Consider the following 43,820-nt stretch of genomic DNA (forward strand, 5'->3'; position numbering starts at 1 on the left):
TCGAACGTACCACGGCCGATGGCACGGCCCGTATGCCTCACGTGGGACGACCACCGATGGTCGGCGTCACCACGCGCTCACCGTCCCAACGAGGAGCATACACACCCGCAAATTACCGCCGGGGACTCGGCGTAGCCGAACCCCACGGTGGAATCCTCGCGCTTTAGCGCGGGGAGGATGTCAAGAGGAGCCGGACATCGACATCGACCTGACGGCGGATATGGAGTCGGTGACGATCCGGATCGCCGACGACGGTCCCGGGATCCCGGAGCAGGATCGACGCATCCTCACCGACGATCACGACATCGACGCGCTCTATCACGGTTCGGGGATCGGGCTGTGGTACGTCTACTGGGTCGTCAAGTTATCGGGCGGCCGGCTTGATTTCGAGGAGAACGAGCCTCGCGGGAGCATCGTCGTCATCGAACTCGATCGCGGTCGCTGAGACGTCTCGAAGCGAATCGCCTGGGGGCCGACCGGGATATCCGTCACCGACATGCTAATGAGCCGCGGTGGGAAATCGAACGATATGCGTGTTCGAGACTGGCAGGACATCCTTCGGGAGGTGACCGAGGAATCGACCGATCCGGACGGCTGGCGGGCCGTCGCCGGCAGCCGCCAGGAAGGGATCGGGGAGGACCTGTTCATCGGCCATCCGAGCGTCGGCGTGTACCAGCTCAAGACGTACGCGAAGAATCCCCGCGACCTTCGTGGCGTCGGAACTCGGGTCGCCAGACGCGTCGACGACGGACTTGAACCGCTTTTCCCCTCCGAAAACGATCCGGGTCGATTCGCGGTCCGATCGTCTCCGGAGGACGAAGATCATGCAAAGGACATGGCGACACGCCTCAAGGAAACGCTAAAGGTGCACGCGGAGGCGCCGACCGACCCCGAGCACCTCTTCGAGGACGTAATGGAAGCGGTCGATTCACCTGCGTTTGGCCCGATAGACTACGAGTTTGACGGCCGACCTGGCGAACTCGAGGATCTGACCGACGAGTTCGAGGAGGCCGAACGACTCCTCTCCTCGGAACTGGACGACCTCATCGAGGAGGACGAGGTCGGTCGCGGGTTCCAGTGAGACGGATCGTCGTCTCCCACGACCCGTTCGTTTCACGGCATCGAGTTCACTGACGGCACTACCGATCGAACGGACGGCCTCTTCTCACAGTCACGTTCTGGATCGATCGCGAGACTTCGAGGAGCTTTGAAGTCGGGTCTCGGCGGCACGTGCAGCAACGATCCCTGCCAACGGACCCGCGTACCCGCCGACGTTGCCGGAGGCGCTGCTGTGCTGGCGTCGTCTCCGACGAGTACCCTGTCCCCGCCCTGCAGGCCCCTCACGGCGCTTCGCTTTCGGCGTCCGTGTCGGGCCACAGAACCTCGAACGATTCGGGATCGGCGTCAGGATCGAGCGAGATCGCCTCCATCTCGACGACCCCTGCGACCGCACGCGATCCGTCAACGTCCGGGGCGACGAACCGTGGCGAAGCCTCGTCCCGATCGGCCAGTGGAACGCCGTCCCGTCCGAAGGCGAGCAGACCGTCGAGGGCCGATCGAATCTCGACCATGACGCTGTATCCGTCCGCACCGGTCACGGACACGTGCGTCGTCTCCGGCGGTGCGTCGACGCGTAACAAAAGTGATCGAACCGGGATGCCACGCCACGTCCCGGACGTCCGTTCGCCGGAGGCACACTCGATGGCGTCTGCTCGCTCGACGTGATCGAAGGCAGCAACGTCGCGTTCGGTCAGCGCCAGTCGTCCACTGCCCACCACGGTGACGATCGTCTCCGATCGCGACGTCCCACTTGCGTCCTGGTCCGTCGATTCGTCGGCGTCGATGGGTGTATGAGGTGTCATCGGTTCGTGTCCGGGTGTCGTCGGTTCGTGTTTGAACGTCGTCGTTCCGCGGTTTGTGTTCTTCGGTCACCAACCTTCGTTCGTGGTCGTCGGTCTTTCGGCCGCGGTCGTCGGTCTTTCGTCCACGATCGTCCGTTCGGATCGGGCTGATCGTCGACTCCGTGAGGGATCGGTCACGCGATCGTGACGCGATCCGTGTTCGCGGCTAGGTGGGTGATCCGTCCCGCTCGCGTGCATCCCACGCCGTGAACGTCCGCGCAAAGCGGGCGAGCGCGGCGAAGATGCCTTCGACGGAGTCCTCATCCGCGACGGATTCGTGGAAGGCATCCAACCACCCCAGCCGCGAGAGCATTTCGCGTTGTGCGTTCCGGACGGCGGCCAACGTCTCCTCGTCGCCGTCGTCCGTCAGTATCTCCCGTTCACGGTCGGACAGCGCCCGCATGAATTCGAAGATGGCCGCGAGGTGGTCCGGAATACCGTCTCCTCGGTCCGGTTGAAATCCGGCGCTCGTATACGCATGGGCCATCTCGGCGGCGGGATCGCCGAGGAGTTCGCCCGCCTCCCCAGCGTCGTGGTACGGCGAGTCGGATTCGAACGACTCGCTCGGCTCCACCTCGTGTGCAGAGGCGAACGGCGGGACGTAATGCGGTCCCGGAACCAGGAACAGGTTATCATAGCCCACTGCGAGCGCCTCGCCGTCGAGATCGCAGTCCGAAAGCGTGTCCGCTCCGGCGTCGCCCGGCAGTGCCGCGGCGATCTCCGCGACCGTTCCGTTCTCGATCGCGGTCGCGATCGTCTCGATGTCGCCGTCGAACGTTGCCGCGAGGAGCCCGTAGACGTTGCTACGCACTCGAGCGATCGAAACCGCGTTGACGTCGTCCAGTGGATCCTCGTTCGATGGCGTCTCGCCGTTTCCGTCCGGATCGTTTGACATCGGAGTCACCGCCGTTCGACCTCCACGAAGGCATCGTACTGTGCGTTGCTTCCGCCGACCAGATCCGAGAGGCCGGTATCGCCGAGATCCTTGTCGAGGGGCTGGATGTGGTTGATCGCGAACCCGGCGTCTCGACCCTTGGCAATCCCCGCCTCCTCGGTCATCGGTTCGTCGAACCGATAGGGCGCGTGACCGTCCTCCTCGACCGGACCGCGGGTGGTGTCGTCGATCGTCTCTGCCGTCGCTCCGTCACCCGTTCGGCCCCAGCCCCACATGGCACCGACCACACCCGGCCGGATCCCCCCCGTGACCATCGCGATGCCCTCGACCGTTCGGCGGCCGGCATCGATGGTGATCTCGTCGCCGTTCTCGATATCCCGGTCCTCGGCGTCTTGAGGGTTGATCCAAAGGGGGTTCTCCGGCCGCGTCTCGCGGAGCCACGGACTGTTTTGGGTCCGGTGCATCCCCTGCGTTCGCGGCTTCCAGTTGATCAGCCGCAGCGGACGTTCCCGGCCGTCTTCGCCGCCGACTGCGGCCTGAACCGTTCCGTCGTAGTGCTCGACGTCGTCGATCCGTGGCAGTGGATCGAACCGATCGCCCGTATAGGAGTGTTTCCCTCGGGGGACCACCTCGCTGTAGAAGTTGACCCGGGAGCCGAGTTTGTATCGCATGTGCTCGCCGTCGTAGGCGTTCGTGTCCTCGAGCCGGTCGGCGTAGTCGTATTCGTGACCGTATTCCTCGAAGGCCGCCTCGTAGTCGTCGCCGGGTTCCTCGAACCGTCCGCCACGGTTGAGTACCGTGACGACTTTGGCCCACTCGTCGTCGGTCACCGCTTGCTTCCAGCGATCGAGATCGAAGGCATCGCCGAGTCCTTTCTCGTGGCTCTCGCGGAAGATTTCGCGTTCCTCTTCGGTCGCGTCGGGAACCGGATCTCGATCGTAGGCGATGTTCGCGGCGAGTTTCACGTAGAAGTCCTCGGCCTGGTGAAGCGACCACCGGTCCCCGTCATCGTCCGGGATCGCATTCTCCCCGACTCCGGGGAGGTCGAGTTCCTTCCAGAGGTCGATGAGGACGTCCTCGAACGGTCGTGCGTCGGGAACGACGTTGACGGCGGGCTGGCTGATCTTCTCGTCTGCAAGCCGCTTGTTCGGATACGTCCCGAAGTTTTCCCACCGCCCGAGGTAGGTCGGCTCGGGCAGGATGTAGTCGGCGTACTTGCTCGTCTCCCCGATCACCGTATCGGACGCGACGACGAGAGGGATGGTGTCGGGATCGCCCAGTATCGCGGGGATCTCATCACCCCCGGCGACGGCCATCACGTGGTTGTTCGAGTACGGTCGGATGAACAGCGCGTTGACGCCGTATGGGTATTCGTCCGCGGCGCTGCCGTAGAGCTCCTGGGTGGCCTGTGGCGGGGCGACCGGGAACCAGGGCCGCTTTGCGGGGTATCCGTCGTCGCGGTCGAAAAGCGAGGTGTCCTCGTAGTTCACGCCCCCACGAAGGATGGGAATACCCCACGGGGAGTGTCCCTCGGGCACCTGGCCGAGTTGGTACTGACCGGACATCGTGTCGTACCCCGCATACGGCGTTATCTGTCCGCCCTTCCAGTCGTAGTTTCCGATGAGATGCTGTAGCGTTGCGATGGCACGCGTGTTGTAGAACCCGTTCGTGTGTTTCGCCGGGCCGCGATAGGACATGATCGACGCGCGCTTGCCATGGCTCGTGAACTCGTCTGCGATCTCCGCGATCCGGTCCGTGGACACGCCCGCCATCTCCGCGTATTCCTCGATATCGTGTTCGAACACCCGGTCACGGTACTGGCTCCAGACGCTCTCGACGCGCGCGCCGTCGATCGTCATCGAGACGTCGAGTACGCCCGCTTCGACCTCGCTGGCCGGGCGGGGTTCGCCGGTCTCCGCGTCGACGACGACGAAGTCGTCCGCCGCCTCGGCGTCGTCGGGAACGAGGTCGAGATCGGATGCACGTGCCTTCGATCCGGTCTCGTCGTCGACGAGCACGAGATGTGTCGCGTCACTCCAGGTGGGCTCGTCGTCGTCGCGTGCGGCCGCCTGTGAGGTGTTTCGGAGGTACTCCAGATCGTGTCGGTCGTGTTCGATGATCCAGCGTGCCATCCCGAACGCGAGCGCGCCGTCCGCGCCGGGCTCGACCGGAACCCACGTGTCGGCCTTCTCCGCGGTCTTCGATAGGCGAGGGTCGACGACGTCCATCTGCATTCCATCCTCGATGGCATTCGTCAGCTTCGGGGCAAGCCACGTCGGTCCTTTGTTGGCCACCATCGGATTCGTCCCCCACACGAGGAGGTACTCGCAGTTCTCGATGTCGGGATACTGCCGTTTCTTTTTGGCGTCGTAGGACCGAACGTTCCCGAGGACGGCGGAGAAGCCACACGTTCCGGCGTGGTGGATGCTGTTTACCGATCCGAGTCCCTGATGCCACAGCCGGGTCCGAATGAAGTTACGCCGAAATCCGCCCACGTCGACGATCTGGTTGGCCTTCGGGCCGAGATCGGGATGATCGGTGTCGATGAGTACGTCGCCCCACCGCTCATCGAACGCTGATTTCTCCAGATCGCCCGATTGGACGGATTCCCAGTCGCTCATCACGTCCTCTTTTGGGGCATGACCCCACAGCTCCTCGAGGCCCGGATGGCCGAGTTCGTCGTCGCCGGAGACGATCTCCGCTATCGCCTGCTCCCAGGAGATCGTCTTCCACTCGCCGGATCCGCGCGCGCCGACGCGTTTCATCGGCTTGCGGACCCGATAGCTGTCGAAGGCCGTCTGGATGCCGGCCTGTCCTTTCAGACAGATCCGACCGCCGGAAAGCGACCAGCGGTCGGTCCCGACGTCGCCGCTGCCGGCCACGTCACCCATCGCGACGTCCGACGGATCGCTTCCGTACGGGACCTGTGAGAACGGCTGGGTGTTGAGGAACGAGTAGGGATTGCCCGCAAGCTTGCGGACGAGCGAGGTGTACTCGCCGGTCCCGCTATCGTCGGCGAGTCGAACCTTGATCGGACAGAACGTGTTACACTGTCCGCAGGTCGTGTGAATGACGTCGCCTGCGCCGTACTCGCCGATGTCGTCACCGACGTAGTGTTCCTCGTCGGACCACAGATCTGCAGTATCGACGTTCACCGTCGCGGAACTTGCTGCGCCGATGAGGCCGACGCTGCCGACCGCTTTCACGAGGTCACGCCGCGTGAGCGACGCACCGTCCTCGTCACCGGTACCACCGTTCGAACCGTTTCCGTTAGTAGACATTAGTGATCACCTCGATCGAGTGGCGTCAGGGGTAGCAACTCCGCGCCGATCGTGTACAACAGCAGTCCGACCGCGATCATGCCGATGCTCGTCATCCACTCCACGACCGACGGGAAATACGATCCGTGCGGAAGCCCCTCCATCACGGGCTGGATCTGCGGCGGAATGACGATGTTGAACCGAACCGCGATGATCCCGATCACGACGCTGAGGCCGGTCACGGCCATCAACCACGGGGTACGTCGCCACTCGCGCTTCGAGAGCACGACGAGCGGGAACAGCCAGCCGAAGCCGACCATGAACCACCAGAACGACCACGACATCTCGCCGAACATGATGATGCTCCACGTCTCGAGTTCGTGGGGATGCATACTGCTGATGGCGACGAGCGCCTCGATGCTGGTCAACGCCACGTCGGTGACGATGAAGACGGCAAGAAGCACGGCGAGCCGATCGAGGAGATTTCGGTCGACCGGCTCGTCATCGAACAGTCGCGTTCGAAGGACGTACAGCAGCATCACGAGCGCCGTCCCCGAAAGGACCGCCGAGACGACGAAGATGATCGGGAACAGTCCGCTGTTCCAGTACGGGCGCGCCTTCGAGACCGCAAAGAGGACCCCAGTCCCGCCGTGGACCAGGAAGATGGCGAGCGGGATGCCGAGGATACCGGTACGTTTCAACCACGTTTGATCGACCGCCCGGGATGCCTCGGTCGTCGCTCGTCGTCCCAGCGTCAGAAGTCCGCTGAGACGAGCCCGGATCCCCGTTTCGGATTCGGCGACGCGAGCCAGATCGTATCGCATAGCGAAGTACAGCTCGGTCACGAGAACGCCGATGTAGGCGACGTAGGCGTGGACCTCCCAGGAGAGCGCGGACGTGACCTGTCGCCAGATGAACGGATGGTACATTCGGTCCATCCGACCGAGGTCGGTCCAGACGAAAAGCATCGCGACGACCATGCTGATGATGGCCGCAAACAGCGCATCGCGATCGATCCGGTGCATCCCCTCGACGCCGAAGACGTTCGCGAGCGTGCTGACGAGGAACGCACCGGCCGACAGGCCGACGAAGTAGATGTAGAACGCGACCCACGCGCCCCACGGGGTCGTGCTCGTGAGGTTGGTACTCCGCATTCCCTGGCTGATCCGCAGCCACATCGCCGCCGCGCCGCCAAGCAGCAGCAGCCCAAGGAACGCGTACCAGGCTACTCGCAGTCGGTTGTCGACGAACCCGGGATCGAACTCGACGCTGGAATTATTCGATGCCATTGGTCTATTTGAGGTAGTAGACGTTCGGGTCGGTTCCCTCGCTTTCCTTGAGCTGGAACGCCCGCGTCGAGGCCGCCATCTCAGCGACCTCACTTTCGGAGTCGTCGAGATCGCCCATGTTCCGGGCGTCGCCGATACAGGTTTCGACACACGCCGGCTCCTCGCCACGTTCGAGCCGGTGGGTACAGAAGCTACATTTGCGGACGTTCCCGATCGGCGATTTGCCCTCCTCGCGTTCGCCACGATCGACGCCGTATTCGGGGCTCGTTACTTCCCCTGCCTCGTCGACCTCGTCATCGTAATTCTCGCCGAAATCGAAGTATCGTGCGCCGTACGGACACGCGATCATGCAGTAGCGACAGCCGATACAGCGATCGTAATCGATGTTGACGACCCCGTTGTCCATCTTGTAGGTCGCCGAAACCGGACAGACCTGCACACAGGGTGGCTCCTCACATTGCATGCAGGGACGGGGGACGTTCGTCCGGGAGACGTTGGGGAACTCCCCGTGTTCCTCCTCCATCACGACGTTGTAGGACACGCCGGGGGGCGTTCGGTTTTCGGCCTTGCAGGCGACCGTACAGGAGTCACACCCGACGCATTTTTGCAGATCGATCACCATTCCCCAGCGTTCGTCCCCGTCGGTGTCGGCCGCCGTCGTGTCGGCCGGAGCCTCCTGTGCTTTGAGTTCACACGCAACGGACTCCATCGATCCGACCGAACAGCCGAGCGACTCGGCGGTTTCCGAATCGATCGTCTGATCCTCGCTTTCGATGGACGGATTGGGGGTCTGCCGATATGCCTCGCCGAACTCCGCCTCGGCGGCTTCGTCGTACTTGCTCCAGTACTCGTCGGCCGACAACTCGCCACGCGAAACGCGTTTGGCATCCTCCGCCATCGCGATCCCGAGTTCCGTGTCGTGGTCGGTCTTCGACAACTCCTCGCGCGGGTCGGTCGCCTCCTCATCGACCATCGCGTCGAGTTCGCGTTTGCCGACGTCCGGGATGCTCGGCTGACGGCCGTCATCGCCGGCGCTACTCATCGCCCTCACCTCTCAACCGCGTGAACGTCGACATCCGTTCGGTGAGTTGTGTCATCACATCTGTACAGACGGTCTGCGACCCCCTGAGTGTACTACCAATACTGTTCGCCCGTTGCTCGCCCGGCGAAACATGGTATAACACCACACCCAATACTGTTTGGTCCGGAGGGTACGTCCGCGGACTGAGGCGTAGAGACGCCGCGCTCCGCCGTCTGAGGACCCGGTCATATATACGACCACGCGAACACGTTCTTGACATGACCGCGCCTGCCGATCGCCGTCGCCGTTCTCTCGGGGGTGGCTCCCCGTGAACGCCGTCATCCTCGCATCGATCGTGCTCCGGATCGTCGGCATCGGGTACTCGCTCGTGTTGTTGCAGCGAAGCAACGACCGGCGGTTCGGATTCCTGACGGTGATGTTGCTCCTCATGGCGACTCGGCAGCTGTTGACCGCCCGAAGCGCGACGGCCCCGATCGAGGAGATCCCCGCCCTGCTCGTCAGCGTTCTCGCACTTTTGACCGTCTACTACCTGTCGAGTTACGTCACAGAGGAACAGAGGATCACGGATCGTCTCCGCGGATTTCGCAAGGCGATCGATCACGCGGGACACGCGATCTTTCTGACCGATACCGACGGGACGATCGAGTACGCGAATCCGGCCGTCGAAAGTGTCGTCGGGCACGACCCCGAGGACGTCATCGGTGAGAACCCGCGGCTGTGGAAGTCCGGCGAACACAATGCGGAGTTCTATGCGGAGATGTGGGACCAGATCTCCGCGGGGGACGTTTGGGAGGGGGAGATAATCAACCGCCGCAAGTCCGGCGATCTCTGTTGGGTCGACATGACGATCGCCCCGATCACCGACGAGGACGGCACCGTCGAACGCTACGTCGCAGTCGAGCGGGACGTGACGGAACGGAAGGAACGACGACTTCGAATCGAAACCCAAAACGAACGGCTCGAACGGCTGAACAACACGAACGAGGTTCTGCGTGACATCAATCGGGACCTCATTGCGGCCTCCTCGCGGACCGACATCGCGCAGTCGGTTTGTGACCGGTTCGCCCATTCAAAACTGTTCGACGTCGCGTGGATCGGAACGCCTCGCCTCGTCGACGAGCACGTTGCAGTGGGAACCTGTGCCGGGATCGAGAAACCGGAGATCGAGGAGCGTATGACGGCCTCCCGGAACTATCGATCGGTCGCCGACGACGTTCTCGAGTCGGGAGCGCCATCCTTCATCGACGAGAACGCCTCGCCGGTTTCGACTCCGTCCGATGCCGCAGGCGTGGTAGTTCCGCTGTCGTATCACGAGGCGAACTACGGGGTGTTGTTCGTCGAGGCGGCGACCGAGAACGCCTTCGAGGCCATCGATCGGGAACTGTTCGCCGAACTCGGACTCACCATCGCGGACGCGATCAACGCCGCCGAAAGCAGACGGACGCTCGCGTCCGATGCGGTGACCGAACTGGAGTTCCGGGTCGACGGCGCGAACGATCCCTTCGTCGCCCTCTCCGGGGCGCTCGGGTGTACCGTCGACCTCGAGCGGCTCGCCGATGGAGACGGGTCGGATTGTGACGCGTACGTTTCGGTTTCGGGCTGTGACTCCTCGCGCGTTCTGGAGTACGTCGAGGAGACGGACCACTTTCAGGTCGCACAGTTGCTTTGTTCCTACGATGACCGGTGTCTGTTTCGGCTCAACACGGACGACTCGTCGGTCGTCACGACGCTTGCGAGATACGGCGCGGCCGTGACGTCCCTTTCGGTCACCGACGGTTGCGGACGGCTCGTCGCGGATATTTCCCGCTCGAACGACGTCCGATCCGTCGTCGAGGCTGTCCAATCCGTCCATCCGGAACTCGATCTCGTCGCCCAGCGTGAACGCGAACGGGATGCCGACTTCGAGACCGCATTCCGGTCGTCGTTCGAGGAGTCACTGACCGACAGGCAACTGGAGGCGGCACGGACGGCCTACTTTGCCGGGTTCTTCGAATGGCCTCGCGAGACCAGCGGAGAGGGGGTCGCATCGATGATGGACATCAGTCAGTCGACCTTTACGCAGCATCTCCGATCGGCCGAACGCAAACTGTTCGAGGCGGTATTCGAAACGCGAACGAACGCCGTCGCTTCCCCCGCCAACGCGTAGCGAAGCCGGTCGGTTACATGGTCCGGCTACTCCATCGTCGGTTCCGTTTATCGAGTTCCGTGCGTCTCTCACGCGGGAGAACAGTACTGACGAACGGATCCTCACTGTCGGAACGGTACTGACGAATGGATTCTCACTGTCGCTGCGGGGGGACTACTGTGTATCGAGCGGTCTCGATCGAAACACGTCTTCGCAGATGAACGATCCTCGCCAGGTCCAGTCTTCTCACCTGATCGCCGTCGTGATCGGGAGAGACCGCCCTCGGCGAGGACGAAACCGCGGCGATCGGAAGCATCGACCCGGAGGACGAAATCGCGCACGGAGGAACCCGATCCAGGCCAACAGTTAATGCAGGTGTAGGCCGCTATATGATGTATGCGAATGGAAATCCGCTTGTGCAAGCAGTGTTATGAAGGGACCCACGACAACCCGGAGAAGACTGCCATCACGCGCGATATGGTGTCGTATGCGGAGACGATACGGGAATACAAAGACCTCATCGGCCTTGATCAACTCTACATCACTCGTGTTTCGGAGGGAGAACCGGGTGGTGGAGAATCCCTTCCCGCAGTCGCCGCCAGCATTGAGAACGACCGCATCGTCCTCACGGATACGCAATTGACGATGGAAGATGACGACGGAAATATGCTTGTCTATTCGGAACCCGAAGACATTCTGGAGATCCTCTCGCGAAATCTGGATCAGATAAACGAACGCACCCGTCAAGACGTCAGCGTGGAAGTAAGCGAGGAATCAGCGAGTATCCTCGGGATCTGAGCAGTAGCGTCTCGCGAGGTCCGATGTCGATACCACGGCAGTCCGGACAGCCCTCGGCGAACGGAGATCGCGCACTCCCGTTACTCGTCGTCTTCGTCGTCTTCCTCGTCCCTAATCTTTGTCTCATCAGGGTCGACGTCTCCGGTATGCACCTCGTTGGGGAACACTCCGTGATCGGAGACGGAATGGCCCTTGTATTCGTGGTCTGCACCTTTCGGCCGCCATCCACTATCCTTGTGAGACATACTCGTGCATTGTACGAGTGGTGACAAAAAGATTGTGTAGGCCCCCATCGTCGCGTTGGCAACCGGTCGTGGCAGCGATCGCACGACTGCGTGCGGCCGGGCGAATACGGACGTGCAAGCGCGATGAAGTCGCTGTTCGGCGCCCTCGTACTGCCGAACGGACCGCTCTGGCGATCATCGGAACTCCCGCGGTCTCGAAACACGCATGCGTCCGTCCGATAGTATCAGTCCTTCGGCGGCGCGTTCGGCGGCCGAACCGCGTCCTCTAGATCGAAGGCCCCGGCATAGAGGTCGACGTGCAGTTTCAGTATGGTCGCCGGTGAAAGCCCCGTGTCGTCGGCCTGTTCATCGAGGTATCCTGTGAGTTCCTCGCTTGGTACGTACGACACCGTTTTACCGTCGAGTTCGAACTCCACGTCGGTGGCATCGGCCGTGAGGTGTTCGATTTCGAGAAGCGCTTGCTCAACTTTGGTTTCGATAGCGTCTTCGACGTCGGTCATTCGCGCGTCGGCCCACTCCGCCGCCGCCGACTCGAATCGATCGCTGACTTCGAATGAGAGTTCCATACGTGATCTATTGTCAAGCGGGCCCGCAAAAGACATTCGCCGGACAGGCCCGACGGTTCCCCACTAACGGGCAAAATCCGCCGCATTGTGGCGCACAGCAAACTGAACGGTGAGGAAAGAACAAGTCACTTGCTACCAAACGACTAGTCGGAATGAATATCGGGGCGTTTGTCTGTTCGTGTAGAGGACAGTGTGGCGTTGATGCCGAGGAGGTACGGGACGGTGTACGCGACGTCGACATCGTCGCTAGCTCTCGTCTCCTCTGTCAGGATGGCTTCTCCGGCGTCGAACACGTCATCGAGGAGTATGAAATCGATCAGATCGTTGCGAGCGCCTGCGACCAGGAGTGTCAAAACCGAATTCAGTCACTTGCGGAGTCTCACGGGCTCCATCCAGAAGCGACGGCGTTCGTCGATCACCGAGAGAGTGCCGGCTGGGTGCACGACGAAGAGGCCGCGACGGACAAGGCCGCGCGGCTCTTCAACCGGACGACTGCGGGCCTCAAAGAGGAGGCCTTCTCGCGGACAGTCTCACAAGAGACGGGCGACCGGGTTGCCGTCGTCGGCAACCCGAGGTTCGCAGAAACGGTAGCGACGGAGACGGATGCAGACGTCACGCTCGTCGCAAACGGCGACGACTTCGACGATTACGAGGGGGCGCTCGCCGACGTGACAGTTCAGCGTGGGCGAATAGAGGGGATCGAAGGCGAGTACGGGGAGTTCGACATTCACCTCCGGGCGTGCGTGACCGACGACTGTATCTCCTGTATGGAGTGTGTCGAGCAGGGCCCCGACGGTGGAGTCACGAGCGTTCCAGTCGACGTCCACCCGGACGCACCCACCGGCGAGTGGATCGAGTGCTGTCCGACTGATGCGATCGACCCCGACGGCATCGACGTGGAACTCACTGCCGATCAAGTGGTCTACCCTGGTGCGAGGGACGTTGCTCGCGGTGGCCGCGTTGGCTTTCACACGGATGCGGACGCCCACACCGTCGCGTCCGTCCAGCGACATCTCGGCGGCGTCGAAAAGCCCCAGTTCCTCGACATCGATATGGACGTCTGTGCGTCCGGTGATTCCGGCCAACAGGGCTGTACCGTCTGTACGGACGCCTGTCCGCACGACGCCGTCGCTCGCCCAACAGTCGATTCGGTGACGTTCGATCCGATCGCATGCCAGAACTGTGGGGCCTGCACGAGTGGCTGTCCCACCGGCGCCGTCGAGCTCCGTGAGCCGTCGAACCGGCGGATCGCCCGCGAAGTGGAGGCGCTTCTCGATCCCAGCGATGACGATGGCGGCCTGTTCAGTATCTTCCGGGGGGATTCCGGAATCGACACGCCCGTCGTGGCGTTCGTCTGTTCCGAGCGCGCGGCCCGCACCCTCGAAACATACGGCCGACGTGCAGCAGAAGGCGCAGATATCGCCTACCCGCCGGTGTTGCCCGTTCGGGTCACGTGTACTGATACGGTCGGTGAAGCGCACCTCCTGCACGCCCTCGCTGCTGGTGCCGATGGCGTCGCCATCGTCGGCTGCGGCGGCGAGTGCCTCCACTCCGGACCCGATCCGAAGACCGCGCTCGCCGAGCGGCTGAATGTGGCGACGACCGACCTCGGTCTTGGGAACCGCGTCGAATTCTTCGTGCCCGACCCGAACGAGCCCGGTGCGTTCGAGGAGGCACTCTCGCAGTTCTACGTCGGCCTCGATGCCACACCGATTCCGCCAGGTGAACACGAGGCCGACGGTGGGAGTCGCGACGGTGAGCCATATCCCGAGTTCAACACCCACGACTGGGCGTTAGAGAGCGTTCGCGCCATCCTGTCCCACGTCGACCCGGACCGCGACGTCGTGCGCGGTCTCGAGGCGTTCGGTCGGATGTCGGTCAGCGACGACTGCGCGTTCACGCCGACCTGCACGAACCTCTGTCCGACGGACGCCATCCGCCGCACCGACGACGCCGACCTCCAGTTCGCACACGAGGACTGTGTGAACTGCGGGGTCTGTGAGACGGGCTGTCCAGAGGTGGCGATCACCATCGAATCCGGACTCGACCTCTCGTCGCTGCCGGAACGTCGAGCCGGTGTCGAAACTCCCGACGACGCATCCGAGAGTGACCGCTGGGAAACGGTGTATGAAAGCGAAATGCTCGACTGTGCCAACTGTGGGAAATCCTTCACCAGCGTGGATTCTGCCGCGCACGTCCAATCCGAGGTCGGCCACCTCGTCGAGGGCATTGGCGGCGAAGACCACGACATCTTCGAGTACTGTAGCGACTGCCGCGCGAAACTCATCTACGGAGAAACCCAATGAGCGACACACAAACCGCCGCCATTTACGAGACTCGACTCGAACTGCTCGATTTCGTCATCGCCGTCTTCGCCGACGCACCCGATTCCGAGTTCGTCTCGGAACTCCTCGAAGGCGACATCGAACTGCCGGACGACGAAATCGAACCGACGCTCGATCAGGGATTCGAGAACGTCGAGCGGTTCCGCCAACAGTATACGGACCGTCCGCTCGATGAGGTCGTCGACCATCTTGAGGCCGAGTACACTCGCGTGTTCGTCGGGCCACGTCCACCGGTATTGCCGCACGAGACCACCTATCGTGACGACACCGACTTCATCGGTCAGGGACTGGCGGAGGTCGAAGAAAGCTACGCTGCAGCGGGGTGGACCCCCCCTAGCGACTACGGCGAGGAGAACGATCACATCGCCGTCGAGGCAACCTTCCTTCGGAATCTCATCCAGTGGCAGTACGACGGCGAGCGCCCGGCAGTGGGATTCGAGCGGGTGTTCATCGAAGAACACCTCCAGAAGTGGGTCGATATGTTTCGTGAGGACGTCTATGAGGAGACCGACGAACCGCTGTTCCGGGCTGGTGCGGACGTCTTCGTCGGCGCCGTGACGTTTGAGGACGAAGTCGTCTCTCAGATTCTGTGAGGGCGGTGCTCCTGCAGAGATCCGAACACCGATCAAAAGGAGACGCCGTCGCCTTCGAATGCCACTGCCCAGACGGTCCGCTCTTCACAGACCGGACACTCCATCGTTACTTCATCGCGCTCGACGCCGCTAAAGCGCGTCAGCTGTCCGCACCCTTGGCATTCGTACTGGATGGACGGCATTGTGGTTTATTGCCCGTCGGTGCTGACGGTCTGCTCGCTGGATCCGATCTCGCCGATGAGCGCTACGATCGCGCCGATGAATACCGCGAGAACGACGAGTCCGATGAGGCCGACGACCGGATTCGGGCCGACGAAATCACCGCTGACGGCATCTCCCGGGCCGAAAAGCGGGCCCATCGACTGCCAGACGGTACTCATCGTCCAGAGTCCCCACACGAACAGCCCGACCGCGACGACGGTCACCGGCCACGACACTCGCATCGGGTTATGTGAGACCATACCACCCACGACGTCCGCAACCACCATAAATATTGGTTAACAATGGGAAAACGGAGACAGCGCGGTATCAGTCGTCGGGTGACGCGCCGGCTTCCGGCTCACGTCCGACGGATTCCTCGGCGAAGTTGCGTCCGGCCGCCTGCACGCGCAGGAGGTTTCCATACAGTGTCAACACGACTCCCAACAGCAGCACGAGTACGCCGAGGTTGACGCCGATCGCCAGCGCGAGGCTTGTCGGACCGCCGCCTACGATCAGATCGAACGGAATCGGATACGCGTAATCGAAGACCGCTGCCAGCCCGAACCCGAGGACGCCGAGCGCGGCAGCCGCCCCCGCGATGGCGGTCGTCCAACTCCACGACGGTCGGAGTTGAACCCGTTCGATACCGGTTACCGATTCGCGTTCGGCCTCCGGCGGCGCGTCCTGTGCGGGCGTCTCGCTTTCGGGGATGAACGCCTTCAGTTCGATCGGGTAGAACGCCGGATGGAAGCCGTGCTCGAAGATGTGGAAAACGATCCCCATCAGCATAATTACCCCGAGGAGGCCATGGAACGCGACGAATGCCATCGCCGCAGCTTTCGTCTGGAAGAACGCCATCATCGCGGTCTTATTCCAGATGAGAAGCCCCGAGACGATCAGCAGCGTGAGCATCACCGAGTCGATGTAGGCGACGCCCTTTCCGATGTAGGTGATGATGGGAACCTCGTCCTCGGAGTAACCGGCGTACTGTCGGGCGTTCGGATGGCGTTCGTCGGCGCGCCCAAGTGCGAATTGCAAATCCTGTATCGATGCGGCGACATCGTCTCGTGACGGCACCAGCTCTTTGATGTGGTGTCGGCCGCGCTTCGAGGACAACAGGAGGGGGACGAAGAATCCGACGAGAAGGATGAGACCGTATCCGCTCAGCCGGTGAATCAGGAGGACCCACTCAGTCCCGCCGAGGAGAGTGAGCAACCACCACAGTTCGTCGTTGAACATCACCGAGTAGCCGGTGAAGAACAACGCGAAGACGTCGAACGCTAACAGCGTGTGAAACGCCACCGCAACGCGAGTGAACTTTCCATTATCGAGGACGGTCATGCAGCATCACCTCCGTCGTCGACGGGGCGGCCACCGTCCGTCGTGGCATCGCTTTCGGAGCCACTCGACGCGCCGGCCGGCTGTTGCATTCGGTCGGCGAGTCGGTGGAACGCCATCCAGTGCATGAGCACCATATAGAGGATGGTGAGTCCGGCGAGCGCTACTGCGGCTTTCGTCACCCAGATGAGCCACGTGTAGAGCGGGGCTGCGTGGCCCGTAGACCAATCGGCGCCGACGCCACCTCCTTCGACGGTCGGTATGATGCGCGGCAGCACCTCGAAGAAGGGCCCGCCCGAGACGTACCAGACCAGTCCCGTCGAGACGACGATGCCGATGATGGCACTGACGATGAGACGTATCCGAACGTTTCCGCTCTCGTCAGTGCTCATCAGTTGAACACCTCCGCCTCAGCACCGAAGATGACGCCGAGTGCGTCGTCGTTGAAGAAGGACGGACTGCCCCGACTCTCCAACTCCTCGGCGATCTCTTGGGTTTCGCCCACCAGGATGGCGTCGGTCGCACACTCCTCGGCACAGGCCGGCCCCTTACCGACATCCTGGCGTTCTTCACACATCGTACACTTGTCCATCGTTCCGCCCGATCCAGCGATGCTTGCGATCCCTTCGTCGGAGTCGGGGAACTGCGGCGCGCCGAACGGACAGGCCGAAAGGCAGTACTGGCAGCCGATACAGCGATTTTTCTCCAGGTTCACGAAGCCGTCGTCGCTTTTCAGGAGGGCATCGGTCGGACAGACGGAGACGCACGGGGCGTTCTCACAGTGATAACACTGCATCGGGATCGATGTCTCACCGGGGAACGCACCGTCGTCGATCGCCGTTGCGCTGTTGGCGTTGTAGCCTTCGTCCCCTTCTTCGCCCTCGAACATCGTCGAGATGCTGATTCGCTGTTCGTCTGTGGGCATCTCCCAGGTGCGCTTGCACGCGACCACACAGCCACCACAGTCGATGCACGCCTCGACGTCCGGGAAGATACGGGTCTGTGAACCCGTACTCATTACCCCGTCGTTCAGTATTTGTTCTGGCATTCTGTGTCACCTCATTGGGTTGTCTTGTTGTCACGGACATCGAAGTTCTTCTGCCGGCCGATCCCGTCCTCGTCTTGCGGGAATGCGAACGACGAGAGGTCGATGTCCATTTCGAGTTCGTCGAGCACCGACTGGGTGGCTTTCCGTACTCGAACGATCGACGGCTTCGTCTCTTGCATCTGTGTCTCGACGTCGTACCCCTTGCCGGTGATGGAGTTGACCGAGTCGCCGATCGCGAACGGTTCGTTACCGTCGGGGTACTCGTCCATTCGGCTGCTTCCCTCGAAGATGCCGCCCCAATGGAAGGGAAGGAACACCTCCTGGGCGTTCGGCCGATAGGTCACTCGTGATTTCACGAGTACGGATCCTCGATCGGTGGTCTCGACGACAACGAGATCACCCCCGGCGATGCCGAGTTCGTCTGCCATCTCGGGGTGAATCTCGGCGTACATATGTGGCTGCAGGTCCGCGAGGAAGATGTTCGAGCGCGACTCCGAACCACCGCCTTGGTGTTCGACCTGGCGCCCGTTTGTCATAATGGCGACCTCAGCGTCATCCATGCTGAAGCCCTGCTGTGAGAGTTGTTGCATCGCCTGCTGTTGGACCTCGGCGTTGTTCTGATCCAGCCGATAGAAGTTCTGCTGGGGGCCGTTCGCCGGCCACTCTTCGACGAGTTCCGGCGACGGGCTCTCGATGGGTTCGCGGTGGATCGGCACCGTATCGAGGAAGTTCCAGACGACGCCGCGTGCTCGCCCCCGGCCCGTCGGGGCGTCGGGTTGTTTGTGATCGTACTGCTCCCACCAATCTTCGTCGAAGTCGGCCCAGTCGTACTTCTGATTCATCGCGACGGCGGTGTCGTACACTGACTTCGTCGGATCGAGCGCGTACTCGAACGGAAGCGGCAGCGCATCGGGATTGGTCGGATCGTCCGGCATCGTGGTCTTCCACCCCGGATACTCCGGGATCCCTTGAACGGAGCCGGTGTAGTCAGAGTCCCAGTCCGGAGTGTATGCATCGCGCAGGAGACTGAGGTCCCAGTCGCTGGAGTCGACCGTCTCCTGCATCGGATACGGCTTGTCGGTATCCATTTCATCCCACTCATCGGGTGTGGGAGCCTGGACGCCCCAGCGAGCGCGGAAGTCCTGACCTCCGTTTCGCGGGTCGATGTCGTCACGCCAGATGATCGGCGTGCCAGGATGCCCTTCACCCCAGCACGGCCACGGGAGACACCAGTATTCGTCGCTCACCGGGAGATCCTGTGCGTGACACTTCAGGTCCTCCGAACTGAACGCGTAGTCGTACTCCAGGTGTTGCTGGAGTCGCTCGGGCGACTGGCGGTACCCGATGGTCATCGTGCCGAGGTTGATCTCCTTGAGGCACTGTTCGTAGGTGGTCTTTCCGTTGAACATCGCATCGCCGGATCCCCAATCGAAGTGTTCGCCGAACCCGAGGCGGTCCGCGAGTTCCTGCATAATCTGCATATCCGGTCTGGTGTTGTGCGACGGTGGCCGGACGGGTTCGCTCCACTGAACGGATCGATGGGAGTTCGTGATCGAGCGGTGGTGCTCGTACTGGCTCGCACACGGGAGCAGGATCACGCCGTCGTCGCGTTCGGGGAGCACCGACGCCAGCGAGGGGAACAGGTCGACGATGACGAGGGTGTCGATGTTCTCCATCGCCTTTTTCATCTTCGACATCTCGCTGATGGAGTTCGTCGAGTGCCCCCAGAAGAAGGCCATTTTCACTTCTTCCGGCTGGTAGATCGGCGTCTCGAGCAGGCGTTCATTCTGCTCTACTGCGGCTTCAAACCACCGCGCGACGGTGAGTCCGTTCTGGAACATCATCGACCGATCCGACTCGCCGTAGTCGCTCTCACCCGAATACCGCTCATACAGGTCCGGTGGCATCAGGTCGAATCGATCGTACATATCGTCGTACGTCACGGACCCCGACGTGAACGGGCTGGTGTCCCACACGTCGCTCCACCATTGCCAGCCACCCGGTGACAGCGGATAGTACCCGGGCAGGATATGACTCGCGACCGCGAGGTCGGTCGCCCCCTGGACGTTACTGTGTCCACGCATCACCTGGAGACCGCCGCCGGAGCGGGCGGACGATCCGGACGCCAGCGAGAGCGTCGCATACGACCGAATATGCTGGGTGCCGTTGTTGTGCTGGGTGCCACCCATCGCCCATTCGATTTGGACGTTGGGCTTGTTCTCGATGATGAGATCACCGAGCTGCTCGATGTCCTCTCGGGCGATCCACGTGACTTCCTCGACGGTGTCGAGGTCGTATTTGTCGAGTTCGACCTCGACGTCCGGCCAGCCAAACACTCGCTCGTCCAGCATATTTTGGCCGGTCTCATCGCTGCCGCCGATCGCGAGTTCACCCTGATCCCGAAGATACCGGACGAGACCCATCATCAGGGCCGCGTCGGTGCCCGGACGCATCCGATAGAAGTGGTCGGCATGCGCCGAGGTCTTCGTGTACCGGGGGTCGACCGAGACGATCGTTCCTCCGCGACGCTGTCCTTCGAGGATATGCTGCATCGCCACCGGGTGGGCTTCGGCGGGGTTTTGCCCGATGATGATGTTGAGGTCGAAGTTGCGGTAGTCGTTGACCGTGTTCGTCATCGCACCGTAGCCCCACGTGTTGGCGAGCCCCGCAACCGTCGTGGAGTGGCAGATGCGTGCCTGGTGGTCGATGTTGTTCGTGCCCATAAACGCCGAAAGCTTCCGGATGGCGTAGGCCTCCTCGTTGCCGTGATGGGCACTGCCAAGAAGCATAATGCTCTCTCGACTGTACTCGTCCCAGACGCGCTCGATCTCGTCTGTAACCTCCTGGTAGGCCTCGTCCCACGAGATCTTCTTCCAGGACCCGTTCTCCTTTTTCATCGGGTGTTTCAGCCGTTTTTCGGAATGTTCGCTTCCGTAGATGGCTGCACCCTTTGAACAGAGGGACCCGTTGTTGATCGGATTCTCTGCCCAGGGTTCTTGGCCGACGAAGGCGTTCCCGTCGCGTTCCCCGCGGAAGCCACATCCGACGGCACAGAAGTTGCAGACGGTCTTTGACAGCTCCGTGCCCGTGTCCGTTACGTCAGTCTCCTCACTCTCCTGTTGCAGAGCTTGGCCAGTTGCGCTCCCACCGAGCGCCACGGCCCCTGCCATCGCGCTCGCTTTCATAAACGAGCGTCGATCGAGGTCGAGCGAGACCGGTTCAGTACTCATAGGTCTCCTCCGTTCATAGTGCTACCACATAACATGTCATACCAATATGTATTGAATCTTTGGCCAAGATGCGGGAGTACAGGGTATATTATTTTCATAAAAACCGACATCTGCTTCTGATATTACGAAAACCAGGTGGGGAATCGACGACTCCCTCTCACACTACCGTCACGATTCAGAATTCTCGGAGAGGCTCCAGTCTGCTTTTTTTGCGGCCTCTTCTAGCGGGATGAACTCCCAGCCGGCCGTGTTTGCGATCCGCTTTTCTGCTTCGGTTTCGCCCACGAGAATCATCCGCTCCGCGTAGAACATCGAATGCTCGTCGATGTCGGCTAACCGTTCTGCGGGCTCCATCCCACCGCCGTTGAAGAAGTCGAGGTCGAGCCCGTGCTCTCGCTGGAAGCCGGTCAGAACGGGAGCTTGGACGTCGCCGACGACGCCGATCCAGTCCGCCCACTGATTCGCGTCGGCGCTGGCCAGACGGGGATCCTCGAGGCGTTTCATCGCCCCGTAGGTCAGTGCCAACGTGATGTCGTCCGCGCCGCCTCCGTGCGGACCGCCGCTCGGTTCGGCCACTCCACCCCGACTGCCGTCTTCGTCCGTTGTCGACTCCGAGGGCTTCGACCGTGCGGCGCCTCTCTCGGCGCTCGTGCCGGCTCCTGCCCCGCCAGACTCGACGGGAATTCCGGCCGGCCGATCCTCGTTCTTCCGCGGGACGTGAGGTATCGCGCGGGATGTCGTATTCGTGTTTTCGTCCTCGGCCGCGCCTTCGTCCGTTTCAGCAGTTCGCTTGCCGCTCGTGCTCCCTTCGGCTTCGGTGTTGGCATCGCTCTCGAGCCAGGCTTTTTCCGTGTGATCCGTCTCCTCGTCGGTGTCGATGTCCAGTTCGTCGATGTCGATGCGGTCTGTCATACTGGTGTCTTGAGTTCGCTCTCGCGCCCGCACCGGGCGGCGGTGTGACCGTATCGGATCCACCTCCACCACGTGTCGGATCCATCTCCACCATATGCCTCTTCTGCCCGGCGGTGTCTATGCTACCGCTTACCATATTAGGGGTCCGAGAAAAAAAGGATTCGACTGGCTTCCCTGTGAAGAGTCTTCTCTCGTTCGCGTTTCTCTTTTCAGGAACTCGAGTGACAGTTCACGGATCGTCCATCGTCGACGTCGTCTTTCGGGATTCCCAAGCCGATCCGTGAAAGACTCCCACTCGGATTTCGATCATCCACACGTTCCACTTTATGATTGATCAGGATATCGGGGACCTCTCGGAGGAGAAGGTGGTCGGGATTGACGGCGACGCTGGGCTCGTCGAGAACATCGTTGGCGATATGGCGGGCGTCTCCGATCCGGAGATCCGGCTCTGTTGAGGATGTCACCAAGTAACGATAGTGTCGAAAGGGCCGTGCTGAATACAGGGCGTGAATCCACCACTGACAAGAGTTCATAAAGACGATAGATTGCTTGGGTTACATCGGAGATTTACTTACTGAATGGACAATATTAATATGCCAAAGCAGCAATCACCTGGTAATGAATGGATCCGACCAAGACTGGTGGCCGAACCAGTTGAACGTGAAGGTGCTCGACCAGAATGCCCACGACGCCGGGCCGATGGGCGAGGACTTCGATTATGCCGAGGAGTTCAAGACACTCGACCTCGATGAGGTGAAGGCGGACATCGAGGAAGTAATGACGGATTCGAAGGACTGGTGGCCGGCCGACTACGGCCACTACGGGCCGCTCTTCATCCGGATGGCGTGGCACAGCGCCGGCACGTACCGTACCACCGATGGCCGCGGCGGCGCATCCGGCGGTACACAGCGCTTTGCCCCCGTCAACAGCTGGCCCGACAACGCCAACCTGGACAAGGCGCGCCGGCTGCTCTGGCCAGTCAAGCAGAAGTACGGCAAGAAACTCTCGTGGGCCGACCTGCTGGTTCTGACCGGGAACGTCGCCATGGAGTCGATGGGATTCGAGACGTACGGCTTCGCCGGCGGGCGCGAGGACGCCTGGGCGCCCAACGAGGCCGTCGACTGGGGTCCCGAGGAGGAAATGATGGCGGACAAGCGCCACGACGAAGAGGGGAACCTCGAGGGAGATCTCGCCGCCGACCACATGGGTCTGATCTACGTGAACCCGGAAGGCCCGAACGGTGAGCCGGATCCGCGCGAGTCGGCGAAGTACATTCGACAGTCGTTCGACCGGATGGCGATGAACGACGAGGAGACGGTCGCACTCATCGCTGGCGGACACACGTTCGGGAAAGTTCACGGTGCTGACTCCGACGACAACCTCGGCCCCGAGCCCGAAGCAGCCCCCATCGAGAAGCAGGGCCTCGGTTGGGAGAACGAGTACGGCTCCGGCAAAGGTCCCGACACGATCACCAGCGGCATCGAGGGGCCCTGGACCGACGCGCCGATCACGTGGGACATGGGCTTCCTCGATAACCTGCTCGACTACGAGTGGGAGCCGGAGAAGGGTCCCGGCGGTGCGTGGCAGTGGACGCCGGTAGACGAGGAGGCACACGACACCGTGCCAGCCGCTCACGACCCATCGGAGACGGTAACCCCGATGATGCTCACGACGGACATCGCCCTGAAGAAGGACCCGGACTATCGGGAGATCGTCGAGCGCTTCCAGGAGGATCCACAGGAGTTCCGGGAGACCTTCGCGAAGGCCTGGTACAAGCTGATCCACCGCGACATGGGCCCGCCGTCCCGGTTCCTTGGCCCGGAGGTCCCTGACGAGGAGATGATCTGGCAGGACCCCATCCCCGACGTCGACCACGAACTGATCGGGGAAGAAGCGGTCGCCGAGCTCAAAGAGGAGATCCTCGATTCGGGGCTGTCCGTCTCCCAACTGGTCAAGACCGCCTGGGCGTCGGCGTCGACGTACCGCGACAGCGACAAGCGTGGTGGCGCGAACGGGGCCCGGGTTCGCCTCGAACCGCAGCGGAACTGGGAGGTGAACGAGCCGGAGCAGTTGGCGACCGTGCTGGACACCCTGCAGGGGATCCAGGAGGACTTCAACGGCTCGCAGTCCGACGAAACGAGGGTCTCGCTTGCCGACCTGATCGTTCTGGCCGGCTGCGCAGCCGTCGAGCAGGCGGCGAAGGACGCCGGGTACGGCGTGAACGTCCCGTTCGAACCGGGACGCACGGACGCCTCACAGGAGCAAACCGACGTCGACTCGTTCAACGCGCTCAAACCGAAGGCGGACGGGTTCCGGAACTACCTCGGGGATGAGGTCGATCGACCGGCAGAGGAGTTGCTGGTGGACAAGTCGGAACTGCTGAACCTGACGGCACCTGAGATGACGGTTCTGGTCGGCGGCATGCGAGCGCTGGATGCGAACTACGAGGGGTCCAACCTCGGCGTCTTCACTGACCAGCCGGAGACGCTGACAAACGACTTCTTCGTGAACCTGCTCGACATGGACACGGAGTGGGAAGCGTCCTCAGGATCCGAGGACGTGTACGAGGGGTACGATCGTGACACGGGCGAACTCAAGTGGACGGGATCCCGTGTGGATCTCGTCTTCGGCTCGAACTCCCGGCTTCGAGCCATCGCGCAAGCCTATGGAAGCGATGACGCAGAAGAGAAATTCGTGCGTGACTTCGTGGATGCGTGGGATAAAGTGATGACCCTCGATCGCTTCGACCTCGAGTGATCGCGGCTTCGACCGCGAGGGGGTCGTCGACGATGACCCCCTCGCGGTCGAAACGGAGAGTCCCGAAGTCGATGCCGTTGCCGATCTTCTTTGACCGGCCCCGTCGTTCGCGGGTCGTCCCGATCGAAGTACCGTCCGGTTCGAGTTTTGGTCCGCTGTTACCTCATTCGTCGACGAGCTCCGCGTCCAGCCGCTTCTCGAGCGCCCGGATCACCGACCCGCCCACGTTGGCTCGCGACGCCCGTCCCTGTTCGACGGCCAGTACGTCGTCCTCGTTAAGTTCCAACTCCTCGGAGAGTTCCTCGACCGTCAGTCCGGCCTCCTGTCGAGCCGCCTCGGCTCGGGCACCATACCCCGAGACGAGATACGGGAGCTGGTCGTCCTCGTAGTCGGTGCCGTGCTCCTCCCAGTGGCTGGCGTCGCTTTTGCCGGCGTCGTACATCTCCGCCTGCTTTTGTGCGAGTTCCTGCTTCCGGCTTGACGAGTCCGCGGACCGGCCGCCGTCGTCGCCACGTCCCTCGCTCGCGTCGTCGTGGGGGCTACAGCTCGAACAAACGAGGAGCGTTGCACCCGCGACGTTCGCACGGCGAAGGTCGCCAGTCTTGCGTCCGCAGAGCTCGCAGGAGTCGCCGTCACCACCGCCGCCTTTCGACCCCGTCGAGTATTTGGCCATATCCCCGCTATCGCCCGCAGGCTTTTAAAGCAAACGAGGGACTACTCGTGTGGGTCTCCCGGTGGATGACATCCGCCGAGTCATGGCAGTCGCTGGGGACGTTGCGTTCCGTAGAATTGTGCGTGGGTGCTGTCTCGTAGGGACAACACCGTGCATCGGTGTGGCGGGTGTGCCGCCTGCGATGCGTGGGACCGGATTTGAACCGGCGGACCTCTACAGGACAGCGCCCTCAACGCTGCGCCGTTGGCCTGGCTTGGCTACCCACGCTCGCCGTGGTTTTCTCGCAATCTCACCTATCCGGTCCCCGATTAAAAGCCCTTCCATTCGCTTGGATCGTGTCGGGTGCCGCCTCGGGTGGTCTCGTTCGGCCGGGAGCTTTCGGCGTCGAAGGACAATCCCTTTTCCTTCCGAGCGTATGCGTTCCGTATGGCGCTTCGGCTTCGCGATCACGTTCCGTTTTCGACGGCCGTGCTATCGATCCTCGCGCTGATGCTCGTTTTCGGCGCGGCGACGCAGTCGATACCAACGACGTACGTCCCCCACCCCGGATCGACGGTTCTTTCGGTGATTCCCCACCTTAACGCCGGCCTCTCGTTGGCGGCGATCGCGACGATATCGCTCGGATGGCGGGCAATACGGAACGGCCAAATTCGCCGGCATCGGGCTCTGATGGGGCTTTCTACTCTCCTGTTTGGGTCGTTTCTCGTCGGATATCTGTGGCGATTGACCCTCCTCGGGACGGCCGAGTTTCCCGGTCCGGAGGCGTATCACACCTACCTCTATCTCCCGCTGTTGCTCGTACACATCGTGCTTGCGATCGTCTGTATCCCGTTGGTATTCTACGCCCTCCTTTCGGCGATCACCCGTCCCGTCTCGCAGATTCCGGAGACGAGCCATCCCCGGATCGGTCGGATCGCGGCGTCGCTTTGGATGATCTCCTTCGCGATGGGTGTCGGCGTCTACGTGCTGTTGTATCACGCCTTCTGAGCGGCGAATCAGGCTTGTGACTCGTCCGAGCCCGGCGGGAGCATCAGTCTTACCACCGACCCGCGGGGATCGTTATCATTGTCGACGATTCGAACCGTCCCACCCAGCCGGACGACGAGCGTTCTCGCGATCCACAGCCCGAGTCCCTGGGAGTGAAAAAGCGGTGCCTCGAAGCCCTCCTCGAGGACTTCCCGTTCGATCTCGGGGATCCCCGGGCCGTCGTCGGCGATGTCGATCAAAACCGACCCATCGACGGCGGATCGCATCGCGATCCGAACCATTGGACGGTCGGTGTCGTTGTGTTCGACCGCGTTTTCGAGAAGTTCCTCAAGCGCCTCCTCGATCCGTGGATCCGTCTCGAGTTCGAGTCGATCGGGGAGTTCGGTATCGATGATGACCTCGGGAGTGGATTCGCGAACCGCTGCGACCCGCGAGTCGATCATGGAGACGAGATCGACTCGTGTGCGCGGCGGGGAGGCCTCGAAGACGTTATTCTTCGGGATCGATGTTCCCGAACGCGAGAGCGAAAAGTACCGCCGAGAATCCAAGCCCCAGCCCGATAGCGACGAGATCGTTGCCGGAGAGCGTGACGCCGCCCGATGCGGGTCCGGAAGCGCTTCCGCCATCCTCACTTGCCTCGCCGTTGCCATCGGAGTCTTCACCGTCACTGGCGGCGTCTGCACCGTCGTCGGAGGAGCCACCTTCTTCGCTACCGTTTGCGGGGGCGACGAGATCGTCGTCGGTACCGCCGACGGCTACGACGCCCTTCATGCCGACCGCCTCGTGGGGTTCACAGCGGTACCGGAACGTCCCTTCCTCCTCGAAGACGTGCTCGAAGGTGTGGCCGGCCTCGTCGGTGAGCTCGGAACCGAAGATCTCCTCGTCGGCCTCGACGACGTTGTGTTGGCCGCCCTCGCCGCTCCACTCCCAGACCACCTTCGTTCCGGGATCGACGAGGATCGCGGGAGGAGCGAAAAGCAGGCCGTTTCCTGCCCCGACCGTCACGGTCACCTCGTCCTCGCCGGTGTGATCGACGGTCCCTTCGTAGTTGCTCACGTTGTCGAGCCAGCCGTCGTAGGCGGCCGCAACCGTTCCTGCTCCGACCGCGATCCCGGCCGTGACGGCTGCTGCACCTGCACCCACTCGAAAGAAGTCTCGCCGACCGAGGGTTGCCTCGCCGTCGTCGCGTGATGCACCCTCCCGAACTGCGTTCGTTCCGGACATGGACGTTCGTTGGATCCGGATACGGTATAACCCATCGTTCCTTCCCGATGGATGGGACCCCCAATCCGAACATATACGGTTTCTGAAGAGAGCTTCCGGACGACGATGGCCAGGAGCGAGCGCGCCATGATGATCGTGGGCGACGGACTGGGGTCAGTCGACGAAGTAGACGTCGGGAGTAATCGACGAGGGTCAGTCGTCGGCGACCGTTCCGTCGCCGGTCGAGGGTCGCTCCACGTCGCGGTCGGTCGCCTCACCCTCGACATCGAAGGGATATTCCCCGGTGACACAGCCGAGACAGAGATCCTGGTGGTCCGATTCGAGCGTCTCGGCGATCGCGTCGATCGAGAGGTACGAAAGCGAGTCGGCCTGAATCGTCTCGCGGATCTCCTCGGTCGAGCGATCGGAGGCGATGAGTTCCTCGCGGGTCGCCATGTCGATACCGAGATAACAGGGGGCGATGATCGGCGGTGCGCCGATCCGCATGTGGACCTCCTCGGCGCCGGCCTCGGTGACGAGATCGACGAGTTGTGTCGAGGTCGTTCCCCGAACGATCGAATCGTCGATGATCGTGACCGTCCGGCCCTCGACGGTCGATCTGATCGGATTGAGCTTGAGTCGAACGGCGCGTTCGCGCTCGTTTTGGGTAGGCATGATGAACGTCCGACCGACGTATCGGTTCTTCATGAGCCCCTCAGCGAACTCGACCCCGGTGTCGCCATCGGGACGGGGATCGCCACCGGCGGTCGTCTCGTTGGCCGCGTCGGCGTATCCCGAGGCGAACGCCCGGCCGGAGTCGGGAACGGGCATGACGACGTCGGTCTCCACGCCCGCCTCCTCCCAGAGCTTTCGGCCCAGGTTTCGCCGGACCTCGTAGACGAGCTTCTCGTCCATGATCGAATCCGGCCGCGCGAAGTAGACGTGTTCGAAAAAGCAGTGCGCGGTATGGTCTTCCTCGACGAGTTGATAGGTATCGTAGCCGGTCCCGTCTGAATCGAGGACGACGAGTTCACCCGGTTTGACGTCCCGAACCAATTCGCCGTCGAGGGTGTCGATCGCCGCCGATTCGGAGGCGAGCACGTACCCGTCCTCCAGTTTGCCGATACAAAGCGGTCTGTTCCCCTTCGGATCGCGCACGCCGAGGACGGTGTCGTCGTGCATGATCGAAAGCGAATACGAGCCGTGGATCCGCTCCATCGTCCGTTTTACCGCACGAACGAGATCGCGATCGAGGAGGTTTCGCGCCAGGTCATGAGCGATGACCTCCGTGTCCCCGTCGGAGGTGAACGCGTGGCCCTGCTTCGCCAACTCCTCGCGAATCTCCGCGGCGTTCACGAGATTGCCGTTGTGTGAAAGACCAAGCGATCCGGACTTAAACGAGACCGAGAAGGGCTGTGCACAACTCTTGTCGAGGCTGCCCGCGGTCGGGTACCGGACGTGGCCGATCCCGGTGGTTCCGTTCAGCGACTCCAGATCCTCGGGATCAAACGCGTCGCCGACGAGTCCCCGTTCGACGTGGCCGTGCTGTTGGAAGCCGTCGTGGGTGACGATCCCGGCCGACTCCTGTCCACGGTGTTGCAATGCGTACAACGCATAGTACAGCGGTCGTGCCGCCGATCGGTCCTCAAGCGCGATCCCTACGACGCCGCACTTCTCGCGCGGGCCGGAGGCGATCCCGTCCCCTCGGGGTTCCATATCGATGGATGGGTGATCGACTCCTAAAAAGGCCCGTGTTTGTGGTTTCATCCGGGACGTTCGATCGACGATCGATCCACGAATCTGGATCGATCGGCCGTGACGCCTCATTCGACGTGTCGGATCATACGGTCGATCGCCGGTGCGTCTCGCGCCCGATCAGATCTCGACTGCGAATCGGTCGTACTCGGCGGCGTCTTCGGTGACGGCGGCCAGCAGCTCGGCGACGTCGACGAGATCGGTGGTATCGATCACCTCGACGGGGGTGTGCATGTACCGGTTCGGGATCGAGACGATGAGCGAGGGGATCCCCGATCGCGAGGTGTAGAATGCGTCGGCGTCGGTGCCCGTTCGGGTACCGGCCGCCTGAAGCTGGACGTCGATCGCTTCCGTGTCCGCCGCCTCACGGGCGAGATCGACGAGCATCGGGTGGTTCACGCTCCCGCGTGTGATGACGGGACCCTCACCGAGTTCGACGGGTCCGCGTCGTTTGGCCTCGACGCCGGGCGTGTCGGTCGCGTGCGTCACGTCGATGGCGAGAAACGCGTCGGGATCGAGCCCGTGGCCGACCATCTTTGCCCCTTGGAGGCCGACCTCCTCCTGGACGGTCGAGACGGCGTAGACGGTCGCCTCGACGTCGGCCTTCGAGACGCGTCGAAGCGCCTCGGCGGCACACCACGTTCCGGTCCGGTTGTCCATGCCGCGGGCCGCGAGCCGATCACCCGAAAGCTCCTGCAGCGTCGTCGTGAACGTGACGGGATCCCCTATCTCGACGAGTTCGCGTGCCTCCTCGTCGTCCGCTGCGCCGATGTCGACGAACTGTGCGGAGACGTCCTCGTAGTCGTCCTCAGTGGTGTCTCGCAGGTGGATCGCGGTCTGGCCGATCACGCCCTGAACCGGTTCGTCGGCGTGGATGGTCACGTGCTGTCCCTTCGTGACGGTGCGGTCGGCTCCTCCGACGGAAGCGATCCGGAGGTAGCCGTCCTCGAGAACGTCGCGAACGATGAATCCGATCTCGTCGGCGTGGCCGGTCACGGCGATCTCCGGGCCGTCACCGTTTCCCTCGTGGACCGCGATCGCGTTCCCGTACGCGTCGACAGTGACCTCGTCGGCAAACCGTTCGACGTAGTCGATCCACACCCGCTGTCCGTTCGTCTCGAACCCCGAGGGGCTCGGCGTCGCAAGCAGGTCCTCTAAGAACTCCCGCCGTCGCTCGTCCATGGCCGATCCCTCGTGGCCGTCCCGTATCAAACCGACGGCTGGGAGTGGGTGATCCCTGCGATCGGCGATCGCCGGTTTCGACGGCCAATCCCGACCTCGATCGGCGGACACAAACGCTTTCCCTGCGCGGGCCCGACCACAGCCATGAACCTCCTTCGTAGCGTTCAGGCGGTGGCCGACGCCTCCGGAACGGGTGTCGTCGACTGGGAGAACGCAGCGACCGCTGCCAAGGAGGGAACTGACCCCGGCTCGCTGGATCTCTCGGCGGCGGATCGCGAGGGATACGCGAATGACGTACAGGCCGCTCGCGATCGGATCCGCGACGTCGCAAAACTCGAATTCGACGTTCCACCGACCGCCCAGATACAGAACCGACATCACTGGATCGACGCCAACGTCGAGTCGTTTCGGAACGTGATGTCGCCGATCGAGTCGCACGCGTCCCCGAAATTTCCCGGGTTCTCCCGGATCGCGAACACGGGGACGATGTCCGTCCTCCTCGGATTCCTCGCTCGGAACGTGCTCGGCCAGTATGATCCACTGTTGCTCGCCGACGACTCCGATGATGACCACGGGCTCTATTTCGTCCATCCGAACATCGTCGCCGCAGCCACCGAACTCGATATAGGATATCCTCGATTCCGCCGCTGGATCGCCTTCCACGAGGTGGCCCACGCCGCGGAGTTCGGCGCGGCCCCCTGGCTGTCGGAGTACCTCGAATCGCGCATGGAGGCCGGCGTCATCGCGATGGTGGAGGGTGAACTCGACCGGGAAGCGTTCCGCGAGTTGGATGCGGCCATGACCGCGGTCGAGGGATACGCGGAGTTGGTGATGGATCGGGCCTTCGACGACTCCTATGCCGACCTTCGGCGCAAACTGGACGAGCGACGACGAAGCGGCGGTCCGATCACGCGGGTCGTGCGTCGACTCCTCGGGTTCGGCCTCAAGCGCCGCCAGTACGAACGCGGTTCGGCCTTCTTCGAACACGTCGCCGACGAGCGAGGGCTCGAGGCGGCCGCAACCGCCTGGACGGCTCCCGGGAACCTCCCGACGCCCGCGGAACTGGACCGACCCGAAGTATGGATCCGTCGGGTCGATCCTTGAGGTAGCGGGCCGTTTCCTCTGGTAGCGCGTCGATCCCTGAGACAGCGCATCGAGCCGCGTCATCGTCCGGTGGCCTCGAAGATCCCGACGGCTACCGGCGGTTTCGACGCTCAGTAGTCGGACCGGTCGAGAGCCCGCTCAGGATTCGAACGACGTACCACATGAGTAGCAACGAAAAGACGAATCCTCCGGCGAGCGCTGCCAGCAGTTCGGCCGTGGTGGAACCGGCCTGCAACACGATCAGGCCTGCCGATGCGGTGACGAGAAGGACGAACACTGCCTTGAGTAGCCCGTTCCCGCTCTTGCGTTCCTCCGGGGATATCGGCTCGACCATCACCGGCACTCCTCCGGTGTCACTCGATCGTGACTCGGCGTCTGTCCGTCCATGTGAACCTGTATCCGCCGGATGGTCATGAATCACCCGGCCGGCTGATCGGCGAGCCTGATCTCACGCCCTTTGTTCGGTGTTGAGGTTCACCTCGGCGACGTTCGCGATCCGGATGACCCGCTCTGCAAGCTCCCCGTGGATTCGATCGTCGCGCATTCGGCTCCTCGGTCCGGAGACACTGAGTGCTCCCGCGACACGCCCGTCGGAACGCATGATCGACGCACCGACCGCACGGCACCCGATCGTCTGTTCCTCGTCCGTGATCGAAAAGCCCCGATCTCGGATACGATCGAGTTCCTCGAGGAGTTCATCGAGGTCGGTGATCGTGTTCTCCGTCTTTCGTTCCATCCCGTGTTCAGCGACGATCGTCTCGATGCGATCGCGTGGCAGCTCGGCCAACAGGGCCTTTCCGGACGCCGTACAGTGGAGGTGTCGAAGACTCTTCTCCCGTTTTTTCGCGTGGTAGCGTTCGCCGACGGCGTCATCACCGAACACCTGATACAACACGAGCACGCGACCGCGGTGTTCCATGATGAGATGTGTGCTTTCCCCGGTCGTCTCCGCGAGTTCCTCGATCCCGTCTTTTGCCGCGCGGTAGAGTTCGTCGTTGTTGCGCACGTGCTCCCCGAGCGTGAGAAGCTCCGGTCCCAACCGATAGGTCCCGTCGGACTTGCGGACGTACCCGTAGTCCCTGAGCGTTGCGAGGTGCGTGTGGGCGGACCCGGGTGACAGATCGACCGCCTCGGCGATCTCGGAGACGGTTCCCTCGTTCACCCGCCGGAGGTACTCGATGATGGAACAGGAGACGTCGACTGACTGTATCTTTCGTCCGCCGCTTTGGTGTGACATTATGGAACCGTTGCAGACCGGCCGATATGTCCAGCAGGGGTATAAAGACTGCGAGGTAATCAGGGAGAGTATCGCCCGCCGGATATCGCATCTTCACGGTAGAGTAGATAACTCGCCTAAATTTGGCACCGTGACGATTGTTACACAAAACTATAAGTGACAAGCAAGCGACCGTAGATACTGTATGAGGGGAGCCAACACATACCACTATTCGGGACGGCAAGAGGAGCGCGATTCCACCGCGCACGGATTACACGTACCATGACGGCCCAGGAAATCGAACTGACGGTAAATGGAACAGATCATGAGCTGAGCGTCGAACCACGCACACTGCTCGCACACGCTCTCCGGGACGAGTTGGGCTATACGGGAACGAACGTCGGTTGCGAGACGACGATGTGTGGGGCCTGCACGGTTCATCTCGACGGCGACGCGGTCAAGTCCTGTACGGTGCTTGCGGTACAAGCGGATGGCTCCGAGGTCGATACGGTCGAGGGATTGGCCGACGACGGTGAATTCCACCCCCTCCAGGAGAGCTTTCAGGAGGAGCACGGGCTGCAGTGTGGCTTCTGCACACCCGGCATGATGATGACCGCTCTCGACTTCCTTGAGGACAATCCGGACCCGGACGACGAGGAGATCTCGGACGCCCTCGAAGGGAACCTCTGTCGGTGCACGGGCTATCAGAACATCCTCAACGCAGTCAAATCCGCCGCTGACAAGATGAGCGGCACGTCGGGGGCCGATTGAGATGCCCGTCGAATCGATCGAAGCCCAAGAGGCCGAGACGCTCCAGGGATCGCCGGTCGAGCGACGGGAGGATCCGGAACTGCTCACCGGCGAAGCGACGTTCACCGATGACATGGAGCCACAGGGGACCGTTCACATGTCGGTCCTCCGGAGCCAGTACGGCCACGCTCGGATCGAATCCATCGATACGAGTGCTGCGGAGGAACTCGATGAGGTTCTCGCCGTGTACACCGCCGAAGACGTCGCGGAAAGCGGTTCACCGGGGATGGTCAAACCGATCTGGCTGCTGCCCGATCTGAAGCGACCTCCCTACCCGATGCTGGCTCAGGACAAGGTACGGTATCAGGGACAACCAGTCGCGATAGCGGTCGCCGAAACTCGGTACCGAGCGAAGGACGCCGTGGATGCGATCGACGTGAGATACGACCGTCTGGAGGCGGTGACCGGGGCGCGGGAGGCAACCGACGAGGACGCGCCGACGATTCACGAGGAGGCGCCGAACAACGTTGCCGCCGAGTGGGACGTCGGTGACGAGGCTGCAACTGACGAGGCGTTTCAGGACGCCGATCGAACGGTGTCGGTGGATCTGGTCAACCAGCGACTGCTTCCGACCGCGATGGAACCGCGGGTCACGCTGGCGAACTACCGACCCAATGCCAACGAACTCGTGGTTCACATGGGTACACAGTGCCCCCACCTCCATCGTCGATTCATGGCCGACATGCTCGATTTCCCGGAGCAGAAAATGCGCGTCATTGCGCCGGAAGTCGGTGGTGGATTCGGTAGCAAGGATTCGGCCCACCCCGACGAGACGCTCACTGCCTGGTGTTCGATGCAGTTGGAACGGCCCGTAAAGTGGCAGGCCACTCGAACGGAGGCCTACGCGTCGACGGGTCACGGTCGTGGACAGGAGACCACCGCCGAGATAGCGGTCGATGAGGACGGGTCGATCCAGGCGCTCAGAGTCGAGACCTACGGTGACCTCGGCGGATATCTCTCCACGTGGGGGCCGCTGATGCCGGCCCACGGATATGCGCTCATGCTGCCCGGCCAGTACGACGTCGAAAACGTCTACTGTGAGGTGACGGAGGTGTTCACGAACGCGACACCGACCGAACCGTACCGTGGCGCTGGCCGACCCGAGGCTTCGTACGTTATCGAACGGCTGGCAACGCTCGCCGCCAGGGAGTTGGATATGGATCCGACGGAGTTCCGTCGGAAGAACTTCGTGCCCCGTGACGACTTTCCCCACGAGACGGCGACGGGGCTCCTCTACGATTCCGGCGATTACGAGAAGACGCTGGATCGGGCACTCGACATGGCCGACTACGAGACGCTGCGCGAGAAGCAAGCAGCTCTCCGCGAAGAGGGACGATACCTCGGGATCGGCATCTCGTGTTACAACGAATCCTGTGGGTACGGTCCCTCGGAGATCATCGGCCAGATCGGCGGGCAGTTAGGGCTCTATGAGAACGGCGTTGTCCGATTCCACCCGTCGGGGACGGTGACGGTCTACTGTGGCACGTCCGGTCACGGACAGGGCCACGAGACGACGTACGCACAGATCGTCGCGGACGAACTCGGCGTCGACTATGACGATGTCGAGGTGATCGAAGGCGACACTGACGAGGTTCCCATGGGCATGGGAACGTACGGATCCAGAAGCGTCTCGGTCGGCGGCAGTGCGATCGTCGAGGCGTCGAAGGAGGTCGTAGAGAAGGCAGGGGATATCGCTGCCCATCACCTGGAGGTGAGTGAGGAGGATCTGGAGTTCGAGGACGGTGAATTCCAGATCGCCGGTGCGCCGGAGCGATCAATGTCAATCCAGGAGGTCGCTCAAGAGGCGTATCTGGCACATGATCTTCCCGAGGGTACCTCACCCGGACTGGAGGCCACGAACTTCTATGATCCCGAGAACCTGGTGTTCCCCTTCGGAACCCACATCGTCGTCGTCGAGGTCGACCCGAACACCGGCGAGATCGACATCGATCGATACATCGCGGTCGACGACTGTGGGAACCAGATCAATCCGAAGATCGTCGAGGGGCAGGTGCACGGTGCCATCGCCCAAGGACTCGGACAGGGGCTTTACGAGGGCGTCGAATACGACGAAAATGGAACCCTCCTTACGGGATCCATGCAGGATTATACCGTGCCTAAAGCGTCCCATCTTCCCGAATACGAAACCGATCATACGGTCACGCCGAGTCCGCACAACCCCCTGGGGGCCAAAGGGATCGGCGAGGCTGGCACGATTGCGGCCCCCCCGGCCGTCGTGAACGCGGTCACCGATGCGCTCCAACCGCTCGGGATCGACCACATCGACATGCCGCTGACCGACGAGACGGTGTGGCGTGCGATCCAGGATGCAACGGCACAGACGGGAGGTGCGGACTGATGTTCCCGTCCGAGTTCGACTACGAGCGTGCCGGAAGCGTCGAGGAGGCGGTTGACCTCCTTGCAACGCACGGTGAGAACCAGGTCGAGATTCTGGCAGGTGGGCACAGTTTACTCCCGACGATGAAATCCGGGCTGGCGAATCCGGACGTCGTGATCGACATCGGGGAACTCGACGATCTGCGAGGTGTCGACCGACACGACGATATCGTGGAGATCGGTGCGCTCACTGACTACAGCACGGTCGCTGGCGACGATACCCTTGGCGACGCGATTCCTGCCGTCACCCAGGCCGCCCAGGCCATCGGCGACGTGCAGGTTCGCAATCGCGGGACAGTAGGTGGTAACCTCGCTCACGCCGATCCGGCGTCCGACCTTCCGGCGGCAGCACTCGCCGCGGAGGCGACCCTCCACGCGGAGGGACCGGACGGTCACCGAACCATTCCGGTAGACGATTTCTTTACCGGTCTGTACGGAACCGACCTTGTGGAGGGGGAACTCCTCACTGCCATCGAGATGCCGGGACACGACATCGGCACGTACGTCAAAAAGCCGAGTCCATCGTCGGGCTATGCAATGGTCGGAGTGGCAGCCGTCTTCGAACTCGCGGACGGCATCGTCGAGTCCGCGCGGGTCGCCGCGACCGGTGCGATCGACCACGCCAAGAGACTCACCGCGGTCGAGGAGGGACTCGTGGGCACCGCTCTCGATGAGGATGCTATCGCGTCGGCGGCTCCCCAGGCGACCGACGGGATCGAGACGTTCGAGTTGATGGATGACAACCAGGCGTCGGCGGAATACCGGTCGACGCTGCTCGAAGTGTATACGGAGCAGGCCCTCACGGCGGCTGCCGACCACACCGGAACGGCCATCCACTAATTCCACCCACTGACGACCTCACTGGCGGCGGATTTTTTCGCTATGGATCGACGGACGCGGGAGCAGTCGACGAGCGAGCTGCTCACTCCAACGACGGGCGTTCGTGGATATGTCCTTCCCGTTCGGTGAGGTGTTTCGGCTCGCGACCGTACCGGATCGCCGTAACTTCGGCGGCGATGGATTGTGCGATGTGGAACGGCGTGCCGCCGCCCAGATCGAGGCCCGCGGGCGCGAAGATGCGCTCCAGATCGTCCTCGGTCAGTTTCACCCCGTCTTCTCTGAGGTCGTCACGAATTTCCTCGAACCGTTCGCGGGGACCGAGCAGACCGACGTACGGGACGGGGGAATCGAGCAACTCCTCGAGGACGATACGATCGTCGATGAAGTTGTGCGTCATCACGATCGTGTACGTCTTCTCGTCGAGATCGAGCGTCTCCTGGACGTCGGCCGGCGAGGTCGAGACGACCGCGTCCGCGTCCGGGAATCGCTCCGTGGTGGCGGACGCGCCCCGGAAACTGGCCACCGTCACACGGAAATCGACCTGTGAAGTGAGGTTCGCGACGGGAGCGACGTCGTGTCCGGAGCCGAAAACTACCAGATCCGGCGGCGCAGTCACGGCATCAACGAACACCTCCGTGTTCTCGCCTTCGTGCTCGAATTCGAGGGTATCCGACGTTTCCGCCGAGAGCAGTTCTGCGGTCGGCTCGTCAAGCGCGTCGAGAAGCCAGTCTGGCCAGTCTGGGGCGTCAAAGGACAGCGATCCGTCCGCCTGCGTGGCGTATGCTCGGTCGCCACGACGAGTGCCGGATTCTCCGGGGTCCAGAACGGTCACGACGGCGATATCGTCGCTCCGCTCGTAGGCGTCGACGACGGGACGGTAACTGTCGTCGAGCGGTTCGAGCAGGATGTCGATGATGCCGTTACAGCCGACGCCCAGCCCCCAGACGTCGTCGTCACCGGTGAGGTCGAACTGTTCGACGTGCGGGCGTCCCTCTGTGATGACGTCCTCGGCGATATCGAGCACTTCGTCTTCGAGACAGCCCGCAGTGATCGAGCCGACGCCGTCGCCCTCCTCGGCGATGACCATCTTCGCTCCCGGGCGACGATACGCGTTGCCGACGACGTCGACGACCGTCGCCAGCACTGCGTGACGATCGTCGATCGCATCGTCGATCGCATCCATTACTTCCGTTTCCGGGACGCTCCAGTCACCTGCAGTCATGCGTGCCACCTCGTTTGTGTGTGGTCTGTCATAGTTGATCTCGGGTTTTCCGACGGGGATCGTGTTCGTAGCCGATCGCTCCCCTGCTACCGTATCGGGAGAGTTGTCGGGCCATCTCGCTGACGTCGTCCGGGCCGGTAAACGCGAACAGGCCGTCGATGGCTGGCAACGCGGCGGCGATCCCGGCGGCGGACGGCTCGTAGTCCGGCGTGGCTGCGAGCGGGTTTAGCCACAGCACCGTCGCGGCACGACGCGAGAGCCAGGCCATCCCGGACTCAAGCGACGACACGTCCCCCATCTCTAGACCGTCACTCACGATGAGTACGGTGGTCCGCCTGTCGACCGTCTCGGCGTAGTCATTCCGGATCGTCGTAACGGCGTTTCCGATCCGGGTGCCGCCACCCCATGCCGTCTCGGCGTCTCGAAGCGCTTTGACGGCGACGTGCGTGTCCCCCGCATCGAACGCATCCGTCACTTCTCGAATTTCGTTGTCGAAGAGAAACGTGCGGCAGTTGCGTGTCCGTGCTTGAAGTGTTCGCAGCCACCGCAAGAGGAAGGCGCGGTCGATGACGTCCAGAATCGAGCGGCTCACGTCCGTGAGGACGAGCACTCGGCTCGCCGTTCGTGCCCGGCGCCGTTCGGGCACGGAGACGATTGCTCCGCCGGTCGCGATGCTTTTTCGTAGCGAGCGCCGCACATCCGCTTTCTCCCCCGATCTGGTGGGCTGCCATTGCCGTCCCCGCTCGGTCGCTATTGCCCGCACGAACTGCTCGACTGTCCGCATCAACTCCCCATCTCCGGACGTGGGAGCGAGCCTGACGATCACCTGTTCCGGCTGACCCGCGGGACTGTACGTCGCTTTCGCGACCGTTTCGTCCCCGTCCTCGGTATCGCCAGCCCCGACGCCACCAGTCCAGGTCTCCGAACCGAGCGTGGGGTCGGCTTCGTCAGCCTCGACACCGTCCGCTTCGGGGGCGTCCTCGGCACTGAGGGGTGCCAGATGCTCGTCCGACCGTTCGTCGTCGTTCGCTTCGAGGGCCGATCGATCGCCCTCAGCGAGTGACAGACGGTCCGTCAGCCGCCGCCAGAACGTCGCGAACAGACGGTCGAAGCGGTCGACATCCTCCGGGCGCCCCACGAGCGCGGCCTTGAGTGCCGCCCGGACACGGTTCTCGTCGTCGAAACCGACCTCCACGAGCGCGCGGGCCGCGACGGCGGCCGCGTTCGCCGATACGTCCACCCCGGCGTGTCGGAGCGCTCTGGTGAACGCCACCAGATCCGACCGTACGTCGTCTCGGACGCCAGCGACATCCGGGACCTGATCTATTTTGTCGGCTGACATTTCTTAGTCCGTCTCCATTTCCGTCTCGACGCGGGCCGCACGCGCGGATTCGACGAGCGTCTCCAGCAGGCTCTCGTCGACGCGCTCTACGTCCTCGACTTCCTTGAGCAGGCAGCCGATGGTGTGTTCGATCTCCTCGGGGCTCAGCGACTCGGTTTCGTCCTCGGTCCGAAGTTCGGCCACTGCCCGTGCCCAGTCGAGCGTCTCCGCGACGCCCGGGTGTTTGCGGAACGGCTCCTCGCGGAGCCGTTGTGTGATCGCACAGAGTTCCGCGGCCATCGCTCCGTCCAGTTCCGGGACTTTCCGCTCGACGATATCGAGCTCCTTCTCGAACGTCGGCGGCTCGACGTGCAGGTATAGACATCGGCGTTTCAGTGCATCGCTCAGTCCGCGGGTTCTGTTCGACGTGATGACTACCACCGGTGGTCGATCGGCCTTGATCGTCCCGAGTTCGGGGATCGATACCTGAAAGTCCGACAGGACCTCAAGCAGGAGCGCCTCGAACTCCTCGTCAGCCCGGTCGATCTCGTCGATGAGCAATACCGGCGGCCGGTCCTCGCCGTCAGACAGCGCTCGCATCAACGGCCGTTCGAGCAGATACTCCTCGGTGAACACCGAGTTATCGCCCGTGACACCGTGCTCGTCGGCCTGGACGGCGAGCAACTGTTTCGTGTAGTTCCACTCGTAAAGTGCGTTCTCGGCGGTCAGTCCCTCATAACACTGGAGGCGAACGAGTTCAGTATCGAACCCGTTGGCCAGCGCCTTCGCCAGCTCCGTCTTGCCCGCGCCGGGCTCGCCCTCGATCAGGAGCGGACGCTCGAGTCGGAGCGCCAGTAACACTGTCGTTACGATGTCGTCCTCCGCGACGTAATCCGTCGTGTCGAATGCCTCCCGGAGATCGAGTTCCGTCATGTCGGCGAAGGAGTTTTCGCTCACAGGTGGGTTCAGGGCTGCAGTCGGCATAAATTCATGGTTCAAAACGCCGATTTCGGGTCGCTGGAGAGCGAATACCGGATTCTAGCCATCATCGTCCGTGCCCCTCCGCCGCCGTCGTCTCGGCTGTCGATCCGGTCGCTGTCCGATTCCGTTCAGAACAACCCCCGGATCCGGTCGCTGAGCCCGTCGGATTCCACCGCTGCCACCTCCGTGAGTTGATCCTCCATGTTGCTGAAAAAGCGGCCGACGACGCGGTTCGCGACGGGGTTGATGACTCGCTGGCCCATATTGGCGATCCGACCGAAGACGTCCGCCTCTGCGTACCACTCGATATCGACCCCCTCGTCGTGTTCCGTGATCGTCATCCGGGAGTCCATCTCGAAGGAACTGCCGCTGGCGTTCCCTTGGCCCGAGGCACTGCCCTCCGGAAAGTCCCACTCGTCGATGGTGACGGTCGTCCGAAAACTCGGGCTGACCGCGCCGACGCTGAGTTCCATCAGCGCCGCGTAATGTTGTCTCGCTTCGAAGCCCCGAGCTTTCACCTCGCCGGGATCCGCCTCGGGAAGAAGCGGCGGATCTTCGTCCGGTTCCGCTTCCCGCAACGCCTCGAAGTCCACGCCGTCGAGATCGTCGACTTCCGTCAGAAACTGACACCCCGGCAGGGACTGTTTGATCATATACGGATCCGATAGGGAGAGCCAGACTTCCTCGGCCGAGACTCCGTCGATGGTAAACGTTCCGTCGAACTCCATCGTTCACCGCGCCTCCATCTCTGCGGGTGTATATACCTCGGTACTCATTGTCACACTAACCTGATTGCGGCCTATCCTGAAAAACATTCGCCGGCCGTCCCGGTAGTGTTCCAGGATATCGTGTACTGTTCCGATAAATCGTTTCTCAGGGAACCCGATACGTTATCGATGGTCCCCATCGCCTTTTAGGCGAAACTGTCTGCGACATCGGCTGCAACGGGAATCCTGGGATCCTCGCCCTGGTAAGTCCGGACGATCAGATAGATCCAGAGGATGAACCCACCGACCCAGAGGATGAAACTAAGGAGCCCGAAAATCGCCCCTATCACGAATCCAACTATATCCGCGAACCCGGCAATGGCTTGGATAAAACTCAACACTAGTGACGCCACGAAAATGGCACCGAATACGACGATACTCTGGGCAGCGTGAAATCTCACCTGGTCATTCTCCGATTCGATGAGAAACATAACGATACCGGAGACGTAATCCTATCACGTACGCAAGGGCTGCCGCGACGTTCACGTCAAGGCCGGACTGCGTCTCGAGGCCGGATTGTGTCTCTTGGCTCGGTGCTTGATCGGAATCGGGGGTGCTTGCACTCATTGGTCTTCTATGTGAAATTTCTGTCTCCAGTGAATAATACTATATTGCGATTCTTATAATGTGAAAACCATACTTATGATTAACCATATATAGTCTAACTTACAGTTATGGGGCGAAGAACGGCGTTGACATCCGGAGCGGCTATCGCTTTCGGTTCCATCGCCGGTTGTCTCGGCGGCGACGAGGAGGGGTGGCTCGTGTTCACGGCGGATGCGGACACGACGGTGGACGACGTCGAATCAGACTGGATCGTCATGACATCCGCGCGACGTGGGAGTAGCCCCTCCCTGACCAGTCTCGGCCAAAGAGAATTCGATCTCATTCAAACACAATGACACCCGAAAAAACGTACGAAATCACCGGACTCGAGCTATCGGATACCAACTACACGGTCGAACAGAGCCTGATCGGAAACAGATACGAAGCCCTCGACGCCAGCGGAAACACCGTTCTTAAAGGGAAACAGAAGCTGTTCAAGTCGAAAGAGGAATTCCCGTTCTCCGATTCCGACGGAAACGACGTGTTCACCGTGAAGGCCAGCAGCGTCATCGACGTCGCCGGCGACTACCTACTCACCGACAGCCAAACGGGCACCGACCTCGTTATTCTGGACAACGATTTCTCCGTTTTCCAGGACACATGGAAGATCCGAGACGCCGACGATCGCTCCGTTTTGGCCGAAATCACCTCCCGGGGAGCACTCGTGGCACTGGCCCGTCGGTACGTCCCCTTTGGGGAGTGGATCCCCCACAAATACGAGATCACGGACCAGGAGGGCACTCATGTCGGATCCATCGAGGGGCAACTGTCCCTGAAGGACCGATACGACATCACGATCGACGACGCGAGTAGCGTTCCAAAAGAACCGATAGTGGCTGCGGCCATGGTCATCGACGCAATCCAGGGCCACTAACTGGCATCGTCGCCTCCGGGATCCGTCAGTCAGATCACTCAGACGTGACGACGAGCGCTCAACGGCTCGCGAAGTGCCCACTCGTCGTCACGGGGATCCAATCGATGCGGCTCAACACCCCGGTCGGTGAGAATACCTGCGTGAAACAGTATCGCTTTCAGCTGGAAGACCGTCGGAGAGTGGAAGACGCTCCCGTCTTCGAGCTCGCCGGGTCGAAGATCACCTTCTTCATCAAGTACCCGACTGCGGACGTCGTCGGTACCGCGCAAGAACAACTCGACGGTGAACGTCGGATGGTGGACGTGCAGCCACTCGACGAAATCGACCAGCGATGGAGTTGCAATCCCGTCGTCGTGCATCGTCTGGAGTTCCTCGACGATCAGTTGCGTCGCCGGATACGCCCAGACGACGCGTCGCGTCAACAGCCCCCATTCGGGGGCCAGATCGCAGAATCGAGTTCGTGATCCCTGCCACTCCTCGAATACGTTCAGGGCAGCATCGACTGACCCGTACCGGTCCAGCGCGAATCGAACCACCTCCTCGCCAAGTAGCGTAAGCTCGATCTGATTCGGTCGTTCGTTCACGAGATCGAGAAATGCTGCTCCCGTTCGAGCACTATCGACGGCCCGAACGACGCGTTCGGCGAGTACCGCATCCGTGTCGTCGACGTGAGACACTGCGAGCGGGTATGCGAGATAGTTCTTCGGATGATTCAGACCGAAGGACTTGTCGGCGACGCCCTGGGCGGTCGCCTGAAAACGGATCGCCGTCGCCTCGTCGGACGTCCGGTTTCCCACGACTCGAGGGACTTCGAACGGACTGACCGTCCCATCCGTGTCGACGGCGAGAACTCCGACGTTGAGTTCGCGGGCAAGCGTCCGGGCGGACTGGGAGATCGCTTCAGCCGGCGCAGCGACGTATGCCGCGTTCGCTTCGTGCAAGCGATCGTACGCTTGGACGACGCCCCTCTCGACGTCACCCGTCCCCGTTTGTGTATACCCCTTTGCTTCGATCGCGACGAGGGGAGGTCGCTCACCGAACCGCTCGACCGCGAGAACGTCGGACTCGAGGCGTCGGACGCCAACCAGGTCCGGATATCCGGATCCGACGCGGACGTGGTTGAACGGTGCGAGCTGCTCGCGTACGTCCGGAGAGATGGGCTGATCGGGGAGCCAATCGTCCATCGCAAACTGCGTATCCACGACTGCGTACGCATTCGAGTCGGCATCCTCGGGAAAGAGATGCCGCTTCGTGTGTGCGAGAATTCGTGGTTCCGAGAGGGGTGCCGCACTCGCCATGACGTGCAATTCCAGGGAGTCCACATGAAGGTTCGGTGC

Annotated in this window: 42 protein-coding genes and 1 tRNA gene; 15 read left to right on the forward strand and 28 right to left on the reverse strand. The window is 62.2% G+C overall.

The window, feature by feature from the left end; genetic code table 11:
• Positions 1-196 precede the first annotated feature (196 nt).
• Together ACERIT_RS13595 and ACERIT_RS13600 are read left to right on the forward strand one after the other, a co-directional pair.
• Positions 197-445, forward strand: a complete 249-nt coding sequence (locus ACERIT_RS13595) for an ATP-binding protein (protein ID WP_373675444.1) — start codon at positions 197-199, stop codon at positions 443-445.
• A gap of 84 nt (positions 446-529) precedes the next feature.
• Positions 530-1,081, forward strand: coding sequence for a hypothetical protein (locus ACERIT_RS13600; RefSeq protein WP_373675404.1), 552 nt, complete (start codon positions 530-532; stop codon positions 1,079-1,081).
• A gap of 259 nt (positions 1,082-1,340) precedes the next feature.
• On the opposite strand, the gene ACERIT_RS13605 is transcribed toward ACERIT_RS13600, so the two are convergent.
• The 5 genes from ACERIT_RS13605 to ACERIT_RS13625 all read right to left on the reverse strand — a co-directional run bounded on the left by ACERIT_RS13605 (position 1,341) and on the right by ACERIT_RS13625 (position 8,387).
• Positions 1,341-1,862: a molybdopterin-dependent oxidoreductase gene (locus ACERIT_RS13605; protein WP_373675405.1), complete on the reverse strand. Its 522-nt coding sequence runs from the start codon at positions 1,860-1,862 to the stop codon at positions 1,341-1,343.
• Between the two features lie 205 nt (positions 1,863-2,067).
• Positions 2,068-2,796: a molecular chaperone gene (locus ACERIT_RS13610; protein ID WP_373675406.1), complete on the reverse strand. Its 729-nt coding sequence runs from the start codon at positions 2,794-2,796 to the stop codon at positions 2,068-2,070.
• A gap of 5 nt (positions 2,797-2,801) precedes the next feature.
• Positions 2,802-6,077: a molybdopterin-dependent oxidoreductase gene (locus ACERIT_RS13615; RefSeq protein WP_373675407.1), complete on the reverse strand. Its 3,276-nt coding sequence runs from the start codon at positions 6,075-6,077 to the stop codon at positions 2,802-2,804.
• Entirely contained in the window at positions 6,077-7,345 is a 1,269-nt protein-coding gene (gene nrfD / locus ACERIT_RS13620) for an NrfD/PsrC family molybdoenzyme membrane anchor subunit (protein ID WP_373675408.1), read from the reverse strand. Before nrfD ends, ACERIT_RS13615 begins: the two co-directional genes overlap by 1 nt.
• A gap of 4 nt (positions 7,346-7,349) precedes the next feature.
• Positions 7,350-8,387: a 4Fe-4S dicluster domain-containing protein gene (locus ACERIT_RS13625; RefSeq protein ID WP_373675409.1), complete on the reverse strand. Its 1,038-nt coding sequence runs from the start codon at positions 8,385-8,387 to the stop codon at positions 7,350-7,352.
• A 307-nt stretch (positions 8,388-8,694) separates the two neighbouring features.
• Between ACERIT_RS13625 and ACERIT_RS13630 the strand changes: the two genes are divergently transcribed.
• Together ACERIT_RS13630 and ACERIT_RS13635 are read left to right on the forward strand one after the other, a co-directional pair.
• Positions 8,695-10,533 carry a bacterio-opsin activator domain-containing protein gene (locus ACERIT_RS13630; protein WP_373675410.1) on the forward strand — a complete coding sequence of 613 codons (1,839 nt, stop codon included), beginning with the start codon at positions 8,695-8,697 and terminating at the stop codon, positions 10,531-10,533.
• Positions 10,534-10,908: 375 nt separating this feature from the next.
• Entirely contained in the window at positions 10,909-11,310 is a 402-nt protein-coding gene (locus ACERIT_RS13635) for a hypothetical protein (RefSeq protein WP_373675411.1), read from the forward strand.
• An 80-nt stretch (positions 11,311-11,390) separates the two neighbouring features.
• Here the strand turns inward: ACERIT_RS13635 and ACERIT_RS13640 are convergent, their stop codons facing one another.
• Together ACERIT_RS13640 and ACERIT_RS13645 are read right to left on the reverse strand one after the other, a co-directional pair.
• On the reverse strand, positions 11,391-11,555 hold the full coding sequence (locus ACERIT_RS13640; RefSeq protein WP_373675412.1) for a hypothetical protein: 165 nt from the start codon (positions 11,553-11,555) through the stop codon (positions 11,391-11,393).
• Positions 11,556-11,779: 224 nt separating this feature from the next.
• On the reverse strand, positions 11,780-12,121 hold the full coding sequence (locus ACERIT_RS13645) for a hypothetical protein (protein WP_373675413.1): 342 nt from the start codon (positions 12,119-12,121) through the stop codon (positions 11,780-11,782).
• Between the two features lie 152 nt (positions 12,122-12,273).
• On the opposite strand from ACERIT_RS13645, the gene ACERIT_RS13650 reads away from it, so the two are divergent.
• Entirely contained in the window at positions 12,274-14,427 is a 2,154-nt protein-coding gene (locus ACERIT_RS13650; RefSeq protein ID WP_373675414.1) for a hydrogenase iron-sulfur subunit, read from the forward strand.
• Positions 14,424-15,059: a molecular chaperone gene (locus tag ACERIT_RS13655; RefSeq protein ID WP_373675415.1), complete on the forward strand. Its 636-nt coding sequence runs from the start codon at positions 14,424-14,426 to the stop codon at positions 15,057-15,059. Before ACERIT_RS13650 ends, ACERIT_RS13655 begins: the two co-directional genes overlap by 4 nt.
• Before the next feature lie 32 nt (positions 15,060-15,091).
• On the opposite strand, the gene ACERIT_RS13660 is transcribed toward ACERIT_RS13655, so the two are convergent.
• The 7 genes from ACERIT_RS13660 to ACERIT_RS13690 all read right to left on the reverse strand — a co-directional run bounded on the left by ACERIT_RS13660 (position 15,092) and on the right by ACERIT_RS13690 (position 21,788).
• Entirely contained in the window at positions 15,092-15,241 is a 150-nt protein-coding gene (locus ACERIT_RS13660; protein WP_373675416.1) for a hypothetical protein, read from the reverse strand.
• Between the two features lie 6 nt (positions 15,242-15,247).
• Positions 15,248-15,520: a hypothetical protein gene (locus ACERIT_RS13665; protein ID WP_373675417.1), complete on the reverse strand. Its 273-nt coding sequence runs from the start codon at positions 15,518-15,520 to the stop codon at positions 15,248-15,250.
• Positions 15,521-15,587: 67 nt separating this feature from the next.
• A complete protein-coding gene (locus tag ACERIT_RS13670) occupies positions 15,588-16,601 on the reverse strand; it encodes a cytochrome b/b6 domain-containing protein (RefSeq protein ID WP_373675418.1) in 1,014 nt (337 codons plus the stop codon).
• Entirely contained in the window at positions 16,598-16,990 is a 393-nt protein-coding gene (locus ACERIT_RS13675; protein ID WP_373675419.1) for a hypothetical protein, read from the reverse strand. The genes ACERIT_RS13670 and ACERIT_RS13675 overlap by 4 nt, the downstream gene beginning before the upstream one ends.
• Positions 16,990-17,616, reverse strand: coding sequence for a 4Fe-4S dicluster domain-containing protein (locus tag ACERIT_RS13680; RefSeq protein WP_373675420.1), 627 nt, complete (start codon positions 17,614-17,616; stop codon positions 16,990-16,992). The genes ACERIT_RS13675 and ACERIT_RS13680 overlap by 1 nt, the downstream gene beginning before the upstream one ends.
• 41 nt (positions 17,617-17,657) lie before the next feature.
• Positions 17,658-20,876, reverse strand: coding sequence for a molybdopterin-dependent oxidoreductase (locus ACERIT_RS13685; protein ID WP_373675421.1), 3,219 nt, complete (start codon positions 20,874-20,876; stop codon positions 17,658-17,660).
• 168 nt (positions 20,877-21,044) lie between these two features.
• Positions 21,045-21,788 carry a hypothetical protein gene (locus ACERIT_RS13690; protein ID WP_373675422.1) on the reverse strand — a complete coding sequence of 248 codons (744 nt, stop codon included), beginning with the start codon at positions 21,786-21,788 and terminating at the stop codon, positions 21,045-21,047.
• 326 nt (positions 21,789-22,114) lie between these two features.
• Here ACERIT_RS13690 and ACERIT_RS13695 point away from each other — a divergent pair, with 326 nt between their 5' ends.
• Both ACERIT_RS13695 and katG read left to right on the forward strand, forming a co-directional pair.
• Positions 22,115-22,243, forward strand: a complete 129-nt coding sequence (locus tag ACERIT_RS13695; protein WP_373675423.1) for a hypothetical protein — start codon at positions 22,115-22,117, stop codon at positions 22,241-22,243.
• 163 nt (positions 22,244-22,406) lie between these two features.
• Positions 22,407-24,545 (forward strand): catalase/peroxidase HPI, encoded by a 2,139-nt coding sequence (gene katG, locus ACERIT_RS13700; RefSeq protein ID WP_373675424.1) that lies wholly within the window; start codon positions 22,407-22,409, stop codon positions 24,543-24,545.
• Between the two features lie 163 nt (positions 24,546-24,708).
• Here katG and ACERIT_RS13705 read toward each other — a convergent pair whose 3' ends face one another.
• Positions 24,709-25,218 (reverse strand): transcriptional regulator, encoded by a 510-nt coding sequence (locus tag ACERIT_RS13705; RefSeq protein ID WP_373675425.1) that lies wholly within the window; start codon positions 25,216-25,218, stop codon positions 24,709-24,711.
• A 182-nt stretch (positions 25,219-25,400) separates the two neighbouring features.
• A tRNA-Leu gene (locus ACERIT_RS13710) sits at positions 25,401-25,485 on the reverse strand.
• 159 nt (positions 25,486-25,644) lie between these two features.
• On the opposite strand from ACERIT_RS13710, the gene ACERIT_RS13715 reads away from it, so the two are divergent.
• Positions 25,645-26,205 (forward strand): DUF420 domain-containing protein, encoded by a 561-nt coding sequence (locus tag ACERIT_RS13715; RefSeq protein ID WP_373675426.1) that lies wholly within the window; start codon positions 25,645-25,647, stop codon positions 26,203-26,205.
• An 8-nt stretch (positions 26,206-26,213) separates the two neighbouring features.
• On the opposite strand, the gene ACERIT_RS13720 is transcribed toward ACERIT_RS13715, so the two are convergent.
• From ACERIT_RS13720 to ACERIT_RS13735, 4 genes are all read right to left on the reverse strand, one after another.
• Positions 26,214-26,648, reverse strand: a complete 435-nt coding sequence (locus tag ACERIT_RS13720) for an ATP-binding protein (protein WP_373675427.1) — start codon at positions 26,646-26,648, stop codon at positions 26,214-26,216.
• A gap of 46 nt (positions 26,649-26,694) precedes the next feature.
• A complete protein-coding gene (locus ACERIT_RS13725) occupies positions 26,695-27,429 on the reverse strand; it encodes a halocyanin domain-containing protein (protein ID WP_373675428.1) in 735 nt (244 codons plus the stop codon).
• Between the two features lie 192 nt (positions 27,430-27,621).
• On the reverse strand, positions 27,622-29,124 hold the full coding sequence (purF, locus tag ACERIT_RS13730; RefSeq protein ID WP_373675429.1) for an amidophosphoribosyltransferase: 1,503 nt from the start codon (positions 29,122-29,124) through the stop codon (positions 27,622-27,624).
• Between the two features lie 159 nt (positions 29,125-29,283).
• Positions 29,284-30,345 (reverse strand): M20/M25/M40 family metallo-hydrolase, encoded by a 1,062-nt coding sequence (locus ACERIT_RS13735; protein WP_373675430.1) that lies wholly within the window; start codon positions 30,343-30,345, stop codon positions 29,284-29,286.
• A 144-nt stretch (positions 30,346-30,489) separates the two neighbouring features.
• Here ACERIT_RS13735 and ACERIT_RS13740 point away from each other — a divergent pair, with 144 nt between their 5' ends.
• Entirely contained in the window at positions 30,490-31,449 is a 960-nt protein-coding gene (locus tag ACERIT_RS13740; RefSeq protein ID WP_373675431.1) for a zinc-dependent metalloprotease, read from the forward strand.
• Between the two features lie 91 nt (positions 31,450-31,540).
• Here the strand turns inward: ACERIT_RS13740 and ACERIT_RS13745 are convergent, their stop codons facing one another.
• Both ACERIT_RS13745 and ACERIT_RS13750 read right to left on the reverse strand, forming a co-directional pair.
• Positions 31,541-31,783 (reverse strand): hypothetical protein, encoded by a 243-nt coding sequence (locus tag ACERIT_RS13745; RefSeq protein WP_373675432.1) that lies wholly within the window; start codon positions 31,781-31,783, stop codon positions 31,541-31,543.
• Between the two features lie 114 nt (positions 31,784-31,897).
• Complete coding sequence (locus ACERIT_RS13750) at positions 31,898-32,686, reverse strand: IclR family transcriptional regulator (protein WP_373675433.1); 789 nt, start codon at positions 32,684-32,686, stop codon at positions 31,898-31,900.
• Positions 32,687-32,947: 261 nt separating this feature from the next.
• On the opposite strand from ACERIT_RS13750, the gene ACERIT_RS13755 reads away from it, so the two are divergent.
• Genes ACERIT_RS13755 through ACERIT_RS13765 form a run of 3 tightly spaced genes read left to right on the forward strand, consistent with a single transcriptional unit; the run spans position 32,948 to position 36,712 of the window.
• Positions 32,948-33,436 carry a (2Fe-2S)-binding protein gene (locus tag ACERIT_RS13755; protein ID WP_373675434.1) on the forward strand — a complete coding sequence of 163 codons (489 nt, stop codon included), beginning with the start codon at positions 32,948-32,950 and terminating at the stop codon, positions 33,434-33,436.
• A 1-nt stretch (position 33,437) separates the two neighbouring features.
• Positions 33,438-35,834 (forward strand): xanthine dehydrogenase family protein molybdopterin-binding subunit, encoded by a 2,397-nt coding sequence (locus ACERIT_RS13760; RefSeq protein WP_373675435.1) that lies wholly within the window; start codon positions 33,438-33,440, stop codon positions 35,832-35,834.
• Complete coding sequence (locus ACERIT_RS13765) at positions 35,834-36,712, forward strand: xanthine dehydrogenase family protein subunit M (protein ID WP_373675436.1); 879 nt, start codon at positions 35,834-35,836, stop codon at positions 36,710-36,712. Before ACERIT_RS13760 ends, ACERIT_RS13765 begins: the two co-directional genes overlap by 1 nt.
• A gap of 82 nt (positions 36,713-36,794) precedes the next feature.
• Here the strand turns inward: ACERIT_RS13765 and ACERIT_RS13770 are convergent, their stop codons facing one another.
• From ACERIT_RS13770 to ACERIT_RS13790, 5 genes are all read right to left on the reverse strand, one after another.
• On the reverse strand, positions 36,795-37,934 hold the full coding sequence (locus ACERIT_RS13770; protein WP_373675437.1) for an XdhC family protein: 1,140 nt from the start codon (positions 37,932-37,934) through the stop codon (positions 36,795-36,797).
• A gap of 28 nt (positions 37,935-37,962) precedes the next feature.
• Positions 37,963-39,276 (reverse strand): VWA domain-containing protein, encoded by a 1,314-nt coding sequence (locus ACERIT_RS13775; protein ID WP_373675438.1) that lies wholly within the window; start codon positions 39,274-39,276, stop codon positions 37,963-37,965.
• A 3-nt stretch (positions 39,277-39,279) separates the two neighbouring features.
• Positions 39,280-40,239 carry an AAA family ATPase gene (locus tag ACERIT_RS13780; RefSeq protein WP_373675439.1) on the reverse strand — a complete coding sequence of 320 codons (960 nt, stop codon included), beginning with the start codon at positions 40,237-40,239 and terminating at the stop codon, positions 39,280-39,282.
• Between the two features lie 125 nt (positions 40,240-40,364).
• Entirely contained in the window at positions 40,365-40,964 is a 600-nt protein-coding gene (locus ACERIT_RS13785) for a CoxG family protein (protein ID WP_373675440.1), read from the reverse strand.
• Between the two features lie 185 nt (positions 40,965-41,149).
• The gene (locus tag ACERIT_RS13790) at positions 41,150-41,434 is read right to left on the reverse strand and encodes a DUF4870 domain-containing protein (protein ID WP_373675441.1); all 285 of its coding nucleotides are present in this window, start codon (positions 41,432-41,434) and stop codon (positions 41,150-41,152) included.
• Between the two features lie 243 nt (positions 41,435-41,677).
• On the opposite strand from ACERIT_RS13790, the gene ACERIT_RS13795 reads away from it, so the two are divergent.
• On the forward strand, positions 41,678-41,905 hold the full coding sequence (locus ACERIT_RS13795) for a hypothetical protein (protein ID WP_373675442.1): 228 nt from the start codon (positions 41,678-41,680) through the stop codon (positions 41,903-41,905).
• Positions 41,902-42,483, forward strand: coding sequence for an LURP-one-related/scramblase family protein (locus ACERIT_RS13800; RefSeq protein ID WP_373675443.1), 582 nt, complete (start codon positions 41,902-41,904; stop codon positions 42,481-42,483). Before ACERIT_RS13795 ends, ACERIT_RS13800 begins: the two co-directional genes overlap by 4 nt.
• 38 nt (positions 42,484-42,521) lie before the next feature.
• On the opposite strand, the gene ACERIT_RS13805 is transcribed toward ACERIT_RS13800, so the two are convergent.
• Positions 42,522-43,781 (reverse strand): hypothetical protein, encoded by a 1,260-nt coding sequence (locus ACERIT_RS13805; protein WP_373675445.1) that lies wholly within the window; start codon positions 43,779-43,781, stop codon positions 42,522-42,524.
• Positions 43,782-43,820: the final 39 nt, after the last annotated feature.

The organism is Halopenitus sp. H-Gu1 (assembly GCF_041821145.1).
In the GTDB taxonomy this organism is placed as follows: domain Archaea; phylum Halobacteriota; class Halobacteria; order Halobacteriales; family Haloferacaceae; genus Halopenitus.

What these genes read in the sequence shown, in the direction of transcription:
- ACERIT_RS13600 (WP_373675404.1), top strand. Translation starts at nt 530, where the DNA reads ATGCGTGTTCGAGACTGGCAGGACATCCTTCGGGAGGTGACCGAGGAA.
- ACERIT_RS13605 (WP_373675405.1), bottom strand. Translation starts at nt 1,862, where the DNA reads ATGACACCTCATACACCCATCGACGCCGACGAATCGACGGACCAGGAC.
- ACERIT_RS13610 (WP_373675406.1), bottom strand. Translation starts at nt 2,796, where the DNA reads ATGTCAAACGATCCGGACGGAAACGGCGAGACGCCATCGAACGAGGAT.
- ACERIT_RS13615 (WP_373675407.1), bottom strand. Translation starts at nt 6,077, where the DNA reads ATGTCTACTAACGGAAACGGTTCGAACGGTGGTACCGGTGACGAGGAC.
- nrfD (WP_373675408.1), bottom strand. Translation starts at nt 7,345, where the DNA reads ATGGCATCGAATAATTCCAGCGTCGAGTTCGATCCCGGGTTCGTCGAC.
- ACERIT_RS13625 (WP_373675409.1), bottom strand. Translation starts at nt 8,387, where the DNA reads ATGAGTAGCGCCGGCGATGACGGCCGTCAGCCGAGCATCCCGGACGTC.
- ACERIT_RS13635 (WP_373675411.1), top strand. Translation starts at nt 10,909, where the DNA reads ATGCGAATGGAAATCCGCTTGTGCAAGCAGTGTTATGAAGGGACCCAC.
- ACERIT_RS13640 (WP_373675412.1), bottom strand. Translation starts at nt 11,555, where the DNA reads ATGTCTCACAAGGATAGTGGATGGCGGCCGAAAGGTGCAGACCACGAA.
- ACERIT_RS13645 (WP_373675413.1), bottom strand. Translation starts at nt 12,121, where the DNA reads ATGGAACTCTCATTCGAAGTCAGCGATCGATTCGAGTCGGCGGCGGCG.
- ACERIT_RS13650 (WP_373675414.1), top strand. Translation starts at nt 12,274, where the DNA reads ATGAATATCGGGGCGTTTGTCTGTTCGTGTAGAGGACAGTGTGGCGTT.
- ACERIT_RS13655 (WP_373675415.1), top strand. Translation starts at nt 14,424, where the DNA reads ATGAGCGACACACAAACCGCCGCCATTTACGAGACTCGACTCGAACTG.
- ACERIT_RS13660 (WP_373675416.1), bottom strand. Translation starts at nt 15,241, where the DNA reads ATGCCGTCCATCCAGTACGAATGCCAAGGGTGCGGACAGCTGACGCGC.
- ACERIT_RS13665 (WP_373675417.1), bottom strand. Translation starts at nt 15,520, where the DNA reads ATGGTCTCACATAACCCGATGCGAGTGTCGTGGCCGGTGACCGTCGTC.
- ACERIT_RS13670 (WP_373675418.1), bottom strand. Translation starts at nt 16,601, where the DNA reads ATGACCGTCCTCGATAATGGAAAGTTCACTCGCGTTGCGGTGGCGTTT.
- ACERIT_RS13675 (WP_373675419.1), bottom strand. Translation starts at nt 16,990, where the DNA reads ATGAGCACTGACGAGAGCGGAAACGTTCGGATACGTCTCATCGTCAGT.
- ACERIT_RS13680 (WP_373675420.1), bottom strand. Translation starts at nt 17,616, where the DNA reads ATGAGTACGGGTTCACAGACCCGTATCTTCCCGGACGTCGAGGCGTGC.
- ACERIT_RS13685 (WP_373675421.1), bottom strand. Translation starts at nt 20,876, where the DNA reads ATGAGTACTGAACCGGTCTCGCTCGACCTCGATCGACGCTCGTTTATG.
- ACERIT_RS13690 (WP_373675422.1), bottom strand. Translation starts at nt 21,788, where the DNA reads ATGACAGACCGCATCGACATCGACGAACTGGACATCGACACCGACGAG.
- ACERIT_RS13695 (WP_373675423.1), top strand. Translation starts at nt 22,115, where the DNA reads ATGATTGATCAGGATATCGGGGACCTCTCGGAGGAGAAGGTGGTCGGG.
- katG (WP_373675424.1), top strand. Translation starts at nt 22,407, where the DNA reads ATGAATGGATCCGACCAAGACTGGTGGCCGAACCAGTTGAACGTGAAG.
- ACERIT_RS13705 (WP_373675425.1), bottom strand. Translation starts at nt 25,218, where the DNA reads ATGGCCAAATACTCGACGGGGTCGAAAGGCGGCGGTGGTGACGGCGAC.
- ACERIT_RS13715 (WP_373675426.1), top strand. Translation starts at nt 25,645, where the DNA reads ATGGCGCTTCGGCTTCGCGATCACGTTCCGTTTTCGACGGCCGTGCTA.
- ACERIT_RS13720 (WP_373675427.1), bottom strand. Translation starts at nt 26,648, where the DNA reads ATGATCGACTCGCGGGTCGCAGCGGTTCGCGAATCCACTCCCGAGGTC.
- ACERIT_RS13725 (WP_373675428.1), bottom strand. Translation starts at nt 27,429, where the DNA reads ATGTCCGGAACGAACGCAGTTCGGGAGGGTGCATCACGCGACGACGGC.
- purF (WP_373675429.1), bottom strand. Translation starts at nt 29,124, where the DNA reads ATGGAACCCCGAGGGGACGGGATCGCCTCCGGCCCGCGCGAGAAGTGC.
- ACERIT_RS13735 (WP_373675430.1), bottom strand. Translation starts at nt 30,345, where the DNA reads ATGGACGAGCGACGGCGGGAGTTCTTAGAGGACCTGCTTGCGACGCCG.
- ACERIT_RS13740 (WP_373675431.1), top strand. Translation starts at nt 30,490, where the DNA reads ATGAACCTCCTTCGTAGCGTTCAGGCGGTGGCCGACGCCTCCGGAACG.
- ACERIT_RS13745 (WP_373675432.1), bottom strand. Translation starts at nt 31,783, where the DNA reads ATGGTCGAGCCGATATCCCCGGAGGAACGCAAGAGCGGGAACGGGCTA.
- ACERIT_RS13750 (WP_373675433.1), bottom strand. Translation starts at nt 32,686, where the DNA reads ATGTCACACCAAAGCGGCGGACGAAAGATACAGTCAGTCGACGTCTCC.
- ACERIT_RS13755 (WP_373675434.1), top strand. Translation starts at nt 32,948, where the DNA reads ATGACGGCCCAGGAAATCGAACTGACGGTAAATGGAACAGATCATGAG.
- ACERIT_RS13760 (WP_373675435.1), top strand. Translation starts at nt 33,438, where the DNA reads ATGCCCGTCGAATCGATCGAAGCCCAAGAGGCCGAGACGCTCCAGGGA.
- ACERIT_RS13765 (WP_373675436.1), top strand. Translation starts at nt 35,834, where the DNA reads ATGTTCCCGTCCGAGTTCGACTACGAGCGTGCCGGAAGCGTCGAGGAG.
- ACERIT_RS13770 (WP_373675437.1), bottom strand. Translation starts at nt 37,934, where the DNA reads ATGACTGCAGGTGACTGGAGCGTCCCGGAAACGGAAGTAATGGATGCG.
- ACERIT_RS13775 (WP_373675438.1), bottom strand. Translation starts at nt 39,276, where the DNA reads ATGTCAGCCGACAAAATAGATCAGGTCCCGGATGTCGCTGGCGTCCGA.
- ACERIT_RS13780 (WP_373675439.1), bottom strand. Translation starts at nt 40,239, where the DNA reads ATGCCGACTGCAGCCCTGAACCCACCTGTGAGCGAAAACTCCTTCGCC.
- ACERIT_RS13785 (WP_373675440.1), bottom strand. Translation starts at nt 40,964, where the DNA reads ATGGAGTTCGACGGAACGTTTACCATCGACGGAGTCTCGGCCGAGGAA.
- ACERIT_RS13790 (WP_373675441.1), bottom strand. Translation starts at nt 41,434, where the DNA reads ATGTTTCTCATCGAATCGGAGAATGACCAGGTGAGATTTCACGCTGCC.
- ACERIT_RS13795 (WP_373675442.1), top strand. Translation starts at nt 41,678, where the DNA reads ATGGGGCGAAGAACGGCGTTGACATCCGGAGCGGCTATCGCTTTCGGT.
- ACERIT_RS13800 (WP_373675443.1), top strand. Translation starts at nt 41,902, where the DNA reads ATGACACCCGAAAAAACGTACGAAATCACCGGACTCGAGCTATCGGAT.
- ACERIT_RS13805 (WP_373675445.1), bottom strand. Translation starts at nt 43,781, where the DNA reads ATGGCGAGTGCGGCACCCCTCTCGGAACCACGAATTCTCGCACACACG.